Origin of the sequence: Agrobacterium sp. ST15.13.015 (assembly GCF_027871645.1) — a bacterium.
Taxonomy (GTDB): Bacteria; Pseudomonadota; Alphaproteobacteria; order Rhizobiales; family Rhizobiaceae; genus Agrobacterium; species Agrobacterium leguminum.
Genome location: NZ_JAQAHF010000009.1, coordinates 162,316 through 217,928, shown reverse-complemented (window position 1 = coordinate 217,928; position 55,613 = coordinate 162,316). Strand labels below are relative to the sequence as shown.

The window sequence follows — 55,613 nt, the reverse complement described above, 5'->3', positions numbered from 1 at the left end:
CGCAGCTCACGCAGCCGGAAAACCCCGACGTGACGCTGAAGGCGACCGCCACGCAATGGCTGTGGAGCTATGAATATACGGCCGCCGAAGGCGCCGAGCCGGTTTCCTTCGACAGCTACATGCTGAAGGACCAGGATCGCGCCGCCGCGGGCAAGGAAGACAGGGCCCGCTATCCGCGTCTTCTGGCGGTAGACAATGAAATGGTCGTTCCGGTCGGCAAGACCGTTCGCCTGCTCGTCACCGCCGCACCGACGGATGTGATCCATTCCTTCGCCATGCCGGCTTTCGGCGTCAAGATCGACGCCGTTCCCGGCCGCCTGAACGAAACCTGGTTCAAGGCGGAAAAAGTGGGCCTTTATTACGGTCAGTGTTCCGAGCTTTGCGGCAAGGACCATGCCTTCATGCCAATCGCCATTCGGGTGGTTTCCGAACAGCAGTACAACACCTGGCTCACCGCCGCCGCTTCTGACCTGAGCGGCGCGAACCGGGCGCTGATGGCCTCTGTCGATGGCGCTCCGCGCACCGTCGACGTTGCCGCCAACGAAACCAACTGACTCTGGAGTGAGGACAATGGCTGGACCTTCCGCACACGACGATCATCACTCGCATGGTCATTCCGCACATGACGATCATTCGCATGATGCACATCATTCCCATACGCCGGGCTTCTTCGCCCGCTGGTTCCTGTCGACCAACCACAAGGACATCGGCACGCTCTACCTGATCTTCGCGATCATCGCCGGCATCGTCGGCGGCGGGCTTTCCGTCGTCATGCGCATGGAGCTGCAGGAGCCGGGCATCCAGATTTTCCACGGTCTGGCGTCCATGGTTTACGGCTTCGAGGGTGACGCCGCCATCGATGGCGGCAAGCACATGTTCAACGTGTTCACCACCGCGCACGCGCTGATCATGATCTTCTTCATGGTCATGCCGGCGCTGATCGGCGGTTTCGCCAACTGGATGATCCCGATCATGATCGGCGCTCCGGACATGGCTTTCCCGCGCCTGAACAACATTTCCTTCTGGCTGATCGTTCCGGCTTTCATCCTTCTCATTCTCTCGCTCTTCGTCGAGGGCCCTGCGGGCGCCTACGGTGTCGGTGGCGGCTGGACCATGTATCCGCCTCTATCGACCAGCGGCATGCCGGGACCGGCGGTGGATCTGGCGATCTTCGCGCTGCACGTTTCGGGCGCGTCGTCGATCCTCGGTGCGATCAACTTCATCACCACCATCCTCAACATGCGCGCTCCGGGCATGACGCTGCACAAGATGCCGCTCTTCGCCTGGTCGGTCCTCGTCACCGCGTTCCTGCTGCTGCTTTCGCTGCCGGTTCTGGCGGGCGGCATCACCATGCTTCTGACCGACCGTAACTTCGGCACGGCATTCTTCTCGCCGGAAGGCGGCGGTGACCCGATCCTTTACCAGCACCTGTTCTGGTTCTTCGGCCATCCGGAAGTCTACATCCTGATCCTGCCGGGCTTCGGCATCATCAGCCACATCGTCTCCACCTTCTCCAAGAAGCCGGTCTTCGGTTACCTCGGCATGGCCTATGCCATGGTCGCCATCGGCGCCGTCGGCTTCATCGTCTGGGCCCACCACATGTACACGGTCGGCCTGTCGCTCGAAGCGCAGCGTTATTTCGTCTTCGCCACCATGGTCATAGCGGTGCCGACGGGTATCAAGATCTTCTCGTGGATTGCGACCATGTGGGGCGGTTCGCTGACCTTCTCGACACCGATGGTCTGGGCGATCGGCTTCATCTTCCTGTTCACGGTCGGCGGCGTCACCGGCGTCCAGCTCGCCAATGCCGGTCTCGACCGTTCGCTGCACGATACCTATTACGTGGTGGCGCACTTCCACTACGTTCTGTCGCTCGGCGCGGTCTTCGCGATCTTTGCCGGCTGGTATTACTGGTTCCCGAAGATCACCGGCTACATGTACAGCGAGTTCCTCGGCAAGCTGCATTTCTGGGTCATGTTCGTGGGCGTGAACCTCGTGTTCTTCCCGCAGCACTTCCTCGGTCTTGCCGGCATGCCGCGCCGCTATATCGATTATCCCGATGCCTATGCCGGCTGGAACATGGTATCGTCCTACGGTTCCTACATTTCGGCCGTCGGCGTGCTGATCTTCCTCTTCTGCGTCTGGGAAGCCTTCGCAAAGAAGCGGATCGCTGGCAACAACCCCTGGGGTGAAGGTGCGACGACGCTCGAATGGCAGCTGTCTTCGCCGCCGCCCTACCACCAGTGGGAACAGCTGCCGCGCATTCGTTGATGCGCGGGCCGGAAGGAGCGGGCAGGGCCTGCTAATTCCCGGCGCTGAAAATGAGGGACGGCGCGGTTCGGTCCGTGCCGTTTCCCGAACGGGCAGTTTGTCCTGCCGCGTGACATTTTGTCCAAGCGATGCCTGCCGTCCGACGTGATACATGCCCCGGACGTGATAAATGCCAAATCTGGCCTTTATGAAATGCAAGCGCAGACGAATGGCGGCAGGGTGCGGCGAAAAGCCGGAAAATGGCATCGGTTTTGCCCGGCGCCGCTCATGCCAGGACGTTCGGGACCCATGAATTGACGCATCGCGCATGCCGGAAATCACATTTGTTTTCGGGCCGGTGCAAGGGACGTCGCTTCACGCGGCGTTCGAAGGAAACAGGACAGGAAATGAGCATTATCGACAATCGCGACATGCTGGGCGTGAAGGGCTCCGAACTTTCGGAAGCCGGCGCGCGCGATTATTTCGAATTGCTGAAGCCGCGCGTCATGTCGCTCGTCGTCTTCACGGCCTTTGCGGGTCTCGTGCTGGCGCCGGGTGAAATCAACCCGGTGCTCGGCATCATCGCCATTCTCTGCATCGCCGTTGGCGCGGGCGCATCCGGTGCGCTCAACATGTGGTACGATGCCGATATCGACGCTGTGATGAGCCGCACCGCCCGGCGGCCGATCCCGTCCGGCCGCATCGCGCCGCGCGAGGCGCTGGCCTTCGGGCTGACGCTGTCGGCCTTTTCGGTGGTCATTCTCGGCCTTGCGGTCAACTGGTTCTCCGCCGGCCTGCTCGCCTTCACCATCTTCTTTTACGCCGTCATCTATACGATGTGGCTGAAACGCTCGACGCCGCAGAACATCGTCATCGGCGGCGCGGCCGGCGCTTTCCCGCCCATGCTCGGCTGGGCCTGCGTCACCGGCGGCGTTTCGCTGGACAGCATCATCCTGTTCCTCATCATCTTCCTGTGGACACCGGCGCATTTCTGGGCGCTGGCGCTGTTCAAGATGCGCGATTACGGCGCCGTCGGCATTCCCATGATGCCGAACGTGGTCGGCGAACGCTCCACCAAGAACCAGATGATCGTTTATGCGGTGCTGACCGCGGCCGCGGCCGTCGCGCCTTATTTCACCGGCCTTGCGAGCGCCGGTTACGGCATTTTCGCCGCCGTTCTGAGCGCTATCTTCGTCTACTGTTCGCTCGATGTCCGGCGCATGCCTGAGGGCGACGAGAAGATGCTGCCGGCCAAGAAGATGTTCGCCTATTCGGTGCTTTACCTTTTTGCGATTTTCTCCGGCCTTCTGGCCGATCATTTCGCGCCGGCCCTGAAGGCCGTCATGTCGGGAGTCCTGTGATGGAAACGGTGGAACTGAGCGCGGCGCAGAAAAAATCGAGACGTGGGCGCAACATCGCGCTCGGCGTCCTGCTCGCCGGCCTGGTGGTGCTGTTCTACATCATCACCATCATCAAGATCGGCTCGCACTGACGCGCTGATTGAGGGGAGAGGAGGAGGAGATGGCGAATATGGAAGCGCAGACGGCAGGGACCGGCAGGCAGCGGGTGAGCAATCGCTCCATCCTCGTGCTTTGTCTGGTGTTTTTCTGCGCCATGATCGGCATGGCCTATGCCGCCGTACCGCTTTATACGCTGTTCTGCCGTGTCACCGGCTATAACGGCACCACCCAGCGCGTCGAGCAATATTCCGACGTCATCCTCGACAAGACCATCAACGTCACCTTCGACGCCAATACGTCGAACGGCCTCAACTGGGATTTCCAGCCGGTCGACAAAAAGGTCACGCCGAAGATCGGCGAAACGGTGCAGGTGACGTTCAAGGCGACGAACCGCTCACCCGTGGCGACCACGGGCACGGCGGTCTTCAACGTCACGCCGATGGAAGCCGGCGCCTATTTCAACAAGGTGGAGTGCTTCTGCTTCACCGAAACGACGCTGCAGCCGGGTGAAACGCTGGAGATGCCGGTGGTGTTCTTCGTCGATCCTGACATCGCCACGGCGCGCGAAACCAAGAGCATTCACACTTTAACGCTGTCCTATACGTTTTATCCGGCCAAAACCGAAAAACCGGTTGCGTCCTTGCCGGTAAAGACTTCATCTGGCGAAAGCAAATTGTGAGAGGAGATCTGGCCTTTTATCGAAGGCCGGATCAGGGAAGAGACATTCGGGGATTGTCGCAATGGCAGATACGCATCAGAAGAACCACGACTACCACATTATCGATCCAAGCCCCTGGCCGCTTCTGGCCTCGATCGGCGCCTTCATCCTGACCTTTGGTGGCGTCTGTTACATGCGTTACCTGTCGGGCGGCTCCTTCAAGCTGTTCGGCGCGGAACTGGCCAATCCCTGGCTGTTCTATATCGGCCTCGTCATCGTGCTTTACACCATGTACGCATGGTGGTCCGACACGATCAAGGAAGCCCATGAGGGCAACCACACCCGCGTTGTCTCGCTTCACCTGCGTTATGGCATGATCATGTTCATCGCCTCGGAGGTGATGTTCTTCGTGGCGTGGTTCTGGGCCTATTTCGATGCCAGCCTCTTCCCGCACGAAGCCATTCAGGCGTCGCGCCTCGAATATACCGGCGGGCAATGGCCGCCCAAGGGCATCGAGGTGATCGATCCCTGGCACCTGCCGCTCTATAACACCGTCATCCTGCTTTTGTCGGGCACCTGCGTCACCTGGGCGCACCATGCCCTGCTGCACAATGACCGCAAGGGCCTGATCACCGGTCTGTTGCTCACCGTCGCGCTCGGCGTCCTGTTCTCCACCGTGCAGGTTTACGAATACATGCACGCGCCGTTCGACTTCAAGAATTCGATCTACGGCGCGACTTTCTTCATGGCCACCGGTTTTCACGGTTTCCACGTCTTCGTCGGCACGGTCTTCCTGCTGGTCTGCCTGTTCCGCGCCGTTGGCGGCGGTTTCACGCCCAAGCAGCATTTCGGTTTCGAGGCGGCTGCCTGGTACTGGCACTTCGTGGACGTCGTCTGGCTGTTCCTGTTCTTCGCCATCTATATCTGGGGTGGCTGGGGCGCGCCGCTGCACGGCTGATTGCGTCGGATAGAGGACTGGGTCCGCAGCAAGGCATCCTGTGGAGCGAGCAGGTGCCACGTGTTTCTTCTCCCCGCCGGGGAGAAGTCCGCGGCAGCGGGATGAGGGGGCTACGGTAGAGATATTCGGAGAGCTAGCCCCCTCATCCGACCCTTCGGGCCACCTTCTCCCCGGCGGGGAGAAGAAACAAGCAGCAAAGCCGAGCGACAGATGACTGCCTTGGTTTAGAAGCACGCTTCCAACAGGCTCGCTGTCGTCCTCGGGCTTTGGGCAACTTCGCGGGAGGTCGTCATGTCTGAACCATCAAACGGCAATTTCGCGCCGGTCGATCCCATCAAGGTGGGCTTGAAAGGCTGCTGCCCGCGTTGCGGCAACGGACGGCTGTTCGACGGCTTTCTGACCATAAAACCCGCCTGCAGCGCCTGCGGACTGGATTACGGTTTTGCCGATGCGGGCGATGGCCCGGCGGTTTTCGTCATGCTGATCGTCGGTTTTCTGGTCGTCGGGCTGGCGCTCTGGTTCGATCAGCGTTTTGCGCCGCCGGTCTGGGTGCATGTCATGCTGTGGTTGCCGTTTACGGTGATTGTCTCCCTCGTGCTGCTGCGCAAGCTGAAAGGGATCATGATTGCGCTGCAATACCGCAACAATGCAAGCGAAGGCAGGCTTGATCGTGAATGACGTTTCCCACATGAAGGCGGCGGAAAGGCGGGTCTGGTTCGCCGCGCCGCTGGTGCTGTTGGCGCTTGCCATTCTTCTCGGGCTCGGCACCTGGCAGGTGAAGCGTCTCTACTGGAAAGAAGCGCTGATTGCCGATATCGAGGAGCGGCGGAGCGCGAGCCCGGTGCCCCTCTCCGATATAGAGGCGATCGCGAAAAGCGGCGGCGATATCGAATACCGCACGGTCAGCCTTTCCGGCACCTTCGATCATGCCCGCGAGCGGCATTTCTTCGCCACCCATCAGGGGCAAACCGGTTATTATATCTATACGCCGCTGACACTTGCCGATGGCCGCATTCTCTTCGTCAATCGCGGCTTCGTGCCTTTCGAGATGAAGGAACCGGCCAAACGGCCTAACGGGCAGGTTGCCGGGGAGGTGACGATCACCGGGCTTTCGCGCGCGCCGCTGGTTGCAAAACCGTCCTCGCTGCTGCCCGATAACGATATCGCCAAGAACATCTTCTACTGGAAGGATCTGGCGGCCATGGCCTCCAGCGCCGATATCCCGCCCGACCGGCTGGTCCACCTCTTCGTGGATGCTGACACCGCGCCTAACCCGGGCGGTTGGCCGCAGGGTGGCGTGACGCTGATAGATTTGCCCAACAATCACCTGCAATATGCGATAACGTGGTATGGGTTGGCGGCGGCCCTTGTCATCGTCGCCGGTTTTGCCTATTTCCGGAACGGTAAGGCGCAGGGTGAATAAAGCGCAGCCCGTCCGGTAAGGCAGCTTGTCGGGCAAGGCCATGAAGCACGGCCCAAGGAGCAGGCCAAGGAGCTGGAATGAACATCGCCGTTTCCAAACCCCCTTTGACGATAAGGCTGTGCGGACCGCGCGGCTTTTGCGCGGGCGTGGACCGGGCGATCCAGATCGTCGTGCTGGCGCTGAAGGCCTATGGCGCACCCGTCTATGTCCGCCACGAAATCGTGCACAACCGTTATGTGGTGGAAGGGCTGGAAGCCAAGGGCGCGGTTTTCGTCGAGGAACTGCATGAAATTCCGGCCGAGCACCGCGAGCAGCCGGTGGTTTTCTCGGCCCACGGCGTGCCGAAATCCGTGCCGGAGGATGCGCAGGCGCGTAATCTGTTCTATCTCGATGCCACTTGCCCGCTGGTCTCCAAGGTCCACAAGCAGGCCATGCGCCACCAGCGCCTTGGCCGCCATGTGGTGCTGATCGGCCATGCCGGCCACCCCGAGGTCATCGGTACCATGGGCCAGCTTCCGGAAGGAACGGTCTCGCTCATCGAAACGGTGGAAGACGCCGGCCGTTACGAACCGGCGGACCGCGAAAATCTCGGCTTCGTCACCCAGACGACACTTTCGGTCGATGACACGGCCGGCGTCATCGCCAGGCTGCAGGAACGTTTCCCGGCCATTCAGGCGCCCGCCGCCGACAGCATCTGTTACGCAACCACCAACCGTCAGGATGCGGTGAAGCAGGCGGCCCCCGGTTGCGACCTCTTCATCGTCGTTGGCGCCCCCAATTCCTCCAATTCCAAGCGGCTTGTGGAAGTGGCGCTGCGGGCCGGTGCACAGCGCTCCGTGCTGGTGCAGCGGGCCTCGGAAATCGACTGGAATGAAATCGGCGATATTCGCACCGTCGGCCTTTCGGCCGGCGCATCCGCGCCGGAGGTCATCGTCGATGAGATCATCGAGGCCTTCAAGGCGCGTTTCGATACGACGCTCGATCTCGCCGTGACGGTCGAGGAAACGGAACATTTCCTCGTCAATCGCGAGCTACGCAGCATCGAGCTGACGACGGACGACATGGCTTTCGTGAACGGCAATGCCAATGATGCGCTGCCGCCGAAAACCGCCGCCGGCATCTGAAGCGGGATGGCGCTGAATGCGGGCGGTTTCCGTCCCACCTGCGTCATCTCCACCCGAGATTTCCACTCCATCCTTCATCAAGAGATTTGAAATTGGCAGTTTATACGGACATCACCGAAGATGATCTGAGGAATTTCCTCACGCAATATGACGTCGGCAGCCTCACCTCCTACAAGGGCATTGCCGAAGGCGTCGAAAACTCCAATTTCCTGCTGCATACCACCAAGGACCCGCTGATTCTCACGCTTTATGAAAAGCGCGTGGAGAAATCCGATCTGCCCTTCTTCCTCGGCCTCATGCAGCATCTGGCCGCCAAGGGCCTGTCCTGCCCCCTGCCGCTGCCGCGCAAGGATGGCGAGTTGCTGGGAGAGCTATCGGGCCGGCCGGCGGCGCTCATCTCCTTTCTCGAGGGCATGTGGCTGAGAAAGCCGGAAGCGAAACATTGCCGCGAAGTTGGCAAGGCGCTGGCCGCCATGCATCTGGCCGGCGAGGGGTTCGAGATCAAGCGGCCGAACGCGCTTTCCGTCGAAGGCTGGAAGGTACTTTGGGACAAGTCCGAAGCGCGAGCCGACGAGGTGGAGAAGGGCCTGAAAGACGAGATTCGCCCGGAAATCGATTATCTCGCCGCCCATTGGCCGAAAGATCTGCCGGCCGGCGTCATCCATGCGGATCTGTTCCAGGACAATGTGTTCTTCCTTGGCGATGAACTGTCCGGCCTGATCGATTTTTATTTCGCCTGCAACGACCTGCTGGCTTATGACGTGTCGATCTGCCTCAATGCCTGGTGCTTCGAAAAGGATGGCGCTTACAACGTCACCAAGGGCAAGGCGCTGCTGGAAGGTTACCAGTCGGTGCGCCCGCTGAGCGCAGCGGAGTTGGAGGCCCTGCCGCTTCTGGCGCGCGGTTCGGCGCTGCGTTTCTTCCTCACCCGCCTTTATGACTGGCTGACGACGCCGGAAGGCGCGCTGGTGGTCAAGAAGGACCCGCTGGAATATCTGCGCAAGCTGCGGTTCCACCGTTCCATCGCCACTGTTGCCGAATATGGGCTGGCGGGCGAATGAAACATGTCGATATTTTCACCGATGGCGCCTGCTCCGGCAATCCCGGTCCCGGCGGCTGGGGCGCCGTGCTGCGTTACGGTGAGGTGGAGAAGGAACTCTTGGGCGGCGAGGCCGAGACCACCAATAACCGCATGGAGTTGATGGCGGCGATCTCGGCGCTCAATGCGCTGAAAAGCCCCTGCGAGGTCGATCTTTATACTGACAGTGCCTATGTGAAGGATGGCATCACCAAGTGGATTTTCGGCTGGAAAAAGAAGGGCTGGAAAACCGCCGATAACAAGCCGGTCAAGAATGTTGAACTATGGCAGGCGCTGGAAGCGGCGCAACAACGCCATAAGGTTACCCTGCACTGGGTCAAGGGCCATGCCGGCCACCCGGAAAACGAACGCGCCGACGAATTGGCGCGAAAGGGCATGGAGCCCTTCAAACGGCGGTAATGGAAGCCTGCTCTATTTCAGGCCGGGCAAATCCGAGCCGGCGGCCCCATTATCGGGGGTTGTGAAAACCGAAACCCGACCTATCTTGTCGTCAAGGGCGCTCCGGTAGCGCTCAACGGAGGAGAGAAATCCGGATGATCCTGCATTGTGTATTTCTACGCTTCAAGGCTGCAACGGCCGCTTCTGAAAAACACGCAATATTCGAGGCGATTGCCGCCCTGAAGGATGTGATACCCGGCATCATCGATGTGAAATACGGCCAGAATGTCTCACCCGAGGGGCTGAATGGCGGTTTTGTCGACGGTTTCATCGTGACGCTGGAAAGCCCCGAGGCCCGCGACGACTATCTCGCCCATCCCAAGCACATGGAAGTGGGGGAACGTCTCGTGTCGCTCACCGATGGCGGTCTGGCCGGGCTTCTGGTGTTCGATATGAATGTTTGAGTGGAGGGCGGCGGGGCCGCCCTTTATTCTGCAATGTGAATGCCTATAGCAGAATCGTATCACGAAAGGCGCCGTCACCCCGGACTTGATCCGGGGTCCAGTGCGATCAAGTCTTTGATCGCGAAAGACTCTTCCTACGGCGCAGACGCGCCGTGGCTGGATGCCGGATCAAGTCCGGCATGACGGGAAGCAGGAGCCTTTACATGCAACGAGGGACCAGGCTCGCCCTCAAAGCTGCTCGATCATCGCCGCAGCGGCCGAAACCGTCGCCTGGCCGGGGTTCTCTTCCACGTTGAGCGACTTCACCACGCCGTCTTCCACCAGCATCGAATAACGCTTGGAGCGAACGCCGAGGCCGCCGGCGGAAAGATCGGCGTCGAGGCCGAGCGCCTTGGTGAAAGCCGCGTCCCAGTCGGCGAGGAAGTGGATTTTGCCCTGACCGCCGGAGGATTGCGCCCATGCGCCCATCACGTGCCAGTCATTGACGGCGACGACGGCGATGTCATCCACGCCCTTGGAAAGAATGGTGTCGCGGTTTTCGAGATAACCCGGCAGATGGTTCAGTGAGCAGGTGGGGGTGAAAGCGCCGGGGACGGCGAAGAGAACCACCTTCTTGCCGCCGAAAAGCGCGTCCGTGGTGGTTTCCACCGGGCCGTCAGCCGTCTTTTCTTTGAAAGTTGCGGAAGGCAGTTTTTCGCCGATCTTGATGGTCATGTCCGTGCTCCTATAGCCGTTCGGTTCGCGCGACTATAGAGTTTGGCAGGGAAAAGTGGAACCCGGTTTTCCCGGGCAGAAACGAAAACAAGGCGTCCGGATCCCGTCAGATTGAGAATGAAGCTGACAGGATCCTGAGCACGGCAAGGAAATCTGCCATGCGGTTTTCGAGCTAGTTTCCAGCGCTGAAACGGTGCTCAGGGTTTCGGGAAATTCAACATCGTTTCCATGGCCCGATCGCCGGATTTGACCAGGATGGGCCAGCTATTGCCCTGCACCTGATAGGTTTTCGGCAGGCCCTTGATGTTCATGTAGAAGGAGAGCTTGCGCTTGTCGCGCACCAGGTTCTGCGGCTCGTAATAGGCAAAGCCCGATGGACCGGCGATGAAGATTTCGGTCTCCTTCGGCGCGTTTTCCGGAAGCTGCAATTGCACGCCGAGCATGGTCTTGTCGGGCGTGATGTGGAAATCGATCACCTTGAAATCGTCGGAGGCCGCCTCGGGCAGCGTTTCGCGCGCCTCCTCCAGCAATCGCCGCTCCTCGTGGTCGTCATCACCGGCATTGCCGCGCTCGATTGAAAACTTCGCCTCGAAGGGAATGCAGATATTCTGACACACGCCGATGAAGGCGGTGAGATCGATTTTCCCGCCTGCCGCCGGGTCCGTGGCTTTCAGCTGAAACGGAAGGCTGACGGCGTGGTCGTAGCCGATATCGGTGATGTCGCCGTTTTCGATCAGCTTCGGAACCGGATAGGCCATGGTGGTGAGCGTTACGCCGCTTGCCGGATCGGGCGTGATCTGCGGCGGTATGCCGGCTTCGCCCGGTTCGCGCCAATAGGTTATCCAGCCGTCCTTCGGCTCGATCTGCAGCACGCCGCGCAGCACGCCGTCCGCATCCATGGCAAGGCTTGCCACCCGCATCTGGCCGCCCTCGCTTCTCGCCCAGTCGGTAATTTCGGCCCGGGCAGCTTGCGCGCCGCCGAGGAGGACGGCAACTGCGGCCGCAAGGCGAAGATGTGAAAATCGAAAGAATATCCTGACGCTCATGCTTCCCGTCTAACCCAACATGGCCCGGCGGACCAGTTACGAATTCGTGGGGTTCATCATTTTCGGTTGATTGATCGGGCGCTATGCCGCATCCTGTCCTTTGTCGAAGTGCGAACGCCGTTTTCGTTAAATGACGGAATGCGGTCTGCTGGAGGCGCCGGTGAGCTTTTCAACCCTGATGGACAAACGCGAACGTGGCTTTCTCGATGGTCAGTTCCTCATCGCGATGCCGGGGCTGGACGACGGCAATTTTGCCCGTTCGGTGATCTATATCTGCGCCCATTCGGATGCCGGCGCCATGGGGTTCATCATCAACCGGCCGCAGCAGATCACCTTTACGGATATTCTGCTGCACCTGAAACTGGTGGACAGCAACGACGCCATCATGCTGCCCAACCGCACCCGCGAATTCCCGATCCAGTGCGGCGGCCCGGTGGAATCCGGCCGGGGTTTCGTGCTGCATTCGGATGATTATTTAAGCGAATCCAGCATTCCGGTCAGCGATGACATTTCGTTGACGGCAACGCTCGATATCGTCCGCGCCATTTCCAACGGCCGCGGTCCGCAAAGGGCGACCATGATGCTCGGTTATGCCGGCTGGGGTCCGGGCCAGCTGGAAAACGAGATCGCCAATAATGGCTGGCTGAATTGCCCCGCTGCGGAAGAGCTGATCTTCGACCGTGGGCTGGACAATAAATACGAGCGGGCGCTGGCGCTCATGGGCGTCGATGCGCGCATGCTTTCCACGGATGCCGGGCACGCCTGAGCCCCTGAATGTTCCGCCGGTTTTGGCTGGAACCAAATCCCGACCCTTGACGTTACTCACCCGGAAAGCCGGACAGAAAGTACGGCTCAACAAGGGAGTAGTATTATGGGTAGCACATCTGACAAGATCGCCGGTAAAGCCAATGAAGTTGCTGGCAAGGTGAAGAAGAACGTCGGCGAAGCGACGGGCAATAATGAATTGCGCGCCAAGGGTGCTGCCCAGGAAGCCAAGGGCAAGGTACAGACCAGCGTTGGCAAGGCGAAAGACGCCGTCAAGGGCGCCGTCGACCGCATGTAATGCCGTCTGACTGCCTCGCGCCTCTTTCGATGCGGCGCTTCGGAGCGCATGTGTTGACCGCACATGCGCTCTTGTCGTCTGGGATGTTCCGAAGGCGGTCGCCTGTTACGCCTTTCATATGCGCTCCGGGCTTACCCCCCTCTGTCCTGCCGGACATCTCCCCCTCAAGGGGGGAGATCGACCTGAGGCGAGGTCTCGCCCATCTCAATACTTGAGAATGGAGTGGTGGAAGAGCGTCTTGCCGATCTCCCCCCTTGAGGGGGAGATGTCCGGCAGGACAGAGGGGGTAAGCCCGGAGCGCAGGAGCGTCAATGATTTTCAGCTGTCGTCTACGGTGCATGTTGGCATCGTATGTTTCCTCCACCCACCCGATCCATCGCAAGGGTTTCATCGATGAAGCTTTTTTCCTGCGCATCCTGCGGCCAGCCGGTCCATTTCGACAATCGTTTCTGCGTTTCCTGCGGTCATCGTCTGGCCTTCGTGCCGGAGCGGCTTTCAATGGAGGCACTTTCGCCCGCGGGTGAGCCGAACTGGCAGATTGTCGCGGACCCGCAAAAACAGGTGCGGTTTTGTGCCAATGAAGTGAACGACATCTGCAATTGGTCAGTGCCGGCGCAAAGCGACAGCGCCTTCTGCCCGGCCTGCAGCCACAATCGCCTGGTGCCTGATATCGCAACCGAACAGGGCATCGCACAATGGCGTCGCATCAGCCAGGCGCAGCGGCATCTGTTCTATTCGATCCTGCGGCTCGGCCTACCGCATCCCAATCGCGATGCCGATCCGGCCGGTGGGCTCGTTTTCGATTTTCTGGTGGACGAGGTGGCGCCCGACGGTTCCGTCATTCCCGCCATGACCGGTCACGATGAGGGCCTGATCGCCATTCGCGCCGCAGAGGCTGATGATGCAACGCGCGAGCAGGTGCGCGCCAATATGAACGAGCCCTACCGCACCATGCTTGGCCATTTCCGCCATGAGGTAGGGCACTTTATCTGGAATAAGCTGGTGCGGGACGCAAACCGGCTGGAAGCCTGCCGCGCCGTCTTCGGCGATGAGCGCGAGGATTACGGCGCTGCCCTGCAACGCAATTACGATGGCGGACCACGCCCCGACTGGCAGGAAAGCTTCATCAGCTCCTATGCCTCGGTCCACCCGTGGGAGGATTTCGCCGAATGTTTCGCTCACTACCTGCATATCGTCGATACGCTGGAGACGGCGCGCGCCTTCGGCGTCGCAATCGATCCTGATGGGCATGAGGAAATGGCGGCCGAGGTGACGTTTGATCCTTACAAAGCCCGCAGCGCCGCGCAGCTGGTCAAGGCGTGGATTCCGCTCAGTGTCGCCATCAATTCCATCCAGCGCAGCATGGGGGAGGCTGACCTCTATCCCTTCGTGCTGACACCGCCGGTGGTGGTGAAGATGGAATTCATTCATGACCTGCTGCATGGGAGGGTGACGGCGGATGAGTCGCCGATGGCCGTGCAGAATGCGGTAGTGCAGTAAATGTGCGGCAGGCGGAGTGTCCTGATCAGGAGAAGCGCGGTTTTCTTCTCCCGTCATACCGGCCTTGAGCCGGTATCCCGCCAGCCCAAGTCCTTGGGCTGAAAGGAGTCTTTCCGCCGGGCAGACGCCCGTTGGCTGGATTCCGGCTCAAGGCCGGAATGACGGAGGTAGCCTACCTCGCGTTCCAATACTCCGCTTACGAAGCCCGCTTCGTCGGCTGGAACCGTTCTCGCAGAAGCTTCAGCGCCGCATCGCCCGAAACCGGAGTGCCGAACAGGAAGCTCTGGCCGAAATGGCAGTTCATGCGCGCCAGTTCCGCTGCATCCTCGGGTGTTTCGATGCCTTCCGCCACGACCTGCATGTCGAGCGCCCGCGCCATGGCGATGACGGAGCGCAGGAGCACGTTGCGCTTGTCGCTGGTGTTGGCCACCAGCGCCTTGTCGAGCTTGATCGTGTCGAAGGGGAAACGGGTCAGATAGGCGAGTGACGAATAGCCGGTGCCGAAATCGTCCATGGCGAGGCTGAGGCCCGTTTCCTTGAGCTTTGAAAGCACCAGCCGCGCCTGCTCCGGGTTTTCCATGACGACGGATTCCGTCAGTTCCAGCTTCAGCTGCTGCGGATTGCAACGGGTGCGGGTCAGCATGCCGCGTACGTCGTTATACAATTCGTTGTTCAGCAGCTGCGCGCTGGAAATATTGACGGAAATGAAGATCGGCATCTTCTCGATGGCGTGCTGCCAGTCCATCAGATCGGTCGCCGCCCGTTCCAGCGCGAACATGCCGAGCGGCTCGATCAGGCCGGAGGCCTCCGCAATCGGAATGAACTCGCTCGGCGGAATATTGCCGCGCTTGGGGTGTTCCCAGCGCATCAGCGCTTCGAAACCGGCCAGCTCCCCATCGTCGAGCTTCACGATCGGCTGGTAGGCTAGCGACAGCTCCTTGCGCTCGATGGCGCGGCGAAGGTCGCTTTCCATCTGCAGCCGGTCGGTGCCCGACGTGCGGAAGGCAGGGCGGAAGGGCTCGACGCGGTTGCCGCCAGCGCGCTTGGCGCGATACATGGCGAGTTCCGCATCGCTCAAGAGTCCGGCCGCACTTTCCTGCTGGTCGATCCACGAAACGAGGCCGATGGAGGCGGTGAGGATGATTTCGCGATTGGCGAAATTGATCGGCACCATGATCGCCTTGTTCACCGCATCGGCGAAATCGGCCACACGCTGCGGATCGCGCTCCGAGGTCAGGATCAGGCCGAACTCATCGCCGCCAAGACGCGCCAGCGTATCCTGCGGTTTCAAAAGACGGCGCAGACGACGGGTCAGCGCAATGAGGATATTGTCACCGGCGGCAATGCCGAGCGTATCGTTGACCAGCTTGTAGCGGTCGATATCGATGGCCATCACGGTCGGGCGCACGCCGTCGCTGTCGGAAGACAGGTTGAGGATCGATTGCAGGCGGTCGAGGAAGACCTGCCGGTTCGGAAGCCCGGTCAGATTGTCGTTCATCGCATCCTGAAGCAGCCGCTCGACGGAGTTCTTCTGCTCGGTGATGTCGGTGATGGTGCCGACGCAGCGGATGATTTCGCCGTTGGAGCCGAGAACCGGGCGGGCGCGGATTTGCAGCCAGTGGAAATGACCGTCTTCGGCGCGAATGCGGAATTCGTGGTTGAGGCGGCCTTTGCGATGGTCAAGCAGCACGTCGAGCGTCGCCTTGAACCGGTCGCGGTCATCAGGGTGCAGGCGCGGCAACCAGTTGCGTGCCGCACCGTGCATGGCGCCGGGTTCCAGCCCCAGCCGGTTGGAAATATCGGGCGTGGTGACGATGCGGTCGCGTGTCACATCCCAGTCCCAGACCGTATCGCCGCTGCCCGTTAAGGCCAGCGACTGGCGTTCGAGATCGGAGAAGAGACCCTGCTGATAGGCGCTGCCGGCAAAGGCGTGCTGAATGACGGTAAAGCCGATCAGCAGCACGATCAGCACCAGCCCGCCGCCGAGCGCCGGCTGCACGATGTCGTTGTCCAGTTGCCCGGTCACCGTCAGCCAGCTGCCGAACAGCCAGACGAGGATCAGCGCCCAGGAAGGAACCAGCAGAATGGCCCGGTCATATTTGTTGAAACCGAGATAGACGATAAGCGCGATGCCGGCCGTTGCGGTGAGCGCGAAGGACACGCGCGCAATGCCGGAGGCGACCGAGGGATCGTAGATGGCGACGCCGAACAGCAGCGCCAGACCCACCACCCAGGCAAAGGTCGCATAACCCAGATGCGCATGCCATCGATTGAGATTGAGATAGGTGAACAGGAAGACCACGAAGCTGGAGGCGAGCGCCACTTCCGCGCCCGCCCTCCATATTCGCTGATCGCTTGAGGTGACGGTGATGAGCTTCTCGAGGAAGCCGAAATCGACGCAGATATAGGCGAGCACCGCCCATGCGAGCGCGGCCGAGGCCGGCAGAACGGAGGTTCCCTTGACCACGAAAAGGATGGTCAGAAGCACGGCGAGCAGGCCGGCAATGCCGAGCACGATGCCGCGATAGAGCGTAAACGCGTTGATCGTGTCCTTGTAGGCCTCCGGCTCCCACAGATAAAGCTGCGGTAGCTGCGGCGTGGAAAGCTCGGCGACGAAGGTGATGACGGAGCCGGGATTGAGGGTGATGCGGAACACGTCGGCATCCGGGCTCGGCTGCCGGTCGAGCGCAAAGCCCTCACTCGGCGTGATCGCCATGATGCGCTGCGAGCCGAGATCGGGCCAGAACAGCTTGGAATTCACGAGGCGGAAATGCGGCGCGACGATCACGCGCTCCAGCTGCTCTTCGGAGACGTTGGCGAGTGCGAAAACCGCCCAGTCGCCCTGATGGTCGGTGGAACTGGCGCGCACCTCGATACGGCGGCGAATGCCGTCGGGGCCGGGCGCGGTCGAGACCTGAAAGGCTTCGCCCTGGTTGGCATAGATATCGGTGGTGGCCGTCAGGTCGAGCGCCGTGTCGTCACGGGAAATCTTCACCGGCTCGAAGGCATAGGAATAGGAAGAGAAAAGCAGGAAAAGCAGGAAAAACGGCGCAGCCAGCGCGATTGCCGCCAGACGTTTCGCAAGGCAAGGCGCAGTGTGATTGTAGGTCATGTATCGTACTTCGTTCCGCCGGAGCTTTGCTTGTCGGCAAGAAGGGAAAACATCATATGATCCCGCCATTGGCCATTGATTTTCAGATATTCCCGCAGGAGGCCTTCCCGCTGGAACCCGGCATTTTCGAGAAGCCGGATGCTTTTGAAGTTTTCCGGAATACAGGCTGCCTCGATACGGTGCAACTGAAGTCCGTTAAAGATGTATGGTATTACCAATTTTAATGCGGCAGACATATGGCCTTGCGCGGCGTGCCGCTCGCCGATCCAGTATCCGATCATGCAGCTTTGCGCCGCACCCCGGCGGATGTACCCGATGGTGATGCCGCCGACCAGCAGCGTCTCTTTCTCGAACAGCAGGAAGGAAACGGCGGTGCCGGAGGAAAATTCCTGGCCATTGCGTACCACGCGCATGCGGAAGGCGCCTTCCGTCAGTTCGTCCGGCCGCCAGGTCGGCTCCCAGGGCTGGAGAAACTGCCGGCTTTCGGAGCGCAGCACATGCCATTGCTTGAAATCGCCGTAGCGCGGCAGTCTGAGAAGGTGATTGGCGCTGCGCAGTTCGGGCGTGTCGCTATGTCGGGAAAGAAAACGCAGCATTCACGATCCCTGTGCGGCAGACATCGCCATCCGCGAGCGGGATGGCGAAAAAGATGAGCGGTCTTTGCCTTTAAATCCCGCTCTCATATCGGTTTATCCGTTCGCCTTTTTCCTTGCGGGCTGCTGCGCGGAAAGCGCGGCAGTGATGTCGGAAAGAGGCGGCAGATGTTCGAGCGGGCCAATTGCGGACAATGTCGGAACTGTATCGAAAAACAGCCGTCCCGCAAGATCGGTCAGGCGCGCGCGGGTGATGTCGCCAAGCCGCTCCATCATCTCCTCATTGGGGATGGGCCGGCCATAAAGCATCATCTGCCGGGCCATCTGGCCGGCGCGGGCGGCCGGGCTTTCCTGGCCCATCAGCAATTGCGCGCGAATCTGCGCCCGGGCGCGGTCGATTTCTTCCTGGTGGATGGTCTGCGAGGACTTGCGAAGTTCCTCCAGAATGACCGGCACCAGTTCCGGCAGGTCGTTGCCGCCGGTGGCCGCATGCACGCCGAAGATGCCGGTATCGGAAAAGCCCCAGTGGAATGCATAGACCGAATAGCAGAGGCCGCGATATTCGCGCACTTCCTGGAACAGGCGGGAGGACATGCCGCCGCCCAGTATATTGGCGAGAATCTGCGAACAATAGAAATCGCGGGCGTGATAAGCCTTGCCCTCGAAGCCGAGGAGCACCTGCGCATCCATCAGGTCGCGGGTCTCGCGGATTTCGCCACCGGTATAGATAGCCTTTTCGAGCACCGGCGTGGCGATGGGCAGCTGCGGCAGCGAGGCGAAACGTTCTTCCACCTGCTTCACGAAGCTTTCGTGATCGACTGCGCCGGCCGCCACGACGAAAATGCGGTCCGTCGTGTAGTTGCGGGCGAGATAATGCCTGATCTGGCCGGTGGTGAAGGATTGAACGGTGTCCGGCGTGCCGAGGATCGGGCGGCCGATGGTCTGGTCGCGATAGGCGACACCGGAGAAATTGTCGAAGATCACGTCGTCGGGCGTATCGGTCGCCGCGCCGATTTCCTGCAGGATGACGTTTTTCTCCCGCTCCAGCTCATCTTCGTCGAACAGCGATTCCGTCAGGATGTCGGCAAGGATATCGACGGCGAGGGGAACGTGGTCTTTCAGGACGCGGGCGTAGTAGGAGGTCGTTTCGGTCGATGTCGCGGCGTTGACTTCGCCGCCGACATTTTCGATTTCTTCGGCGATCTGCCGGGCAGTGCGGCGCGCCGTGCCCTTGAAAGCCATATGTTCGAGAAGATGGGCGATGCCGTGTTCGGCAGTCGTCTCGTTGCGGGAACCGGATTTGATCCACACCCCAAGAGCGACGCTTTCGAGATGCGGCATTTTTTCCGTCACAACGGTCAACCCGGACGAAAGCCGGGTCACATTTACTCTCATACTCAACGTCTTTCCGCGTCTCTATTTGCCGGCGCGTGCGTGTTTGCCGATGAAGGTTTCCACGGCTTTGAGCTCCGCATCCAGAATGTCGAAACGCTCCTCCCGGTTCATAATGTCAGCTAACCATACTGGAAGCGCAGGCTCGATTGCGCAAGCGGATTTTACAGCGGCCGGGAATTTAGCCGGGTGAGCGGTCGACAGAACCACCATCGGGCTTGACGCCTTTTCATGCTTTTCCGCCACGAAAACGCCGGTCGCCGTATGTGGGTCGATCAGGTAGCCGGTTTTCTCAAGCGTGTCGCGGATCGTTGCCGCCACCTGCTTTTCGGTGGCGCGGCCGGCGCGGAAATCGCGTTTGATGAATTTCAGCGCGTGCGGCGGAATTTCAAAGGATCCGGATTGCTTGAGGCCGTCCATCGATGCCTTTACCGCAGCGGAATCACGGCCATAGGCTTCGAACAGCAGCCGCTCGAAGTTGGATGAAATCTGGATGTCCATGGAGGGCGAGGTGGTGGGCTTGACGCCGCGCATCTCGTAACGGCCGGTCTTCAGCGTGCGCGCCAGAATGTCGTTGTCATTGGTGGCGATGACGAGCTTGTCGATCGGCAGGCCCATCTTCTTGGCGACGTAACCGGCGAAGATATCGCCGAAATTGCCGGTTGGGACGGTGAAGGAAATCTTCCGGTCGGGGCCGCCGAGCGAAAGCGACGCGGTGAAATAATAGACCACCTGCGCCATGATGCGCGCCCAGTTGATGGAGTTGACGCCGGAAAGCTTCACGCCATCGCGGAACTTCACGTCGTTGAACATCTCCTTCACCAGCGTCTGGCAATCGTCGAAATTACCGTTGATTGCCAGCGCATGCACGTTGGAAGCGGTCGAGGTCGTCATCTGGCGCTGCTGCACCGGAGAGACCTTGCCGTTCGGGAAAAGGATGAAGATATCGGTGCGCTCGCGGCCTGCGAAGGCGTCGATGGCCGCGCCGCCTGTATCGCCCGAGGTTGCGCCGACAATGGTGGCGCGCTCGCCGCGTTCGGAAAGCGTATAGTCCATCAGGCGGGCGAGAAGCTGCATCGCCACATCCTTGAAGGCGAGCGTGGTGCCGTGGAAAAGCTCGAGAACGAAGGTGTTCGGGCCGGTCTGCGTCAGCGGCACGACGGCAGGATGGCGGAAGGTCGCATAGGCGTCGTCAATCATCGCCTTGAACTTGTCTGCCGGAATCTCGCCGCCGGTGAAACGGTAGAGAACCTCGAAGGCGACGTCCTGATAGGACTTGCCGCGCAGGTTGCGGATTTCCTTCTTCGACATGGAAGGCCATTTGCGCGGAACGTAAAGCCCGCCGTCACGGCCAAGGCCCGCCAGAAGCGCGTCGCAAAAACCAAGCGAAGGGGCCGCACCCCTGGTCGATACATATTCCACGAGATAGTCCCTTATCCGTTGCCGATGCGATCGGCGTCTTTGTCCGCAGCGTCTCACCGGAATGAGGCGATTGGCGAGCTAATGAAGGGCTTTTCTGAAAATTCAAGCAAAACCGAACATGCCAATCGATTTTTTCCGGCGTCGCTGCTATAGACCATCGCCAACCTGGGTGAAAGGTCAATAAACAGCGTCTCCGGTTCTGTTCCGGGACAAGGGAGAGGATTTAGAAGAGTGTCAGGGAATTTCTTGCGTTTGTCCGCCGCGATGTCGCTTCTCGTCGTTGTTGCAGGATGCAATTCCTCCAACCCGTCGGACTCGCTTGCCGTCAACCCGCCGGCGGCGCAGGCCGCACCGACGGCTGCCGTGGTTCAGGCCAATTGCCCGGCCGTGACGGTTCTCGATGCCAACGCCGTTCATCGCGTCTATGCCGGTGGCGCCAAGGACGATCCGCAGAAACTCGCCTATCAGGTCTCGCTGTCCGATACGACGCGTTCGTGCACCGCCAATGAATCGACGCTTACCGTGAACGTGCTGGCCCAGGGCCGCCTCGTTCCCGGCCCGATGGCCAAGCCCGGCCGCGTGACCGTGCCGATCCGCGTGACGGTGAAGGACGGCGACGGCGAGATCTACGGCGAAACCACCGCCTTCGCCATCGATGTTCCGGCAGGCGGGGCGGGCACGCAGTTCATCTTCAACAATGACCACGTCGCCATCCCCAACGGACCGGGCGGCGCACCGAAGTCTGTCAGCGTCTTCATCGGCTTCGCCGAGCAGGGCGCAAAGGCCAAGACCAAGCGCCGGTGATTTGACGGGCTAGATGTTAAAAAACCGGAGGCTGCTTTTGCGGGCTCCGGTCAGATCGCGGACAAAACATTCCTCACACGCGACGTCATCCTCGGGCTTGTCCGAGGATCCTAACACGTATCGTAAAATCAAACCGTTGCAGATGCTCGGGACAGGCCCGAGCATGACGAAGTGGCGTTTGTGACAAAGCCACAGATTAAAAAGCGCCTTCCCACTCCGCCATTGCCGCAATCACGGCCGGCAGGTCCTGCATGCGCGAAATCACGGTTTCCGCGCCCGCATCCGTCAGCCGGTCGGCGTGGCTTGGATAGGTGTGGGATGCGCCGGTGAAGCCGATGACGCGCATGCCGGCGGCTCTTGCGCCATGTATACCGTGCACGGAATCCTCGACCACGACCACGCGGTCGGGGGAAACGCCGAATTGCGCCGCGCCATGCAGGAAGATGTCGGGCTTCGGCTTCACGCGGTCGGCTCCAAGGTCCTTGGCGGAATAGATATGCGGCGCGAAATAGGGCTTCAGGCCCACCTTCGTCAGCATCATGTCGAGGCGGTGGCTCGATGAGTTCGAGCAGATGCAGCGCGGCGTGGTCAGGCGCGACAGGGCGAATTTCACGCCCTCGATGATCTTCACGTCGCGTTCCAGCCGCATGTCCAGCAGCTTTTCCGACTTGTCGAGCAGCGAGGCGGAGAGCGGAATGCTGGCTTCGCTTTCCACCTGCAGAAGAATGTTCTTCCAGGTCATGCCGGCGAAACGTTCGCCCATTTCCTCGACGGAGATCGGATATCCGGCTTCGGTCAAGAGGCGGGATTCCACCTGCGCCGCGATGATTTCGGAATCGACCAGAACGCCGTCACAGTCGAAAATAATGAGGTCGAAGCCGCTCATGGGCGCTCCCTGTATCGGATTTGGCTGGAAGAAAATGATGCCGGGCTTTTAGACCATGTCCGCGCCAAGCTCAACCGGCTCACCCGCAAAGGTCGGTCCCATCAGGCTCATAGCTCGGTCGGCCTGTGTAAGCGACTGTGCCGCCTCGAATATTTGGTTTGGCGTTCCTCTTTCGCGCAAAAACCGCTACACACGGTCGCGCCATATGCGTTATGGGATGTTATGCCCAAGACAGTGAAAAACACGCCCGAAGACACCATCGCCGCGCGCATCAGCCGCACGCTCGCCGACCGCATCGTTCGCGGCGAGTTGTCGCCGGGCGAAAGGTTGCGGCAGGACCACATCGCCGCCGAATTCGGCGCGTCGCATGTGCCGGTGCGCGAGGCATTCCGCCGGCTGGAAGCGCAGGGGCTTGCCGCCAGCATTCCGCGCCGGGGTGTCCGGGTGGCGGATTTCGGCCTTGACGATGTGCGCGAGGTGGCGGAAATGCGCGCCGCCCTTGAGGTTCTGGCGCTGCGCCACGCCATTCCCAACATGACGCCCGCCATTCTCGACCAGGCGGAGGCGGCAACGCTCGAGGGCGACAGCGCCGTCGATGTGCAGCATTGGGAGGAGGCCAACCGCCGCTTCCATCGTCTCATCACCGCGCCCTGCAACATGCCGCGCCTGATGGAGGCGATCGACGGTCTTCATGCGGCGAGCGCCCGCTTCCTGTTTTCCGCCTGGCGCGCCGGCTGGGAGAGCCGCACCGATACGGATCACCGCGCGATCATCGATGCGCTGCGCGGCGGCCGCGCCGAAGAGGCGGTGCGTATTCTTGACGGGCATGTGCAATGGATTGGCCGGAAGGCCATCCGCACCTCGTCCGGCTCGGTGCGCGACGCCTTCGCCATCGTCGGATAGGGCGGGCGCGTGACCGTCCGCCTGCGGCCCCACCATCTTCTGTGTATGCTCACCTATGTGGGCAAGGGATATACATCCGGCTTCGTCGAAAATTACGACCGTGTCGCCGCCCGCCTGAACGCCGGCGAGGAGGACATCGAGCTGGTGGATGGCCCGGACGATATTTGCGAGGGTCTGTTGTGTGAAAGCCATGCCCACTGTTTCAACGAAGGCGTGGTGCAGCGGGATGAGACAGCCCGCCTTTCGGTGTCGGCGCTTTTGGGCGAGGCACTGACTGCCGGCAAGCGGTTGCAGGCGACGCCCGACTTTCTTGCGAAGATGCGTCTGGCTTTCGCCGCAGGCGAGATCAGGCCTGCTTGTCGAGGCTGTCAGTGGATAAGACTGTGCGACCGTATCGCGGCATCAGGTTTCGCAGGCGTGAAAATCGGCGAACGTCCGGAGCCTCTGGCCGGCCGGAGGCCGAGGCCTACTCCGGCACATCCGTCTCGGTTCTCTCGGCGGCCTTGACCGTCGCCTTGATCTCCTTCGGCTCGCGGCCGGATTTCTTGTCGTAGCTCACCTTCACCGAATATTCGCCGGGATGCAGGGTTTCCTGATGCTGCGTGCCGTAACGGCCGGAAATCTCCTTCTGCGTGCCCTGAAGATCCCTGGTGGTTTCAACGATATCGATCCGTTCTGCACCGGGCGCCTTGATGGCGAGAACGCCCGCATCGAGATCGAGGGTGATTTCGGTTCGTTTTCCGGCAGTCACGGTAAATGGTTGTTCCACCGTCACCTTGCCCAGACGCGCGCGCATGACGAAGTCACCAGCGGGCATTTCCATGATCTTGCCGGTGCCGTAAATGCCGTTGATGGTCTCACGCGTGCCGTCCAGCGTTTCCTTGGCAGACATCGCTTCGAAGCGGATATCGTCCGTTTCCACCGCCCGGCCGCCTTCCGCATAAACGGCCTTGGCGATTATCACGCCGCTTGGAATGACCAGCTCGTGGCTGATCTTCTCGCCCGCCTTGATGGCAAGCGTCTCCTCAGCCCGCGCCGGGCCGATGCTGCCGGTGAGGACGACGTCTCCGGCCGGCACGAAGACGGTATTCTGACCGTAGACGCTGTCCTTGAAATCGTCCTTGGTGATTTCTGTCTTTGCCTGCGTTTCCACATCACCGCCGGCGCTGCGTTTCGGCACGACGGTCAATTCCGCAGCGTCGAAATTCACCTTCGGCCTCGCGATGCTTCCGTCCTTCACCTCGAACGACACTTCGCGGGTCACATTGCCCAGCGCCGCCACCCCGACATATTTGTCCGCCGGCAGTTTCGCCTCGAAGGTGGCGTCATAGGAGCCGCCGGCATTGTCGTCCGTACGCCCGCCGGAACGGTCCGCCTTGTAGAAATCCCACCGCACCCTGTCGCTATTGCCGAGCGACGGGCCGCCATCGAACAGGACCGCATCGGTGACGACGTTATATTGCGGGGCCGGTTGCTGCGCCTGCGATGGCGCTGGCAGCGCCGTTGCGAAAAGTGCGGCGCAGACGACATTCATGGAAAAAGAAGCCATTTTCATCACGGACCCCATTGCGGATTACCCCTGCCATCATGGCTCTTCCTGTCGCGACGATATGCGAGGACAGGAGAACCCGTTGTGCACAACGTTTTCGCCCGACTTCGGGTTCCCCCGCCGGCCGCCGCAAATCGCGCCTGCAGGCCGCGACAGCCATTTATTTCGCATTTTCCGTGACTTGTTCAGGCTTTGATAACCATCTTCGGTAACCATAAGCATCAGTAGAGAGTAAGCGTATGGAGCGAGTACCAATGGCAGCAGTTTTTCCGCTGGCCGATTTTCGGCGTGCCGGTTTTGATCGTGCGGGCGAGAGCGACGCCTGGAAAGACAGCATCATCAAAGGTGATTGTGTCGCTGCCTTGGATGCCCTCCCGAGCCAGTCGGTGGATGCGATTTTCGCCGATCCACCCTATAACCTTCAGCTTGGCGGCACCCTGCACCGTCCCGATCAGTCGCTGGTCGATGCCGTCGATGACGAGTGGGACCAGTTCGCCTCCTTCGAGGCCTATGACGCCTTCACCCGCGCCTGGCTACTCGCCTGCCGCCGTGTGCTGAAACCGAACGGCACCATCTGGGTCATCGGCTCCTACCACAATATCTTCCGCGTCGGCTCGATGCTCCAGAACCTCGATTTCTGGATCCTGAACGACATCGTCTGGCGCAAGACCAACCCCATGCCGAACTTCAAGGGCCGCCGGTTCCAGAACGCGCATGAGACGATGATCTGGGCCAGCCGCGATCCGAAAGCCAAGAACTACACCTTCAACTACGATGCGCTGAAGGCCTCCAACGACGATGTGCAGATGCGCTCCGACTGGCTGTTCCCGATCTGCAGCGGCAACGAGCGGCTGAAGGGTGACGACGGCAAGAAGGTGCATCCGACCCAGAAGCCGGAAGCGCTGCTGGCGCGCATCATCATGGCCTCCACCAAGCCGGGCGATATCGTGCTCGACCCGTTCTTCGGCTCCGGCACCACGGGTGCCGTTGCAAAACGTCTCGGCCGCCACTTCGTCGGCATCGAGCGCGAACAGGATTACATCGATGCGGCATCGGCCCGCATCGCCGCCGTCGAGCCGCTCGGCAAGGCGGAACTGACCGTGATGACCGGCAAGAAGGCCGAGCCGCGTGTTGCCTTCAACACACTGGTGGAAAGCGGCCTCGTCCGCCCGGGCCAGGTGCTGACGGATGCAAGACGCCGTTATAGCGCCATTATTCGTGCCGATGGTACGATTGCATCCGGCGGGACCGCCGGCTCCATTCACCGCCTCGGCGCGAAGGTGCAGGGTCTCGACGCATGCAACGGATGGACGTTCTGGCATTTCGAAGACGGCGACACGCTGAAGCCGATCGACGATCTGAGAGCGATCATCCGCAGTGAACTGGCAAAGGCCGAATAGTCAAAGCCCAAAAGGCTTGGACGCAACGATCCACCGCCCGCCCTTGTCAGCCTATGTCTCCGTCCGGTTAAGTACCTTCAGTCCCGGATGGAGAACGACCAACGCCCGGCACTTCGGTGTCGGGCGTTGGTGTTTTCGAGTATACTATTTTAGCAAGACAAGTTTCGCGCAAGAGATCGGCAATACTGTCTCAATCAGAGCAGTGGTTGTGAAAATCCGGTTCGGAAAAATCACAAAAACATTGCGTCCGATGCCGCTTGCGGCAGGACTGGCGCAGGCCGGAGACCGCCATTTCCGCCTGCGCCAATTTCTTTTCCCGATCCGGGAATTTATCGGACTTCCACCCCGAAGTCCCGCAGATCCTGCTTTAGCTTCTCAGCACCGGTAAAATGCACCGCCTGCCAGCCCGCCGCTTTCGCGCCTTCCACATTCACGAGCGTATCGTCGATGAAGAGGCTGTTGGCCGGATTGAGGTCGAATTCCTTCGCGTGCAGATCATAGATCGCCACGTCAGGCTTCAACAGCTTCACATCGCCGGAAACGGTGACGCCGCGCGGCAAAGTGAGGAAGGGGAACATTTTCTGCGCCTCGCGGAAGGTGTCGGAGGCGAAGTTGGTCAGCATTGTCACGTCGTAGCCGCTGTCGATCAGGGCGACCATGATGGCCACGCTGTCGTCATAGGAATGCGAGACCATCTCGTGCCAGAACTTGCGGAAGGAGCGGATGTGCTCTTCCCGCTCCGGAAACTGCTCCACCAGCAGCGCTTCGGCATCCTCCCAGCGGCGGCCGCGATCCTGCTCGAGGTTCCAGTCATGGGTGCAGACATTCTCGAAGAACCATTTGCGCTCGTCGGCATCGGGGATGAGGCGGCTATAGGGAATATGCGGATCGTAGTGGATCAGCACCTTGCCGATGTCGAATACGATATGCTCAATCTTGGTCATCGAAATTTCCTGCTTTCATCGAATGCGGATGGAATAGCCTGCGCGATGACTTTTTTCATCACCGTTGGCAGCGCCTGCGCGTCAAGATTTGTAACCGGCTCCCACCATCCGTCATCCGGGCCGGTTTTAAGGCCGTCCGACACCTGCGCGCGATAGACGGTGAGCCGCAGTTCGAAATGGGTGAAGACATGCACGATGACGCCCGCCGCCTGCCAGCCGGCGGCAAAGGGCGCATGGCTCGCCTCCGTGCCGCCGTCCATGCGTGCGGTCCATGCCGTTGTCGGCACCTCGGTCATGCCGCCGAGAAGCCCGCTTTCGATGCGCCGACGGAGCAGGATTTCACCGCTCGCATTCACCGCCACGAAGGCAGCCCCGAGCCGCACCGGCTTTGCCTTCTTCGCGGCCTTGACCGGAAAACGCTCCGGCTCGTCATGGGCAAGCGCAAGACAGTGGCCGTTGAACGGACAGAGCGCGCAGGCCGGCCGTTTCGGCGTGCAGATCGTTGCGCCGAGATCCATCATCGCCTGGGCGAAATCGCCGGGCCGGTCGGAAGGGGTAAGTTCGGCCACCTTCGCTTTCATGGCGGGCTTTGAGCCGGGCAGGGGAGCGTCTATCGAAAAGACGCGGGAGATGACGCGCTCCACATTGCCGTCCATCACTGCCGCCTGCCGGTTGAATGCGATGGCCGCCACGGCGGCGGCGGTATAATCGCCGATGCCGGGCAGTTGCTTCAGGCCCTCTTCACTGTCCGGAAAGGTGCCGCCATGCTCGCGCGCCACGGCTTCGGCGCATTTTTTAAGGTTGCGGGCGCGGGCGTAATAACCGAGCCCCGCCCAGGCCGCCATGACATCCTCGACCGGCGCCGCCGCCAGATCGCTGACGCTTGGCCATGCCGCGAGAAACTTCAGGAAATAGGGCTTGACCGCCTGCACCGTCGTCTGCTGCAGCATGACCTCGGAGAGCCAGACGTGGTAGGGATCGGCGCGTTTTCCCCGTGCCGCCATGGCGGGAGACGTGCGCCATGGCAGTTCGCGATGGTGCCGGTCGTACCATGCTAGCAGCGTCTGCGCATAAGACGACGGGGCGGTTTTTTGAAGCATGGTTTGCCGTTTCTGTTCGATTTGGCCTATAGTTGGGACATCCGTAGCGGGCGATCAAGAAAATGTGGATCGCCCTCTCCAAAATCGCGAGTGAAACATGCGTTATCCCCAGAGCGGCGCCGGCAAAAAGAAGGGCGTCGTCCAGATCGCCGAAGTCGCCAATGGCATCATGGACCCCGTGCTCTCGAAACGCGCCGGCATCAACACCGCGCTGCTCGGTTCCTGGGACGAGATCGCCGGTGACGACTTTGCCGATTGCACCCGCCCGGAAAAAATCACCTGGCCGCGCCGCGACGAGGGGCCGGATCGCGGCGGTTATCAGCCCGGCGTGCTGACGATCGCCTGCGAAGGCGCACGCGCGCTATTTCTCACCCACGCGCAGGGCGAACTCATTGCCCGCATCAACGGCTTCTTCGGCTTTCCGGCGGTGCGCCAGATCAGGATCGTGCAGAAACCGGTGTCCCAAACCGTCAACCGCCGGCGCAAACCGCAGCCCCTGCGCGGCGATGTGGCAAAACGTCTCGATGACATGATGGACGGCATCGAGAGCGAGGCGCTGCGCAAGGCGGTGGAGAGGCTGGGCACGGCGGTATTGCAGAAGAAGCCACCGCAACGAACTTTGAAATAGGAAGAAATTTCAGAGGCGGCTTCTGATTACGCGGTAAATAGAATTTCATTCTCGATTTCAATTTGTTGGCCGACGATTTCCGAATTACTCCATGGCTCAAAGGAGTATGCCGATGGAAATCAAGGAAACACCAGAAATGTGGGTTGTGCGTTTTGGTCAACGTCTGCGGATACCCGATGTCAGGCAGGCTGCTGCCGAATATTCGGCAATCATAGACAGACAGCTGGCCGAGCACCGCCTGGAAGCCGATGGGCCTTGGATTTTCATTTCCCACAACCTGCCAAGAGATAGCAAAACCCTGTTTGACTGGGAGATATGCCGCCCAATAAGAAAACCCGTGCAGTGGGATGAGACAATCGAGCTTCATCATCTCGAACCAATCATCGTTGCAAGCAGGGTGCATCAAGGATCACTGAGATCGTTATTCACCAAAGGATATGCCCCGCTGGTTGCGGAGATAGAAATGTCTCGCCACCATTTCTCGGGTGAGAGTCGTGAAATTTATCACGGCTGGAACGGGCACGGCTCGTCTTATCACAATATCGAAATCCAGTTTGGTCTATCGCATTGAGCTCATAAGGGGCGCTCGCTGCGACCATTGCCCGCACCCTCTGTATTCAGGGCTTGTTTCTCTTCGTTGTTTTTGCGTTTTCGCCTTCTCGAAGTCACGATTCTTTGACAAGGAAGTTCCATAGCCCGCTTGTCGCGCTGCCGGTGCTGGTGGTATCGGGTTAGCGAATTGCGCATCAGGCAGTTTCAAATCAACACGGGTGTTTCCATGCCGATTTCCGAATTGAATATTACCAGACGCAGCCTCCTCGGCGGCGTTGCTCTTGCTGCCGTTGCCACGGCCCTGCCGTTCGCCTTTACGCCCGGTATTGCCGAGGCGCAGGAACTGCCTGAATCCACCGGCGATGTGGATATGGCTGCGGTGATGAAGCCCGGCCCGTTGCCGGAAGCAGCGCTCGGCGATGCCAACGCACCCGTCAAGATCGTCGAATACATGTCGATGACCTGCCCGCACTGCGCCAACTTCCACAACAAGACCTTCGAAGAGATCAAGAAGAAGTACATCGATACCGGCAAGGTCTATTTCGTGCTGCGCGAATTCCCGTTCGATCCGCGCGCCGCTGCCGCCTTCATGCTGGCGCGCTGCGCACCGGAAGGTCAGTATTTCCCCTTCGTTTCCATGCTGTTCAAGCAGCAGCAGAGCTGGGCTGTCGCACAGGATGCGCGCGCCGCCCTGCTGCAAATGTCGAAAATGGCCGGTTTCTCACAGGAGTCTTTCGAGGCCTGCTTGACGAACCAGAAACTTCTGGATGATGTGAACGCAACGATGCAACGCGGTGCGACGGAATTCGGCATCAACTCCACGCCGACTTTCATCATCAACGGCAAGAAATACGCAGGAGACATGTCGGTTGAAACCATGTCGGCTGTCATCGACAAGCTGCTCTGATCGCCGGACCCTGAAAGAAACGGGCGGCGGATATTTCCGCACGCCCGTTTTTTATTGCCCATATTCTTGCCGGGGCGTGACGGCATGAAGTTCAACAAGCTCCGCCTCGTCGGTTTCAAGTCTTTCGTTGAGCCTTCCGAATTCATCATCGAGCCGGGGCTTACCGGCGTTGTCGGTCCGAACGGTTGTGGCAAGTCCAATCTGGTCGAAGCGCTGCGCTGGGTGATGGGCGAGAATTCTTACAAGAACATGCGCGCTTCCGGTATGGATGACGTCATCTTCTCCGGCTCAGGCAATCGCCCGGCCCGCAACACTGCCGAAGTCGGCCTTTACCTCGACAATTCCGACCGCACTGCGCCCGCAGCCTTCAACGATGCCGACGAAATTCAGGTCACACGCCGCATCGAGCGCGAAAACGGCTCCGTCTACCGCATCAACGGCAAGGAAGCCCGCGCCAAGGATGTGCAGCTTCTGTTCGCGGATGCCTCCACCGGCGCGCGCTCTCCCTCCATGGTTGGGCAGGGGCGCATCGGCGAACTCATCAACGCCAAGCCGCAGGCCCGCCGTCAGCTGCTGGAAGAGGCGGCCGGCATTTCCGGCCTGCATTCCCGCCGCCACGAAGCCGAGCTTCGCCTGCGCGCCGCCGAAACCAATCTGGAGCGGTTGGAAGATGTGACCGCCCAGCTGGAAAGCCAGATCGAAAGCCTGAAACGCCAGGCCCGCCAGGCCAACCGTTTCAAGATGCTGTCAGCCGACATCCGCGCCCGTGAAGCGACCCTTTTGCACATCCGCTGGGTCGAGGCGAAGGAAGCCGAAGGCGAGGCGGAAAGCGCGCTCAATCAGGCCACCAACATCGTCGCCGAAAAAGCGCAGGCCCAGATGGAGGCGGCCAAGCAGCAAGGCATTGCCAGCCTGAAGCTGCCGGAGCTGCGCGAGGACGAGGCGAAAGTCGCCGCCGCCCTGCAACGCCTGCAGATCGCCCGCACCCAGCTGGATGACGAGGCCAACCGCTTGCTGCGCCGCCGCGATGAGTTGGCCCGCCGCCTGTCGCAGCTTGGCGAGGATATTATCCGCGAGGAACGGCTGGTCTCCGATAATGCCCAGATACTCGCGCGGCTCGATGAGGAAGAGGCCGAACTCCTGGAAATCCTCTCCGATTCCGGCCGCCATGCGGAAGAGATGCGCGAAGCCTTTGAAGCCGCCGCTGTCAAACTGGCGGAAAGCGAAGCCATCTTCACCGCGATTACCGCCGAACGGGCCGAAGCCGCCGCCGCGCGCCAGCAACTGGAGCGGGCGATCCGTGATCTTTCGGACCGCAAGCTGAGGCTGGAACGGCAATCGCAGGAGGCATCCGCCGAGATCGATGCCATCGACGAAAAGCTCTCCGGTCTTCCCGATCCTTCCGAACGGCGAGAAGCGGTCGAGGCGGCGGAGATCGCGGTCGAGGATGCCCTGATCGTGGTGGAGGAAGCCGAAGCCGCCGTCGCGGAGGCGCGTTCCGCCGAAGCGCTGGCGCGCGCGCCGCTGGAAACGGCGCGGAACCGGCTGAACGCGCTGGACACGGAAGCGCGCACCATTACCAAAATCCTTGCCTCCAGTGCCGCCGCCAATGGCAGCTTTACGCCGGTGGCGGAAGAAATGACGGTGGAGCGCGGTTTCGAGGCGGCATTGGGTGCCGCCCTCGGCGACGATCTCGAAAGCCCGCTCGATCCCGCAGCACCCGCCTATTGGGCCGGAAATGGCGATGGCGCGGGTGATCCCGCCTTGCCTCAGGGCGCGAAGCCGCTTCTGGATTATGTGCAGGCGCCGGAAGCCCTACGCCGCGCTTTAGCGCAGATCGGCGTCGTCGCCGACACGGCGGAGGCCCTGCTCCTGCTGCCGCATTTAAAGGCTGGCCAGCGGCTGGTGACGCGCGAAGGCGCGCTGCTGCGCTGGGACGGTCACATTGCCAGTGCCGATGCGCCGGGTGCCGCAGCGCTTCGCCTGTCGCAGAAGAACCGCCTCGCTGAAATCGAGACAGAACTGGATGAGGCCCGCTCCATTCTGGACGAGGCCGAAGACCAGCTTGCCGCGAAAACCGAAGATATCCGCAGCAGCGAATTGCGGCTCTCGGAAGTGCGCGACAGAAGCCGTCTTGCGACCCGCCATCTTGCCGAGGCGCGCGAGGCGCTGACTGCGGCCGAACGGGCCTCTGGCGATCTGCTGCGTCGTCGCGATATCGTGTCCGAAGCACTGAACCAGATCGGCGCGCAGATCGATGAGATCGCCGTTCAGGAAGAAAACGCCCGCATCGAAATGGAAGACGCGCCCGATCTTTCCGTGCTGGATCTGCGGCTGCGCGAAAGCCAGCTTGAAGTCGCGACCGACCGCGGCCTTCTGGCGGAAGCCCGCGCCCGCCATGAAGGCGTGAGCCGCGAGGCGGAAAGCCGCCAGCGCAGAATTCAGGCGATAGGGCAGGAGCGCTCCACCTGGCAATCGCGCGCAGCAAGTGCGGCCGATCACATCGCCACGCTGCGCGAACGCGAGGAAGAGGCGCGCGAGGAGATCGTCGAGCTGGACATAGCGCCGGAGGAATTCGACGAGAAGCGCCGCAATCTTCTCAACGAATTGCAGAAGACCGAAGATGCCCGCCGTGAGGCCGCCGACCGGCTGGCCGAGGCGGAAAACCTGCAGCGCGCCGCCGACCGGGTGGCGGCAACGGCGCTGTCGGAACTGGCCGAAGCCCGCGAAAAACGCGGCCGCGCCGAAGAACGTCTGGTTTCCGCCCGCGAAAAGCGGCAGGAAACCGAACACCGCATCCGCGAAACGCTGAACACCGAGCCGCATATGGCGTTGCGCCTGACCGGCCTCGGTCCCGACCAGCCGAAGCCCGATATTCGCGATGTCGAGCGCGATCTCGACCGGCTGAAGATCGAACGCGAAAGGCTGGGCGCGGTCAATCTGCGCGCCGAGGAAGAGCAGGCCGAGCTTTCCGCCAAGCTCGACGCGCTGATCAAGGAGCGCGACGACATCATCGACGCCGTGCGCAAGCTGCGCGCCGGCATCCAGAACCTCAACCGCGAGGGCCGTGAGAGGCTGATCGCCGCGTTCGATGTGGTCAATTCGCAGTTCCAGCGGCTGTTCACCCATCTCTTCGGCGGCGGCACGGCGGAATTGCAGCTGATCGAATCCGACGATCCGCTGGAAGCGGGCCTGGAAATCCTCGCCCGCCCGCCGGGCAAGAAACCGCAGACCATGACGCTGCTTTCCGGCGGCGAACAGGCGCTGACGGCCATGGCGCTGATCTTCGCGGTCTTCCTTACCAATCCCGCGCCCATCTGCGTGCTGGACGAAGTGGACGCGCCGCTCGACGACCACAATGTCGAGCGTTACTGCAACCTGATGGATGAGATGGTGGCCTCCACCGAGACACGCTTCGTCATCATCACCCACAATCCCATCACCATGGCGCGCATGAACCGCCTCTTCGGCGTCACCATGGCCGAACAGGGCGTGTCGCAACTGGTGTCTGTCGATTTGCAGACCGCCGAACAGCTGCGCGAAGCCGTCTGAAACTGCCAGGCCGCATTTCGATCCTGACTTTTGCTCAACATGAATTTATCTCGTCGTCTCACCCATTCGGGTGAGCGCAAACCCGCGGCATTTTGCTATGTCTTGCCATGAGCCTCAGTGTGCTTTCCCAACCCCGCCATCCGGTTTCCTGTACCGGGTGGACTGCCTTGCGAGGCCGCTGCAACGGCCTCGCAAGGTCTTTTTTCCGGCTGACGAATACGACTGACTTGATGAGGAAGGGGGCGGCGAGGCTCTGTCGTGTTCGGACGAAGTTGTGTAAGCATTTTTTGTGGCGCCCGCTTCGCATCGAGCGTATGGACCACTCACCCCGGCATCAGCCGCAGCCGCGTGCCCCAGGGGTCTATCGCTTCCACTACGTTATTTTCCATCTCCACCAGCACATAACCGGCGGCCCGCAGCCGCGTTTTCTGCGCCTCCAGATCGGCGGGGTTGCGAATGGTGAGGGAAAACCAGTCGAGGCCGGTTTCCATGGCGTTGCGTTCCTTCGCGCCACGGCTGTTCCATGTATTCACCGCCAGATGATGATGATATCCGCCGGAAGAGAGAAACGAGGCATCGGAGCGCGCATCCTGCGTCGGTTGCAGGCCGATGGCCGTTTCATAAAAGGCACGGGCGCGGGCGATTTCGCCGACCCGCAGGTGAACATGCCCGATGCGCATTCCCGGCGGGGCAGCCTCGTAATCGCTTCTTTTGGTATCGGTCAGCTTCACCAGATCATCGACATCGAGCGGTTCGGTGCCCATTTTCACCACGCGGCCGCTCCACACCCATGTATCCTTCGGCCGGTCGCTGTAAACCTCGATGCCGTTGCCTTCGGGATCGTTGAGATAGATCGCCTCGCTGACATTGTGGTCGGCAAAACCGGAAAGCGGCACCTGCTTCAGCGCCGCATGCACCAGCCAGCGCGCCAGATCCTTGCGGGAGGGCATCAGGTAGGCGATGTGGAAAAGGCCGGCGGAGGTGGGGCTTTCGAAATCCGCGGCCGGCTTGTGCACCAGATCGAGCAGCGGCACGGTGCCGACGCCAAGCGTCACGCCTCTGGCCGTGCGCTCCACCTCGTTCATGCCCAGCACTGAACGGTAATACTCGATCATCGGGTCGAGATCGCGCACGCGCAAAGCGGCCTGGCCGATATGCATCGGCGTCGTCAGTGCGAAAGGAAGGGCGGAGGCGGCGCCTGCGACGGGCACTGCGCCTTCGGCTCTGAGCGCCCCGGCAAGCGCACTGGCGGCACAGGAAATTCCGGCAAATTTAAGCGTATGGCGGCGGGTAAATTGCATGAATAATCTCTTTGTCGGCGATTTGAATGGCTTAGGCAACACTCCAGTTCAGCGCATTACACGAATGCGTCAATCATGCCGTTATTCGGCCTTTGCGGCAATTCTTGCGCGCAATTTGCCGCAATTATGCTGCACTGCGATGTAAACTGCACGTTGCGGCGTTTCCAACGTGCCGCCAATGCTGTAGATGATAGAAAAATGACAACGCTTCTGGGTGGAGAGCGTGGAATGAAAAAGTGGGTTTATACCTTCGGCAACGGTGCTGCCGAAGGCAGGGCAGGTGACGTTGCGATATTGGGCGGCAAGGGCGCGAACCTTGCTGAAATGGCAAGTCTCGGCCTTCCCGTTCCCCCCGGCCTCACCATCATAACCGATGCCTGCGCGCTTTATCACAAGAATGGCCGCGATCTTCCCGAAGAGCTGAAGCTGCAGGTCATGGCTGGCCTGCACGGCATGGAAACCGTGACCGGCAAGACCTTCGGCGGCAGCCACTCGCCGCTGCTCATCTCCGTCCGTTCCGGCGCGCGCGCCTCCATGCCCGGCATGATGGATACCGTGCTGAACTTGGGTCTCAACGACCGCACCGTCGAGGCGCTGGGCCACGATGCGGGCGACGCCCGTTTTGCCTGGGACAGCTACCGCCGCTTTATCCAGATGTATGCCGATGTGGTCATGGGCCTCGATCACGAATTGTTCGAGGAAATTCTCGAGGACGAGAAAGGCCGCCTCGGCCACGAATACGATACCGACATGTCGGCCGTCGAATGGCAGCATGTCGTTTCGCTTTATAAAAAGCTGATCGAGGATGAGTTGGACGAAGCCTTCCCGCAGGACTGTCATGTTCAGCTCTGGGGCGCAATCGGCGCCGTCTTCGCCAGCTGGACCAACCACCGCGCCGTGACCTACCGCCATTTACACAATATTCCGGGCGACTGGGGCACGGCGGTCAACGTTCAGGCCATGGTCTTCGGCAATCTCGGCTCGTCCTCGGCAACCGGCGTCGCCTTCACCCGCAATCCTTCGACGGGCGAGGCGGAGCTTTACGGCGAATTCCTCGTCAACGCTCAAGGGGAAGATGTGGTGGCGGGCATCCGCACGCCGCAATCCATCACCGAGGCCGCGCGTCTGGCCTCCGGCTCCGACAAGCCCTCGATGGAAAAGCTGATGCCGGAGGCGTTCAGCGAATTTCTGGCGATCTGCAAGCGGCTGGAAAACCACTATCGCGACATGCAGGATCTGGAATTCACCATCGAGCGCGGCAAGCTCTGGATGCTGCAGACCCGCTCCGGCAAGCGCACCACCCGCGCGGCCATGAAGATCGCCGTCGATATGGTGGAGGAAGGGCTGATCTCGCAGGAGGAGGCCGTCTGCCGCATCGAGCCCTCGTCGCTCGACCAGCTGCTGCACCCCACCATCGATCCCGGCACATCGCGCCCCATCATCGGCTCCGGCCTGCCGGCTTCGCCGGGGGCGGCGACGGGCGAAATCGTCTTCACTGCGGAAGAGGCGGTTGCGGCGGAAGCCGAAGGCCGCCGTGTTATTCTGGTGCGCATCGAAACCAGCCCGGAAGATATTCATGGCATGCACGCCGCCGAAGGCATTCTGACGACGCGCGGCGGCATGACCAGCCACGCCGCCGTGGTGGCGCGCGGCATGGGCATTCCCTGCGTCACCGGCGCCGGCTCCATGCGCGTCGACATGCGCAACAAGGTGCTGATCGGCGTCGGCTGTATGCTCAAGCGCGGCGATGTCATCACCATCGACGGTTCTTCCGGCCGGGTGCTGAAGGGTGAGGTGCCGATGACGCAGCCGGAACTCTCGGGCGATTTCGGCAAGCTGATGGAGTGGGCAGACAGCCTGCGCCGCATGACCGTGCGCACCAATGCCGACACACCCGCCGACGCCCGCGCTGCCCGCGCCTTCGGCGCGGAAGGCATCGGTCTCTGCCGTACCGAACATATGTTCTTCGAGGGCGACCGCATTCATGTGATGCGTGAGATGATCCTCGCCGAAAGCGAAAAGGGCAGGCGGGCGGCGCTGGATGAGCTTCTGCCCATGCAGCGCTCGGATTTCACCGAGCTTTTCCAGATCATGCACGGCCTGCCGGTGACGATCCGCCTGCTCGACCCGCCGCTGCACGAATTCCTGCCGAAGACCGATGGCGAAATCGTCGAGGTGGCGGCCGCCATGGGCATGCCGCAGACGGTGTTCCGCCAGCGGCTGGATGCCCTGCACGAATTCAACCCCATGCTCGGCCATCGCGGCTGCCGTCTCGCCATTTCCTATCCGGAAATCGCCGAAATGCAGGCCCGCGCCATTTTCGAAGCGGCGGTTGCCGCAGCACGTATCACCGGCGCGCCGGTCGTGCCCGAGATCATGGTGCCGCTGGTCGGTCTGCGCTCGGAACTGGATTACGTTACCGAGGTCATCGATGGCGTTGCCGCTGCGGTGGCGCAGGAAACCGGGATGGAGATCGAATATCTGACCGGCACGATGATCGAGCTGCCGCGCGCGGCCTTGCGCGCCCACGTCATTGCGGAAGCGGCGGAATTTTTCTCCTTCGGCACCAACGACCTGACGCAGACCACCTTCGGCATTTCCCGCGACGATGCGGCGCGTTTCATCAATACCTATCAGCGCAAGGGCATCATCGAGCGCGACCCGTTCATCTCGCTCGATTTCGACGGCGTGGGGGAATTGATCCGCATCGCCGCCGAACGCGGCCGCCAGACGCGGCCGGAACTGAAGCTTGGCATCTGCGGCGAACATGGCGGCGACCCGGCCTCGATCCATTTCTGTGAGGATGCCGATCTCGACTACGTGTCCTGCTCGCCCTTCCGCGTGCCCATCGCCCGGCTTGCCGCCGCGCAGGCAACGCTGGCGGCAAAGAGGGATGAGGGCAGGGTGGCGAGCAATGTCGCCTTCATTCCCGTCAGGGGTTCTGTTGGACGATGATGCGCCGCTCCACCACCACGGGGCGGTAGAACATGTCGCGGTTCATCTGCGCCTGCCAGGCGCGGTTGTCGGCGCGGCGGTCCATTTCCAGATCGAGAAGGCAACCGGCCATCGGGTCCGTGCCGGGGCGGAAACCATAACCCCGGCAAGTCGCCTCATCCCGCGCCCGACGCTCTTCCGGCGTCAGCGTCTGGCAGGCGGTGAGCGCCAGCATGGCGGCAAGCGCACCGAAGACGATGGAAACACGCATTTTGTTTCTCCCTTAACATGACAGCCGTACGGCACTTTTATTGCCGCGATTGATACGCCTGTTTTGGTACGGGGAAAAGCCGCGTTGGGGCGGAAAGTTGCATCAATCCATCATGGAGAATGGCTTGGCAGGCGGCGGCGATAGCGGTGTCAGGCGGCGTGGGGTCGTAAAATCCGACATGCTCCCGCTGCTCAGGAATCACGCAGGAAAGACGGCGGGAACAAACCCTGTTGAATGAGCCAGTCGCCGAGCAGAACCGTGAGGATGGCGATGAGGACGATGCCGCCGATAAAGGCGAAGAGGCCGAGCGTGGCGCGGGGCCACCGGCGGGTTTGATAGAGGTAAATCGCAAGCCCGATGGGTGCGAGCAGAACGGTGGTGATTTTGGCGGCGGAGCTGCGCCGGAGGTCCCGCTTTGCGGCATCCTCTATCTGCCACCAGGCAAATAGCGTGATGATGCCGATCATCTGCACCAGATCGTTTGCGGTAAAGGACGCTGGAGGCCCGGCAGGCCAGACGGCCGCATCGATCAGAAGCCCGAGGGAGATGAAAGCGAGCAAGCCGACATAGATCCAGTTGCGTTTCGCCATGCACAGTTTCCGCTCTAAATTGCGCTATTGCCCGTGCCGTTATCGCTATCGATCAAATTGGCACCGTCAACCCCAAACTATCAGGGAAGAAAGAGAGTGGTCGGCATGGGGCGTCTCCCTGTTCCGGAAACGCCCCATGATTGTCGCCGTCAGGCCGGCGCTGCTTCCCGGTCGTCGAGTGCGTCGATATCCTTGGCGTTGTTATAGACGGCCTCATTGAGAATGCCCTCGCGCTTGGCGACGAGGGTGGGCACCAGCGCCTGGCCGGCGACGTTGACCGCCGTGCGGCCCATGTCGAGGATCGGGTCGATGGCGAGCAGCAGGCCCACACCTTCCAGCGGCAGGCCGAGCGTGGAAAGCGTCAGCGTCAGCATCACCACGGCACCCGTGAGGCCGGCGGTTGCGGCGGAACCGAGCACCGAGACGAAGACGATCAGCACATATTCCTGGATGCCGAGCGGCACCTGGAAGAACTGCGCGATGAAGATCGCCGAAATCGCCGGATAGATGGCGGCGCAGCCGTCCATCTTGGTCGTGGCGCCGAGCGGCACCGAGAAGGCGGCATATTCGCGCGGCACGCCGAGGCTCTTTTCCGTCACGGTTTCGGTGACGGGCAGCGTGCCGATGGAGGAACGCGACACGAAGGCGAGCTGGATGGCCGGCCATGCGCCCGCAAAGAAGCGCGACGGCTTCAGGCCATGGGCGATCAGCAGCGCCGGATAGACCACGAAAAGCACCAGTGCGAGACCGATATAAACGGCCGCCGCGTACCAGCCGAGCTGCGACAGCGTCGTCCAACCATATTGATCGACCGCGCGGCCGAGCAGGCCGATGGTGCCGATGGGGGTGAGGCGGATGACCCACCACAGGATTTTGCGCACGATGGCGAGCAGCGACTGGTTGAAGGCGAGGAACGGCTCCGCCGCCTTGCCCGCTTTCAGCGCCGCGACGCCGAAGGCGATCGACACCACGAGCAGCTGCAGCACGTTGAAGTTCAACGAGGTGCTGGCCGCGCCATTATTGAGCTTGGTAGACGCTTCGAGGCCGAAGACGTTGGCCGGGATCAGCCCCTTCAGGAAATCCAGCCAGGAGCCGGTGGAAGAGGGTGCTGCCGCTGCCGTATTGGCAATCGCCGTGTTGACACCGGGCTGAATGACAAGGCCGAGCACGATGCCGATGACGACGGCGATCAGTGCCGTGATGGCGAACCAGAGGAGTGTCTGCCAGACGAGCTTCGCCGCATTGGAGAGGTTCTTGAGATTGGCGATGGAGGCGACGATGGCCGTGAAGATCAGCGGCGGAACCAGCGCGCGCAAAAGCTGCACGAAAATGCTGCCGATGGTCTGCAGCGTCACCGAAAGCCAGTTGGGGCTGCCGGCGGCATCGGGACCGATATTGCGCGCAACGAGGCCGAGCAGCAGGCCGATGACCATTGCGATCAGAACCTGAAAGCCGAAATTGCGATAAAAAGGTTTAGGCCCGGAGGGGGCGGCGGACGTCGTTGCCTGTGACATGACATGTCTCTTTATTGTGCAAGAAAACGAGAATGTTGCACTTTTTACACGCATTCTCGAGGGAGGTCGCCGAGAATACGCCGATTTCCTCAGCAATTAAGGGATGAACGTGCGTATTTGTTGCGTTGTCGGGGAATAATTCTCTTAAGTAGCGACAATGCGGAAAAATATCCCGCTTCTTGTTGCCTTCGACGTCAGAGGCCTAAAACCTATAGATATTCTGTCACCCCGGACCTGATCCGGGGTCCAGCGCGATCAAGTCCTTGATCGCAAAAGACTCATTCCTCACGGCGCAGCATGGCTGGATGCCGGATCATCCTCGGGCTTGTTCCGGGGACCGGCATGACGGAGAAGTTCGCGCGCTTTAGCGTAGGGATCGCCTCCTCCTTTGTTTTCCTCGCCGCAAATCCGGTCTATGACATCATATGCAGGTGATTCCCTGCCAGAATTCGGGTGCAACGCTTTTTAGCCAATGCGATCTAACGGATATCCGCTTTCATGACTGTGCGTTTCGTCCGGCCTTTTTCGGTTGCAGCCTATCTTTCCCGCTATCTGGGTCTTGCGGCGCTTGTGCTGTTTCTCATCGCCGCCGGCATTCATCGTTTCGGGCCGCTGACGACGCCAGATCTTGTCGGTCTCCTCATCATCGCCGCTGGCATCGCTCTCGCGGCCGTACTTCTGGCGTTGATCGGGCTTGAGCGGCTGTGGACAAAGGGCGCACGCGGCGGCCTTTCGGCGCTGTCGGCGCTGCTTCTCTCGGCCCTGCCGCTCGGCGTGGTCGGTTACGGCGCTTTTCTTTATTGGCAGCAGCCGAAGATTTACGACATCTCCACCGATCTCACCGACGTGCCGGAATGGTTGGTGACGCCCGCCGCCAACCAGCAATGGCTGGTGCGGCCCGCGACTGTCACCAAGGAAGACCGCGACGCGCAGGCCGAAGCCTATGCCAGCCTCGCCGGCCGCCGTTATGAAGGCGCTATCGACCGCATCTATGCCGCCGCCAAAAAAATGGCCACCGCCCAGAATATCCGCATTGCCCACACGAAGGGGGTGATCGGGGCGGAAGATGCGCCCTCCGTCGGCGTTCCGGAGCAGGACAGGACGCAGCCTGCGGAAGAAGGGCCGGTCGAGGATCTGCCCTCCATCGTGCCGGTGCCCATGGCCCGCCCGACGGACGCGCCTTTGCCCACCTTCTTTAACGGTAGCGGCGTGGTGCTGATGCAGGGCGAAACCCGCACGCGCATCTGGGGCCTGCGTTTCGATATCCTCATCCGGCTCAAGGAAGAGGCCGAAACCACCATCGTCGATGTCCGCGTCGCCTCCCGCTACGGCCCGCACGATCTCGGCATGGGTGCTGCGATTGCCGAAGCCTATCTCGATGCGCTGGATGCGGAGATGCAGGGTTTGAACGATAATTGATGTGTAGCTGACGCTACGCATCGTCTTGATGGGGACGAGCGGGCGCCGCCTGTTTCTTCTCCCCGTCGGGGAGAAGAAACAAGTGGCATCCGCTCGATCCAATCAAGGATTGGAGTGAGAGGTGAGGTCACAACGCGCCCTGAAATCTCGCGTGCCAGAAATATCCGCTATGCCGGAAAATACTCACCCAGCAGTGAAGGCGCACCATCCGTCTGCACTTCACCCTTTTCGATCAGGTCTTCAATATGCGCCAGCACGGAAAGTGCGGCGGCGCCATGCAGGCGCTTGTCGGTGCTGGCGTAGATCACCTTCACCATGTCGGCGATCAGCCGGTCGCCCTCGCGGATACGCTTCAGAACCGCCTTTTCCCGCATACGGCGGTGGGCGCGCAAGCCCCGCATGAAGGCGGCGGGGTCGGTGACCGGGCCGCCATGGCCAGGCAGGAACAGCCGGTCGTCGCGGGTCAGCAGCCGTTCCAGCGAGGCCATGTAGTCGCTCATCGCCCCATCCGGCGGCGCAACGATGGTGGTGGCCCAGGCCATCACATGATCGGCGGAAAAGACGATACCGCTGCCATCAAGCGCGAAGGTGGCGTGATTGGCGGTGTGTCCCGGCGTATGCAGCGCAGTGATCTGCCAGCCGTCGCCTGAAAGGCTCTGCCCGTCGCCAAGCGCGATATCGGGCACAAAAGCCGTATCGGAACTTTCGGCAAAGGGGTTTGTCTCGCCGGCGTGGAGCGGGCGGGCGGCACGGTGTGGACCCTCGGCCACCGTTATCGCCCCGGTCGCCTCCTTCAGCCGGCGGGCAAGCGGCGAGTGATCGCGATGGGTATGGCTGACGAAGATATGGGTGACCTCGCGGCCCCTCAGCGCCGTCATCAGCGCCTGAAAATGCGCCTCATCCTCCGGACCGGGATCGATGACGGCGACGGAACGGTCGCCGACAATATAGGAGTTGGTGCCATGGAAGGTGAAGGCGGAGGGATTGTTGACGGTGATGCGCTGGATCAGCGGGGCGACAGGAACCGCCTCGCCATAGGCCGGCTTGAAATCGAGATCGAATGCCGGGTCCGCCATCGAGACCTCCTGAAAAATGCCATGCCAGCTTGAGCCGCAGCCTCAACCGCGCCATCGCCAAGCCCTAACATGCGAACTTCGCCACGGCATCCAAATAGCTTTAATTTTGTGAAAAAATAAGTCGCCGGGTCATTGCCGGGCCGGGCAGGCTTTGCTAATCAGGCGCGGTTCAGGCAGCGGCGTTTCGCCATCGCTGCCCTGTTGGGGCGTCGCCAAGCGGTAAGGCACCGGTTTTTGGTACCGGCATTCCCAGGTTCGAATCCTGGCGCCCCAGCCAAAATTCTCATTCTATTTTATCGCATATAGTTTTCACGCTTTTTACGAGAATATGTAAATAGTAACAATTTTAGATTGTACTTTGTAGATTCCGCAACACTTTTATGATTGTCTGAATTCAGACATTAGGAGTGTATAGCAGTGACCCAGACGTTAGAACCCAGACCATCCCCCAACGAACTTCCAAAGAAGCCCGATTTCGAATGGATTTTCTGGGTGCTTCCCATCGTCGTGTTTGCTGTAATTGCATATCTCGGTGAGTTGAAATGGGCGTGTATCATCGGAGGGGGAATTGCTGCGATGCTCTTTGTCTATTTCAAGTTTATTAAGCGGAAATAGCCTTATAAGAAGTTAGGTGATCTAAGCACCGAGTTTTGCGTATAGATTTCATAAAAACGCCGCGCATCCAGAGACACGCGGCGTCCAATCCTAAATCGCAGCCAGGCCTTAAAGCGCGATATCCGGCACCTTCTTCACCGGCGCACCCGCAGGCGCCGCACCGGCGCCCTTCAGCGCCTCAAGGTCGATCTGCGGCGGGGTGGGCAGCTGCAGGTGTTCGGCGGTATAGGCCCATTCCTGCTGCACCTTTTCCGGGTCGTCATTGAGCTTCGTGCCGTAGCTCGGCACGATCTGGCGGATCTTGGCCTGCCATTCCGGTGTTGCCACCTTGTCCTTGAAGACCTTTTCCAGAACGCTGAGCATGATCGGGGCGGCCGTGGAAGCGCCCGGCGAAGCGCCGAGCAGGCCGGCGATGCTGCCGTCCCTGGCGGCGACGACTTCGGTGCCGAGCCGCAGCACGCCGCCCTTTTCTTCGTCGCGCTTGATGATCTGTACGCGCTGGCCGGCCTGCCACAGGCGCCATTCGCCCTGCTTGGCATTCGGGAAATATTCCTTCAGCGCGGCAAAGCGGTCATCATCCGACATCATCAGCTGGCCGGCGAGATATTCCACCAGCGGATATTCATCGATGCCCACACGCACCATCGGCCAGGCATTGCTGGTCGTCACGGAGGAGACGAGATCGAAATAGGAGCCTTCCTTCAGGAACTTGGTGGAGAAGGTGGCGAAAGGTCCGAACAGAATGACACGCTTGCCGCCCAGCACGCGTGTATCGAGATGCGGCACCGACATGGGCGGCGAGCCGACCGAGGCCTTGCCATAGGCCTTGGCCAGATGCTGCACCGTCACGTCGGGGTTCTCGTTGATGAGGAACGAGCCGCCCACCGGGAAGCCGGCATAATCGTCCGCCTCCGGAATACCGGACATCTGCAGCAGATGCAGCGCGCCGCCGCCAGCGCCGATGAACACGAATTTCGCATCCACCACCTGTTCGGCATCGGTCTTGGTGTTGGCATAGGTCACGCGCCAGCTGCCATCGGCATTGCGCTGGATGTCGGAAACCTCGCTATTGACCTGCAGGTCGAAATTCTGGTCGCCCTGCAGATGCGATAAGAATTGCCGGGTGATTTCGCCGAATTCCATGTCGGTGCCGAGCGGCGACCATGTCGCGCCGATCTTCTGGGAAGGATCGCGACCTTCCATCATCAGCGGCACCCACTTCTTGATCTGCTCGGGATCGGTGGAATATTCCATGCCGGCGAAAAGCGGGCTGGCTTTGAGCGCCTGATAGCGCTTTTCCAGATAGGCGACGTTCTCGTCACCCCAGACGAAGCTCATATGCGGCGTGTGGTTGATGAAGGAGCGCGGGTTCTTCAAAACGCCGTTGCGCACCTGCCATGCCCAGAACTGCCGGGAAATCTGGAAGGATTCGTTGATGTTGACGGCCTGGGTGATCTTAATGTTGCCGTTGTCGTCTTCCGGCGTGTAGTTGAGTTCGGCGAGAGCGGAATGGCCGGTGCCGGCATTGTTCCAGCCGTTCGAGCTTTCTAGCGCCACGCCATCCAGCCGCTCCAGCATCTGCATCGACCAGGTGGGCTCGAGTTCGCGCAGCCAAACACCGAGCGTCGCGCTCATGATGCCGCCGCCGATCAAAAGCACGTCGACCTTCTTGGCGGCCGTATTGGCGAGAAGCGGGGAGGAGGGCAGCGCCGCTGCGGCAATGCCGGCAAGCGCGCCGCCCAGAACCTGTCGGCGGTTCATGGGAAATGCGTTGGAAAGGGAGGTTTCCTGGGAAAGATCAGTGAGCTGGGATTTGTCTTGATCGATGGGAGTCACGGCCATACCTGATTCTTGTTTTGTGTTAAAAACATTCCTCCCGTTCGCCCCGTTACAGCAAAGCGCAAACCGGCACAACCCGGACTCTTTCACTCCAGTTCAAGCAGTTTTGCAGGGATTTTGCAGGGACATATGGTCGCAACGGCCAATTTTGCGGTTTTGCCGATCGTCATTTTTATGACGGCGAAGATTAGCCGACGCTTTCAAACGGTTGAAAGGGTTCTGTGAGCGGGATATCGCGGAAAGGCGGATATGACGCTGTTTCCGGCGCGTCACGGGTCGCAGGGTGCGGCTATAGGCAAAATTTTTTTCAGAAAAATGACAATAATCCCGAAAAAGTGAAAAGGCCCGCCGGTTCGGACGGGCCTTGCTGCATCTGGTCTGTGGCCGAAGATCAGTCTGCGGCGAGGAATTCCGCGCAGTAGCTCGGGCCGTTGACGCCGGGGCGGTCGGAAACCGTGCGCACGGCGGTAATCTTGTAATCGCTGGAAACGACAAGCTGCACCGTGCAGGAGAGCGAGGCGGTGCGGGCGGGCGAGATCTGGCGACCCTTCTTGCCATCCTTGCCTTCTTCGAACCTGGCCGGAATGGTGGCCTTCCTGTAGCCGCCGCGCCAGTTATAGACGGTGGAGCTGCCGGTTTCCGTATCGCTGAGCGGCGGGCCGAATTTTGCGAAGAAAATACCTGCAGACTGGCCGACCCAGCGGGTCTCAACGGGGCTCTTCTGGGTGAAAGAGGGAGTGGAGCCGCCCGTGGAAGTGGTGCAGGCCGAGAGCGCAATGGCAAACGCTGCAAGCGTTACGCTGCGAGATAGCATGGTGAAATGTCCTTTGTGCCGAGTCCGGCTTCCCGCCGGTCATTCCGTTCCCCTAGCAGATTTGGAGACGGCGGGCAGGGGAGGTGTGCGGCTCGATGAAAATTTCCTGCCACAATTGCTTTTTTGTAACGTTTTGGGGCCTTCCAGCCGGTGCCACAGGCTCCTGGCAGGGTTGTTTCAACAGATGGGAAAAACTTGTCACAAAAAATGCAATAAGCCGCTTGTCGAATGCCGGAGGCTGGTCTATAGAAGCGCCGCTGGTCACGGAGTGTAGCGCAGTCTGGTAGCGCACCACGTTCGGGACGTGGGGGTCGGAGGTTCGAATCCTCTCACTCCGACCAGCGGAAAGCCTAATATTTTCAATGGCTTGCGACTGATCCCGATACTTCCTGAAAATCCATAAATCAAACTCTCGGACCGAAACCGGACCGATTAAAACGCGGACTGATTAGAACGCGTTCGCCGCCTGCGCCTGAAAATCAGGGCTGACGTGCGAATAAGTGCGTTCAAATTCCTCGACAGTGAGGCCCAGAGAGGCGGCAGCCTGCTCCGGATCGACGCCCAGCTGAGCCAACCATGTGGCGCGGGTGTGGCGGAGAACGTGCGGCGTCACGGCATCGCTGAGGCCGGCCGTGCTGCGGACATTTCGGAATGCCTTGTGCGGTTTCGTGATCTTGACGCCATTATAATTGACGGCGAAGCGCAGGCACACTTCCTTGCCCTCCTCGTTGACCGTCGTGTCGGTCGCCTTCCAGTATTGAAGGAAGCGCAACAGCCTCGGTGGCACCTTCACGGGTGTCCGGCGTTTGTTATGGGCGACGCGCTCACCTGTTGCTCGACGATAGATGACACCACGATCGATATCGATGTGCCCACCTGTGGTGTTCGGCATCCATTGCAGGTTCAGGATCGCCGAAAGGCGTGTGCCGGTGTAAAGGCCGATAAGTAGCAGCCGCGTGATATGAGGGTTGGCGACGCCTGTACGGCCCCATCTGGTCGGCCTCTTGCTCTCAATGTCAAAGGCTGTCGGCTTCCAGCCAAGTGACGCCCACAGGAGTGCCGCCATGTCGGAACGTGACAGCCATGTCTGGCGCGGCTCGCCCTTCTCCGGAAGAGAAACCTTCGGCACGACATCGAGGGTGTATTCTGCGTGATAATAGTTGATGGCCGCACGCAGGACTTCCAGATCCCGGCGCGCGCCGCCCTCATTGCCGCGATCATCCGCATATTCCCGGCAGGTGCGTCCGCGAACTTCCGCCGGCGTCATGGCGCCGAAGAAATCATTGAGCCTTGCGAGCATGGCGACGGTCTCTTTCGGCCTTGCCGTCCTGGGCGCCTTCTCCTCGCTGTAGACGATAATGATATCGCCAAGCGTTACCTCAGACGAGTTACCTCCGCGTCGCGGCTGGTATTGGCTGGCGATGTATTCGGCAAGCTTTCTTTGAGCAACTGCAGTTTCAGTCTCGCCGCATTCTGTGCTGATGCGCCGGCCTCCGTCCTTGATGACCCATGTTTGGGTGTCTGGTCTGAACCAGAGCCTTGCTGGCTGTTTTTTACGAGGCATTTTTCCTTCATCCTTTCGATGGCGTTACGAGTGACGAAGGCTTTCCCGGCAATCATCAATACCTCCAGATTGCCTTTGCGCGCCTCGGTTCGAAGCGCGGACTTCGTCAGCCTGCCACCGAAGAACAATTTGCACGCTTCCGCAAGCGTTACCGGCTCGTCATCATCAATCATGGTGCCGCTCATTGGCCTGTTCTGGCAAGACCTCATCGCACCGCAGGCGGCGCGCTTCTTCCCGGCGAAGCGCGTTGACTTTCCGGGTTACCATTTCGAGGTGATCTGGATTTGGATTGACGCAAAGACGGTTTCGGCACTTGTGGTCCAACTCCATCTTGCCGGGGATGTACCCGTGCTCGTTCGTCCACATCGTGATGTGGACAGCCACAGTCTGGCCGCCTAACCACATGCGGGGATAACCGCGTCCGCGTCCGGTGCTGCCGGAGGTCGGGCCAGTCCAAACCCAGCATCCTGTTGCGGCGTCTATATGGATGCGACTCATAATTTTTTCGCGGATCGACTGACGGCGGGACATTTACTGGCCGCCCTCCTGCTTTTCGAGAGCTGCGGCACGAATAACCCTGTCCAGTTCGGCTGCGATAAGCGCTCCGGCTTTTTCAAGGTCTCGTTGCCGGTCAACAGGCTTCCACCATCCCCAGCCCCACGGCCAGAACCTCACGATCGCTAAATGGGTCCGCCGCCATCTTCTCCTCCCGGGTCTATCTTCGTACGGCGTCTCATCGGATCGTTGCGCTGCCTGTAGGGCATAGCAGGCCGCTGCCCGGGCAAGTTCGCCGCGAGAGTGATCGTCGTCGTGTTCTGGCGACCAGCCTTCTTTTTCAATCTGGCGGCGGCGCTCAGCAGCGATCGCTTTCACACCATCACTTTCCGGCACTGCATCTCGTGGATGCGGACGGATGAAAACTTCGTTGATGTGTCTGGCAATCAGGTTGTATTGCTCATCGGTGATATCGGTAGCGGCATCACTGTTGACGCCGAATACGATTTCCCAAAGTTCAGGCCCGTCAAGCCTCACATGCTGGACGAGGCCCTTGCCGTGGCATATCTCGCAAACCAATGAAGGGAACCCGACAGGGCAACTTTCGTCCTGTTCGACTTTCGTGCATTCACAAGGCTCTGCTCTGCAATTTGAATCTGCGGAGGAAATGGCGGCGCGCTTGCCATCCTCGTATCCGCGTCGATAAGTAGCTTCTCGCCGGCGCTGCCGTCCGTTGGCGCGCGTCATTGACCTTTCCTCCCTAACTGATGGTAAGTTTCGAGAAATGCCTCAGCGGCGAAGTGCGGATTTTCCCATGGGAATATTTCCGCCTCAAAAGGGCGGCGCCCTTCAACCGTTCCCCATGTGTGACCGTTGACCGGCATAAGATCGCGCTGTTCGGTGGCAAGCATGCACAGATCCAGATGCTTGATGTATGTGTGGGATGGCGTCTTGACCTTGAAGCGCGAAAGTCCAGCGGCCTCGCACCGTTTTTCGACTGCCTTGAAGTCCGGGCACTTGGATTTCAGGGGCGAACTCATGTCGCCGCAGGTCGCCTCGCCTACTTCATGCATCAGCGCTGCCATCTTGCTTCCTGGCTCGGCGTAACCGGCCATGATGATGCAGTGCTGGGCAACGGAATAATAAACCCGCTTGCCTGTGCGACGGCTGACACACTGGCCAGAGAAGCGCGACTGGAATGCGAGGCCGTAAGCAACATCCTCAATCGTCAACTGCGATCCTTCTGGATTATCGAAGTCAAAATAGGCGCCGGAGCCGAGAAGGATGGTCGGTCCGATGATGTGGTGGATCGGTGCTGTTAACTCAGTCATCAGGAGACCCTCATAGGCATGACGATGTAATCTTCGTCGGCGTCGCCATCCGGCGTGAAATGTCCCGGCGCGCCGGGGTCCGTGCCGTGAAGACAAAAGGATGTGGTGGAAATGCTGGACAGGGTTTCGTTGACGAATGTCGGATTGAAACCCCGCAGATGACTGTCGCCGTCGAATTCGATATCGACCGGCTCCGATGCATTCTGCCCGTCCCGCGCCATAAGCTCGATCTGCATGGAGCCTGGAGCGATATCGAGACGGACGGAAGCCTTGCTGATGTCGCCGGCAATGACGCTCACGCGAGTGATGGCCTTGCTGACTGCGGCGCGGTCGGCACGAAGGAAAACATCGCTGCGCACCGGAATGAGGCGCCTGTAATCCGGGAATGTGCCATCGACGAGTTTCGAAACAAGCGAGAGATCGTCGCATTCGATCGCAAGTTTCCGGTCGTTGACAAAGAAGGAACATGGCGATTTGCTCTGCCCGAACAGTTTCCGGATCGCCTGGACGGTCTTTACCGGGATGATGGGTGGCTCAAACGTATTCACCTCGCTTGGCGAAATCCGCTTGACGGCCATCTTCTTGCCGTCCGTTGCGCAAAGGGAGAGCTTCCCGTCTTCGAGGCCTTCGATAAAGGTGCCGGAAAGATACGGGCGGTCCTTCATCGTCGTGTTCATGGCATAGGCCACCTTGCCGAGCGCATCGGTCAGGATGTTCGCCTGTATCGTAAAGGCCAGCTGCGGACGGTCCGTGCCGATGGACGGAAAATCGGATACGGGCAGAGTGTGCAGGTTGAACCGCGACCGGCCGCCGCTGATCGTCACCTGTCCGGGAAACTTTCCGGGGGCGAGCGTGATTTCGGCAGACTCCGGCATGTTCTTGACGATGCGATAAAACTCGTCCGCTGCAATCGTCAAGCCTTCGCCGGCGGATGCTTCGAGCAGCTCGCAGCGCGTTTCGATCTCAAGATCAAGATTGGTGCCGCGCAGCAGCAGGCGGTCACCGTCCGGCTGCAACAGGACGTTTTCAAGGATCGGAATGTTATCCTTGGCGGGGATGGCCTCAATGACGGCGGCAAGCGCCGTCAGAAGCTCGGACCGATGGGCGCGGAAATGGATAGGGTCTTTGCTCATGTCGACCTCAGTTCCGTTTTCCGGTGAGGAGGTCGGCAATCGCCCGTTCGTGGGACGGGGGGGCAAGATCGAAGTGACGGGACAGGATCTCCATCGCCTCGCTGACATCGCCCTCCGCAAGGCGGCGGTATGCCTGGCTGACATGATATAGATCGCTGTCGTCGAGCTTGTTCAACTGGTCGTAGGCGTCAACAATATCGTCTTCGTCCAGATCGCCGATTTCGACCTGGACCTTCGTGTTGAAAGTGAGGTCGGACAGGCTGTCGGCTTCAAGGCCGCATTCCTTCAGCCACGCCAGAATGCGATCATCATTCTTGTCGTCGGTAAAATCGATGGTGACTTCCTGATTTACATACATTTGCGGCTCTCCAGAATTTTCGCATACATGCTGGGGCAGGGCAGCGTGATGCTGCTGCCGAAGCGGCGGATGACGACGGTGGTGAAATCGAAACGGGCCTCGTTCCATGTCTTGCCGTAAAGAGGGGCCGTAATTCCAAGCTCCTTGCAGCGCGTGGTCACGCGGCCAACGCTGGCGCCGTAGTATTCGGCAATCTGGGTGCGTCCCATGCCGCGCTGGACGCAACGCACCAGCATGACGGATGACGGCAGCTTTGCGGGGCCGCGCTTATCGGTGTGCCGCATGATGGACACTCCTTTCGTGGATGTTCAGGGATTTAAGAAGATTGCGGCTATCGGACCATTTGGCGTGACCGACCCATGCGGCAAGGAACTTCTCCAGCCGTTTGTGATCACCGCCGGTGCGATACGCACGGATCTTGCGCTTTGCCCGCGTGACGCTGTCACGGCGCAAAAGTTTATGGGTTGGCCAGATGCGATAACCGACAAAGTTGGCGCCACGGCTGACGGGCTGGATGCTCCATTTGGAAAACCGCAGGCCCAGCCGCTCGCGCGACAGTTCCTCTATCGAGGCCCGCACCTTGCACAGATGCTCGGATGACTGCCCCAGCACCACGATATCGTCCATGTAGCGATACCAGTATCGCTCGCCGAGATCCTGTTGCAGGTGCCGGTCAACGACACCGCCGTAGATGTTGGCGAAGATCTGCGACAGCAGGTTACCGATGGGCAGGCCAATGCCGGTACGCGGCAGCATCGTCTCGATCAGGCGCAGCGTGGCGCGGCAGGAAATCTTCGCCTCGATCAGCCGCCACAGCGCGCCATGCTCGATGCTGGCGAAGTACCGGGAGAAATCCGTCTTGAGGATATAGAGCGGTTCGCTGTCGAGGGTGAGGCGGCGCATATCAGCCTGCACCGCCTTTGCCGCCGCATGCGTCCCCTTACCCGGACGGCAGGCGAAAGTGCGTGGCAACAGCGTCGCCTGAAAGATCGGCTCGATGATGGCACACAGCGCGTGCTGCGCCACGCGATCCTCAAAGGGCAGCGCCGATATCATCCGCTCCTTCGGATCGAAGATCTTGAACTCGTGCGGCTGGCCGGGACAATAGGTGCCGTCGCGCATGGCCTGCGCCAACTCCTCCAGATTGAGGATCGAAAATTCGTTGAATTCCAGAAAGCCGGTCGTCAGGCGCTTGCCGTATGTGGTGCGTCGGTAGGCAAGACGCATGTTTGCGTCCGCTGTGATCTGACCGATAAGGTTCCGGTATTTCTTTCCCATGGTAATCACTCCGGATTGCCGGTCGCGGGTTTCGACGGCATTGCCGCTACTCCCCGCTGTACCGGACCCTGTCATGTGTTCGCCGAAGCCGGACGGACGGGCCGACCACCTTGACGGCAGGGCGCAAATTGCCGTGCCGACCGTGGAAGATGACCGGCGGGGCCGTGACCGTCGCCGAGCCGTGGATAGGTCGTCGCTCGCGCCGCGCGCCCCGATGTTCTCGTTCGAGTTCTCGGGCCAGTAGTCCAAGTTCGCGTACCGGGAGTCGGCGTTCTCGCCGTTGATCCAGGAGCCGCCAAAGATGGACGGACGCAACAGCATCATGACCCCGACCGCCCGTTGCCTTTTGCCGATTTGATCCACTGACCGAGCATCGATCCCGTTTCAGCGATGTGGCGCAGCGCCACCTTGTGCTGATGGTGGGAAAGGAATTTCAGCTTCGGATCGGAGGCAAAGCGCAACCAGAAGCGCAGAGTTGCCAGATTGGCGTCTGCTGCGTAGAGCTTTGAGGCCTGTTTCGACTTCGCTGCCTGATAGAGAAAGCCGACCTGGTCAAACAACAGCCCGATCAGCCTGTCGCGCAACACACTGTGGCTGCGCGGGCAACGCTGGAATATCGGGTACAGGTAGGCCACGGCTTTCTCGAATTTCTCGACGATCGCCAGATCCTGCGGATTTACAAATTCATCTCGTGTCATGGCTGGCGATCATCCGTTTCAGGGGACCCGCGCTTTCGCGCGTGTCAGGCATGGTTCAGGTGGTCGCTCGCGCCGCGCGCCCCGATGTGCCCGCGCGAGTACACGGGCCAGCAGCCCAAGCTCGCGTACCGGGAGCCGGCGAACTCGCCGCAGAGCCAGGCGCCGCCAAAGAGGGACGGACGCGGGGTGTCCGGATCGCCGTCCGTCCCCCACTGCCACATCGTGCCGGTGATATCGAACAGGCCCCACTTGCTGATGAAGCTGGCGGCGTTGTCGTCGAGCGATCCTGTTACGGTCGGCTCATCATCGCGGGATGCTCGCTCCTTCACGCCATAGGCGGCAGCGAAGAATTCTTCCGCGCCGAGCAGGCGCTTGCCGTGGCCGGTGTAGATTTCCACCGCCGTTGCATAGTCGAGCTTTTTGTATCGGCTCTGCCGGTCGAGCTTCATCGGCAGGTCGCGGCCATCGGCGATGACGGCCTTCGCGCGGCTGGTGCCGTCGCCAGCATGATCGACACCGAGAAGATAAATATCGACCCAGAACAGTTTGCCGCCCAACGTCTCGACCAATGCCATGCCACGCGGATCCGCGCAGGCGGGGCGGAAGCCGACATCCCAGATGGAATAGGGGTTGATTGCCGGCGTGTTGTCGCCACCCTCGCGCGCCTTCGCATTGCCGCCCGGTGCGAAATGAAACCCGCCAAAATACCGCTCGGCGGTCGGCTCGCCTTCTAAAAGCTCGGCAATCGGCAAACCGTATTCATTGATGCTGACGCCATAGTCGCGGCCCGGTACCGGCTCATCGATTAGGACGGGAATATCTGCATCAAAGGCGTGGGTGCGCTCACTCGTCGTAACCGTGGTGCCAGACTTCACGAATACGCCGGTGCTATTGTATTTTACCAGTACCGGGGCTGACCGGTCGCGGCGCTGAATGGAGATGCCGCCAAGGGTTTTTTCGGCTGTTGCCGTCATGGTAATAATCCTGATTGAGAGGGAAGAAATCAGACCCGCGCTTCCGCGCGCGTCAGGCAGGCGTCAGGTGGTCGCTCGCGCCGCGCGCCCCGATGCTCTCGTTCGAGTTCCCGGGCCAGTAGTCCAAGTGCGCGTACCGGGAGTCGGCGAGCTCGCCGCCGATCCAGGAGCCGCCAAAGACGGACGGACGCGGATCGTCGATGTCGCCGTCCGTTCCCCATACCCAGAGACTGCCGGTCGCCTGCATGAGGCCGTAAAGGCTGGTGCGCGCGGCATCGAGACCGGTTGTGCGCGGGCGATTGGCGGCGCTGGAGCGTTCGGTTACGCCGTGGGCGGCAGTGCGGAATTCGTCATAGGTCAGCAGGCGCTTGCCGTGGCCTTCGAGAATGGATTTCGCGGTCTTGTAGTCGAGAAGATCCAGCGTGCTGCCGGTCGCTGGCGCCACGCCAAAGCGGCTGGTGCCGTGAATCGCGTGATCGACGCCGAGAAGATAGATATCGACCCAGACGATGTTTCCGGCGATGACACGCACCATGCCGCGCGGATCCGGGCAGGCGGGGCGATACTCGATATCCCAGAGAGAGTGCGGATTGATGGCGGGCACGCTGTCACCGCCCTTGCGCTCGACGGCATTGCCGCCGGGGGCGAAGTGGAAACCGGCGAAGAAATCGCCGTTCAACGGATTGTCGTTGGCGACGGTGGCGAACAGATCGCCCATGGCATTGATGCCGACAGCGTAATCACGACCGGGCACCAGCTCGTCGAGCGCAATCGCCGTTTCGCGGTCATACGAATAGGTGCGGTCGCCGATTTCGACCAGCGAACCGGCCTTGATGGAAATCGAGGTCGGACCGGTGGCGAGCAGGATGGGCGCGCCGGGGCTGGGATTGTGAATGCTGATCGTCTGCTGTTCGGCAGTGGTCGTCATGGTCTGGTCCTTTTTTGGTTTGGGCTGGAAGTGGTCAGACGCGCGCGTCGGCGGCGTAGATACGTTCGATCTCGGAGAGACGGGTGGCGCAGAGTGCAACGCCGCCAAGGCAGCCGAGCAGAAGCACGGCGGTGACGCAGGCCAGAAAGAAGCGGCCATAAGGAACGGCGCTGTCCTTGCGGAAGGTGCCGAGGTCATGGCGGGTCTGAGGGATCATGGGGGAAATGTGGATCAAAGCTGCCTCCATCCGTTTCGGATGCCGCCTCGCTGGGAGAGGCGGACACCGAAGCCGGACGTGGCGTCAGGCGGCTTCAAGAAGCGCGTCGTCGTTCGCCTTCATGCGCGCCTGTTCGTGCAGGCGGTCGATATCGGAATTCGGGAAATAGAGGTTCAGCTGCTCGCGGGTGCAGCCCTCGCCGAAGCGGCGCATCGCGGCGGCCATGGCTTCGATCTTCTCATTGTCGTTCATCGCACTGACGTTCATGTCGGTCTCCATCCGTTGAGGTTGGACCGGGCGGCGCGAGGGTGAGGGGGTGCGTCGCCGCCCGGTCTTTCTCCGAGCCGTCAGGTCAAAGCGGCTTGGATGGAGAGGACAATAAT

General features: G+C 60.7%; 56 protein-coding genes and 2 tRNA genes (1 of these 58 running past the window's edge). 27 read left to right on the top strand and 31 right to left on the bottom strand.

Annotation, left to right across the window (positions count from 1 at the left end; all coding sequences use genetic code 11):
* The 12 genes from coxB to PIB16_RS16105 form a co-directional block, all read left to right on the top strand.
* A protein-coding gene (gene coxB / locus PIB16_RS16160; RefSeq protein WP_442866784.1) for a cytochrome c oxidase subunit II crosses the window boundary here: on the top strand, positions 1-554 show its 3' portion. It extends 310 nt beyond the left edge of the window; the window shows 554 of its 864 coding nt (coding positions 311-864); the start codon falls outside the window, past its left edge; the stop codon is at positions 552-554.
* Positions 555-570: 16 nt separating this feature from the next.
* Entirely contained in the window at positions 571-2,271 is a 1,701-nt protein-coding gene (gene ctaD / locus PIB16_RS16155) for a cytochrome c oxidase subunit I (protein ID WP_003521103.1), read from the top strand.
* Positions 2,272-2,657: 386 nt separating this feature from the next.
* The gene (gene cyoE, locus PIB16_RS16150) at positions 2,658-3,611 is read left to right on the top strand and encodes a heme o synthase (RefSeq protein ID WP_003521104.1); all 954 of its coding nucleotides are present in this window, start codon (positions 2,658-2,660) and stop codon (positions 3,609-3,611) included.
* A complete protein-coding gene (locus tag PIB16_RS16145; protein WP_003521105.1) occupies positions 3,611-3,742 on the top strand; it encodes a hypothetical protein in 132 nt (43 codons plus the stop codon). Before cyoE ends, PIB16_RS16145 begins: the two co-directional genes overlap by 1 nt.
* Positions 3,743-3,771: 29 nt before the next feature.
* Positions 3,772-4,389, top strand: a complete 618-nt coding sequence (locus tag PIB16_RS16140; protein ID WP_003521106.1) for a cytochrome c oxidase assembly protein — start codon at positions 3,772-3,774, stop codon at positions 4,387-4,389.
* A 61-nt stretch (positions 4,390-4,450) separates the two neighbouring features.
* A complete protein-coding gene (locus PIB16_RS16135; protein ID WP_003521107.1) occupies positions 4,451-5,326 on the top strand; it encodes a cytochrome c oxidase subunit 3 in 876 nt (291 codons plus the stop codon).
* 291 nt (positions 5,327-5,617) lie between these two features.
* Positions 5,618-6,004, top strand: coding sequence for a DUF983 domain-containing protein (locus PIB16_RS16130; RefSeq protein ID WP_003521108.1), 387 nt, complete (start codon positions 5,618-5,620; stop codon positions 6,002-6,004).
* A gap of 10 nt (positions 6,005-6,014) precedes the next feature.
* Positions 6,015-6,749, top strand: coding sequence for an SURF1 family protein (locus PIB16_RS16125; RefSeq protein ID WP_065654834.1), 735 nt, complete (start codon positions 6,015-6,017; stop codon positions 6,747-6,749).
* A 77-nt stretch (positions 6,750-6,826) separates the two neighbouring features.
* A complete protein-coding gene (gene ispH, locus PIB16_RS16120; RefSeq protein ID WP_003521111.1) occupies positions 6,827-7,873 on the top strand; it encodes a 4-hydroxy-3-methylbut-2-enyl diphosphate reductase in 1,047 nt (348 codons plus the stop codon).
* 92 nt (positions 7,874-7,965) lie between these two features.
* Positions 7,966-8,934 carry a homoserine kinase gene (locus PIB16_RS16115; protein ID WP_125144717.1) on the top strand — a complete coding sequence of 323 codons (969 nt, stop codon included), beginning with the start codon at positions 7,966-7,968 and terminating at the stop codon, positions 8,932-8,934.
* Entirely contained in the window at positions 8,931-9,371 is a 441-nt protein-coding gene (rnhA, locus tag PIB16_RS16110; protein ID WP_065654308.1) for a ribonuclease HI, read from the top strand. Before PIB16_RS16115 ends, rnhA begins: the two co-directional genes overlap by 4 nt.
* Positions 9,372-9,505: 134 nt before the next feature.
* Positions 9,506-9,814: a Dabb family protein gene (locus PIB16_RS16105; protein ID WP_065654307.1), complete on the top strand. Its 309-nt coding sequence runs from the start codon at positions 9,506-9,508 to the stop codon at positions 9,812-9,814.
* A gap of 228 nt (positions 9,815-10,042) precedes the next feature.
* Here PIB16_RS16105 and PIB16_RS16100 read toward each other — a convergent pair whose 3' ends face one another.
* Entirely contained in the window at positions 10,043-10,528 is a 486-nt protein-coding gene (locus PIB16_RS16100) for a peroxiredoxin (RefSeq protein ID WP_003521115.1), read from the bottom strand.
* A 197-nt stretch (positions 10,529-10,725) separates the two neighbouring features.
* Positions 10,726-11,574: a protein-disulfide reductase DsbD domain-containing protein gene (locus PIB16_RS16095; protein WP_271045910.1), complete on the bottom strand. Its 849-nt coding sequence runs from the start codon at positions 11,572-11,574 to the stop codon at positions 10,726-10,728.
* A gap of 160 nt (positions 11,575-11,734) precedes the next feature.
* Here PIB16_RS16095 and PIB16_RS16090 point away from each other — a divergent pair, with 160 nt between their 5' ends.
* From PIB16_RS16090 to PIB16_RS16080, 3 genes are all read left to right on the top strand, one after another.
* The gene (locus tag PIB16_RS16090; protein ID WP_003521117.1) at positions 11,735-12,340 is read left to right on the top strand and encodes a YqgE/AlgH family protein; all 606 of its coding nucleotides are present in this window, start codon (positions 11,735-11,737) and stop codon (positions 12,338-12,340) included.
* A 105-nt stretch (positions 12,341-12,445) separates the two neighbouring features.
* Entirely contained in the window at positions 12,446-12,637 is a 192-nt protein-coding gene (locus tag PIB16_RS16085) for a CsbD family protein (RefSeq protein ID WP_003521119.1), read from the top strand.
* A gap of 393 nt (positions 12,638-13,030) precedes the next feature.
* Positions 13,031-14,137: a zinc-binding metallopeptidase family protein gene (locus tag PIB16_RS16080; RefSeq protein WP_174044025.1), complete on the top strand. Its 1,107-nt coding sequence runs from the start codon at positions 13,031-13,033 to the stop codon at positions 14,135-14,137.
* Between the two features lie 196 nt (positions 14,138-14,333).
* On the opposite strand, the gene PIB16_RS16075 is transcribed toward PIB16_RS16080, so the two are convergent.
* The 4 genes from PIB16_RS16075 to thrC form a co-directional block, all read right to left on the bottom strand.
* The gene (locus tag PIB16_RS16075) at positions 14,334-17,249 is read right to left on the bottom strand and encodes a sensor domain-containing phosphodiesterase (RefSeq protein WP_125144714.1); all 2,916 of its coding nucleotides are present in this window, start codon (positions 17,247-17,249) and stop codon (positions 14,334-14,336) included.
* Positions 17,246-17,845: a GNAT family N-acetyltransferase gene (locus PIB16_RS16070; protein WP_003509108.1), complete on the bottom strand. Its 600-nt coding sequence runs from the start codon at positions 17,843-17,845 to the stop codon at positions 17,246-17,248. Before PIB16_RS16070 ends, PIB16_RS16075 begins: the two co-directional genes overlap by 4 nt.
* A 93-nt stretch (positions 17,846-17,938) precedes the next feature.
* Positions 17,939-19,237, bottom strand: coding sequence for a M16 family metallopeptidase (locus tag PIB16_RS16065; RefSeq protein ID WP_271045922.1), 1,299 nt, complete (start codon positions 19,235-19,237; stop codon positions 17,939-17,941).
* Between the two features lie 21 nt (positions 19,238-19,258).
* Positions 19,259-20,656, bottom strand: a complete 1,398-nt coding sequence (gene thrC, locus PIB16_RS16060) for a threonine synthase (RefSeq protein WP_078051149.1) — start codon at positions 20,654-20,656, stop codon at positions 19,259-19,261.
* Positions 20,657-20,920: 264 nt separating this feature from the next.
* Between thrC and PIB16_RS16055 the strand changes: the two genes are divergently transcribed.
* The gene (locus PIB16_RS16055) at positions 20,921-21,460 is read left to right on the top strand and encodes a PilZ domain-containing protein (protein WP_162936788.1); all 540 of its coding nucleotides are present in this window, start codon (positions 20,921-20,923) and stop codon (positions 21,458-21,460) included.
* Between the two features lie 196 nt (positions 21,461-21,656).
* Here the strand turns inward: PIB16_RS16055 and PIB16_RS16050 are convergent, their stop codons facing one another.
* Positions 21,657-22,346 (bottom strand): HAD family hydrolase, encoded by a 690-nt coding sequence (locus PIB16_RS16050; protein WP_003520496.1) that lies wholly within the window; start codon positions 22,344-22,346, stop codon positions 21,657-21,659.
* A 222-nt stretch (positions 22,347-22,568) separates the two neighbouring features.
* Here PIB16_RS16050 and PIB16_RS16045 point away from each other — a divergent pair, with 222 nt between their 5' ends.
* Together PIB16_RS16045 and PIB16_RS16040 are read left to right on the top strand one after the other, a co-directional pair.
* Positions 22,569-23,249: a GntR family transcriptional regulator gene (locus tag PIB16_RS16045; RefSeq protein ID WP_142843951.1), complete on the top strand. Its 681-nt coding sequence runs from the start codon at positions 22,569-22,571 to the stop codon at positions 23,247-23,249.
* 45 nt (positions 23,250-23,294) lie between these two features.
* Positions 23,295-23,756 carry a DUF1284 domain-containing protein gene (locus PIB16_RS16040; protein WP_078051146.1) on the top strand — a complete coding sequence of 154 codons (462 nt, stop codon included), beginning with the start codon at positions 23,295-23,297 and terminating at the stop codon, positions 23,754-23,756.
* Here PIB16_RS16040 and PIB16_RS16035 read toward each other — a convergent pair.
* Positions 23,716-24,816, bottom strand: coding sequence for a hypothetical protein (locus tag PIB16_RS16035; protein WP_271045909.1), 1,101 nt, complete (start codon positions 24,814-24,816; stop codon positions 23,716-23,718). The two genes, PIB16_RS16040 and PIB16_RS16035, sit on opposite strands and share 41 nt — an antisense overlap.
* Positions 24,817-25,052: 236 nt before the next feature.
* On the opposite strand from PIB16_RS16035, the gene PIB16_RS16030 reads away from it, so the two are divergent.
* Positions 25,053-26,198, top strand: coding sequence for a site-specific DNA-methyltransferase (locus PIB16_RS16030; protein ID WP_003520492.1), 1,146 nt, complete (start codon positions 25,053-25,055; stop codon positions 26,196-26,198).
* 329 nt (positions 26,199-26,527) lie between these two features.
* Here the strand turns inward: PIB16_RS16030 and PIB16_RS16025 are convergent, their stop codons facing one another.
* Both PIB16_RS16025 and mutY read right to left on the bottom strand, forming a co-directional pair.
* A complete protein-coding gene (locus PIB16_RS16025; RefSeq protein WP_078051142.1) occupies positions 26,528-27,142 on the bottom strand; it encodes an HAD family hydrolase in 615 nt (204 codons plus the stop codon).
* The gene (gene mutY, locus PIB16_RS16020; RefSeq protein WP_174038882.1) at positions 27,139-28,242 is read right to left on the bottom strand and encodes an A/G-specific adenine glycosylase; all 1,104 of its coding nucleotides are present in this window, start codon (positions 28,240-28,242) and stop codon (positions 27,139-27,141) included. The genes PIB16_RS16025 and mutY overlap by 4 nt, the downstream gene beginning before the upstream one ends.
* Positions 28,243-28,339: 97 nt before the next feature.
* Here mutY and PIB16_RS16015 point away from each other — a divergent pair, with 97 nt between their 5' ends.
* From PIB16_RS16015 to PIB16_RS16000, 4 genes are all read left to right on the top strand, one after another.
* Positions 28,340-28,870, top strand: coding sequence for a DUF721 domain-containing protein (locus PIB16_RS16015; RefSeq protein WP_271045908.1), 531 nt, complete (start codon positions 28,340-28,342; stop codon positions 28,868-28,870).
* 112 nt (positions 28,871-28,982) lie between these two features.
* Positions 28,983-29,441 (top strand): hypothetical protein, encoded by a 459-nt coding sequence (locus PIB16_RS16010; protein WP_271045907.1) that lies wholly within the window; start codon positions 28,983-28,985, stop codon positions 29,439-29,441.
* Between the two features lie 207 nt (positions 29,442-29,648).
* Positions 29,649-30,329 carry a DsbA family protein gene (locus PIB16_RS16005; protein ID WP_065654295.1) on the top strand — a complete coding sequence of 227 codons (681 nt, stop codon included), beginning with the start codon at positions 29,649-29,651 and terminating at the stop codon, positions 30,327-30,329.
* An 84-nt stretch (positions 30,330-30,413) separates the two neighbouring features.
* Positions 30,414-33,881 (top strand): chromosome segregation SMC family protein, encoded by a 3,468-nt coding sequence (locus PIB16_RS16000; RefSeq protein ID WP_271045906.1) that lies wholly within the window; start codon positions 30,414-30,416, stop codon positions 33,879-33,881.
* 323 nt (positions 33,882-34,204) lie between these two features.
* On the opposite strand, the gene PIB16_RS15995 is transcribed toward PIB16_RS16000, so the two are convergent.
* Positions 34,205-35,182 (bottom strand): VOC family protein, encoded by a 978-nt coding sequence (locus tag PIB16_RS15995; RefSeq protein ID WP_065654294.1) that lies wholly within the window; start codon positions 35,180-35,182, stop codon positions 34,205-34,207.
* Positions 35,183-35,410: 228 nt separating this feature from the next.
* Between PIB16_RS15995 and ppdK the strand changes: the two genes are divergently transcribed.
* Positions 35,411-38,137 carry a pyruvate, phosphate dikinase gene (ppdK, locus tag PIB16_RS15990; RefSeq protein ID WP_003520484.1) on the top strand — a complete coding sequence of 909 codons (2,727 nt, stop codon included), beginning with the start codon at positions 35,411-35,413 and terminating at the stop codon, positions 38,135-38,137.
* On the opposite strand, the gene PIB16_RS15985 is transcribed toward ppdK, so the two are convergent.
* From PIB16_RS15985 to PIB16_RS15975, 3 genes are all read right to left on the bottom strand, one after another.
* Complete coding sequence (locus PIB16_RS15985) at positions 38,115-38,387, bottom strand: hypothetical protein (protein WP_035260597.1); 273 nt, start codon at positions 38,385-38,387, stop codon at positions 38,115-38,117. The two genes, ppdK and PIB16_RS15985, sit on opposite strands and share 23 nt — an antisense overlap.
* Positions 38,388-38,578: 191 nt before the next feature.
* Entirely contained in the window at positions 38,579-38,977 is a 399-nt protein-coding gene (locus tag PIB16_RS15980; RefSeq protein WP_271045905.1) for a hypothetical protein, read from the bottom strand.
* Positions 38,978-39,126: 149 nt separating this feature from the next.
* Positions 39,127-40,491, bottom strand: a complete 1,365-nt coding sequence (locus PIB16_RS15975; RefSeq protein ID WP_080856049.1) for a dicarboxylate/amino acid:cation symporter — start codon at positions 40,489-40,491, stop codon at positions 39,127-39,129.
* A 498-nt stretch (positions 40,492-40,989) separates the two neighbouring features.
* Here PIB16_RS15975 and PIB16_RS15970 point away from each other — a divergent pair, with 498 nt between their 5' ends.
* Positions 40,990-41,910 (top strand): DUF1499 domain-containing protein, encoded by a 921-nt coding sequence (locus tag PIB16_RS15970; protein ID WP_271045904.1) that lies wholly within the window; start codon positions 40,990-40,992, stop codon positions 41,908-41,910.
* A 167-nt stretch (positions 41,911-42,077) separates the two neighbouring features.
* On the opposite strand, the gene PIB16_RS15965 is transcribed toward PIB16_RS15970, so the two are convergent.
* The gene (locus PIB16_RS15965) at positions 42,078-42,986 is read right to left on the bottom strand and encodes an MBL fold metallo-hydrolase (RefSeq protein WP_271045903.1); all 909 of its coding nucleotides are present in this window, start codon (positions 42,984-42,986) and stop codon (positions 42,078-42,080) included.
* A gap of 202 nt (positions 42,987-43,188) precedes the next feature.
* On the opposite strand from PIB16_RS15965, the gene PIB16_RS15960 reads away from it, so the two are divergent.
* Positions 43,189-43,263 (top strand) — tRNA-Gln (locus tag PIB16_RS15960).
* Between the two features lie 446 nt (positions 43,264-43,709).
* Here PIB16_RS15960 and mqo read toward each other — a convergent pair.
* On the bottom strand, positions 43,710-45,443 hold the full coding sequence (gene mqo, locus PIB16_RS15955) for a malate dehydrogenase (quinone) (RefSeq protein WP_271045902.1): 1,734 nt from the start codon (positions 45,441-45,443) through the stop codon (positions 43,710-43,712).
* Positions 45,444-45,831: 388 nt separating this feature from the next.
* On the bottom strand, positions 45,832-46,254 hold the full coding sequence (locus PIB16_RS15950; protein WP_080856053.1) for a hypothetical protein: 423 nt from the start codon (positions 46,252-46,254) through the stop codon (positions 45,832-45,834).
* 264 nt (positions 46,255-46,518) lie between these two features.
* Here PIB16_RS15950 and PIB16_RS15945 point away from each other — a divergent pair.
* Positions 46,519-46,595, top strand: a tRNA-Pro gene (locus PIB16_RS15945).
* Between the two features lie 107 nt (positions 46,596-46,702).
* On the opposite strand, the gene PIB16_RS15940 is transcribed toward PIB16_RS15945, so the two are convergent.
* From PIB16_RS15940 to PIB16_RS15875, 14 genes are all read right to left on the bottom strand, one after another.
* Positions 46,703-47,554 (bottom strand): tyrosine-type recombinase/integrase, encoded by an 852-nt coding sequence (locus PIB16_RS15940; RefSeq protein WP_271045901.1) that lies wholly within the window; start codon positions 47,552-47,554, stop codon positions 46,703-46,705.
* A gap of 74 nt (positions 47,555-47,628) precedes the next feature.
* On the bottom strand, positions 47,629-48,003 hold the full coding sequence (locus PIB16_RS15935; protein ID WP_271045900.1) for a hypothetical protein: 375 nt from the start codon (positions 48,001-48,003) through the stop codon (positions 47,629-47,631).
* Positions 47,984-48,349: an HNH endonuclease signature motif containing protein gene (locus PIB16_RS15930; protein WP_271045899.1), complete on the bottom strand. Its 366-nt coding sequence runs from the start codon at positions 48,347-48,349 to the stop codon at positions 47,984-47,986. Before PIB16_RS15930 ends, PIB16_RS15935 begins: the two co-directional genes overlap by 20 nt.
* Entirely contained in the window at positions 48,350-49,060 is a 711-nt protein-coding gene (locus PIB16_RS15925; protein WP_271045898.1) for a hypothetical protein, read from the bottom strand.
* Positions 49,057-49,644: a hypothetical protein gene (locus PIB16_RS15920; protein WP_271045897.1), complete on the bottom strand. Its 588-nt coding sequence runs from the start codon at positions 49,642-49,644 to the stop codon at positions 49,057-49,059. The genes PIB16_RS15925 and PIB16_RS15920 overlap by 4 nt, the downstream gene beginning before the upstream one ends.
* Positions 49,644-50,777, bottom strand: coding sequence for a DNA polymerase III subunit beta (dnaN, locus tag PIB16_RS15915; protein ID WP_271045896.1), 1,134 nt, complete (start codon positions 50,775-50,777; stop codon positions 49,644-49,646). The genes PIB16_RS15920 and dnaN overlap by 1 nt, the downstream gene beginning before the upstream one ends.
* A 7-nt stretch (positions 50,778-50,784) precedes the next feature.
* Positions 50,785-51,135, bottom strand: coding sequence for a hypothetical protein (locus PIB16_RS15910; protein WP_271045895.1), 351 nt, complete (start codon positions 51,133-51,135; stop codon positions 50,785-50,787).
* Positions 51,126-51,419: a hypothetical protein gene (locus PIB16_RS15905; RefSeq protein WP_271045894.1), complete on the bottom strand. Its 294-nt coding sequence runs from the start codon at positions 51,417-51,419 to the stop codon at positions 51,126-51,128. The genes PIB16_RS15910 and PIB16_RS15905 overlap by 10 nt, the downstream gene beginning before the upstream one ends.
* Complete coding sequence (locus PIB16_RS15900) at positions 51,403-52,737, bottom strand: reverse transcriptase domain-containing protein (RefSeq protein ID WP_271045893.1); 1,335 nt, start codon at positions 52,735-52,737, stop codon at positions 51,403-51,405. Before PIB16_RS15900 ends, PIB16_RS15905 begins: the two co-directional genes overlap by 17 nt.
* Positions 52,734-53,111 (bottom strand): diversity-generating retroelement protein Avd, encoded by a 378-nt coding sequence (gene avd / locus PIB16_RS15895; RefSeq protein ID WP_271045892.1) that lies wholly within the window; start codon positions 53,109-53,111, stop codon positions 52,734-52,736. Before avd ends, PIB16_RS15900 begins: the two co-directional genes overlap by 4 nt.
* 44 nt (positions 53,112-53,155) lie before the next feature.
* Positions 53,156-54,085, bottom strand: coding sequence for a hypothetical protein (locus PIB16_RS15890; RefSeq protein WP_271045891.1), 930 nt, complete (start codon positions 54,083-54,085; stop codon positions 53,156-53,158).
* Positions 54,086-54,137: 52 nt separating this feature from the next.
* The gene (locus PIB16_RS15885) at positions 54,138-55,013 is read right to left on the bottom strand and encodes a phage major tropism determinant (RefSeq protein ID WP_271045890.1); all 876 of its coding nucleotides are present in this window, start codon (positions 55,011-55,013) and stop codon (positions 54,138-54,140) included.
* Positions 55,014-55,047: 34 nt separating this feature from the next.
* Positions 55,048-55,248: a hypothetical protein gene (locus PIB16_RS15880; RefSeq protein WP_271045889.1), complete on the bottom strand. Its 201-nt coding sequence runs from the start codon at positions 55,246-55,248 to the stop codon at positions 55,048-55,050.
* A 66-nt stretch (positions 55,249-55,314) separates the two neighbouring features.
* Complete coding sequence (locus PIB16_RS15875; protein WP_271045888.1) at positions 55,315-55,497, bottom strand: hypothetical protein; 183 nt, start codon at positions 55,495-55,497, stop codon at positions 55,315-55,317.
* Positions 55,498-55,613 lie beyond the last annotated feature (116 nt).

What these genes read in the sequence shown, in the direction of transcription:
- ctaD (WP_003521103.1), top strand. Translation starts at nt 571, where the DNA reads ATGGCTGGACCTTCCGCACACGACGATCATCACTCGCATGGTCATTCC.
- cyoE (WP_003521104.1), top strand. Translation starts at nt 2,658, where the DNA reads ATGAGCATTATCGACAATCGCGACATGCTGGGCGTGAAGGGCTCCGAA.
- PIB16_RS16145 (WP_003521105.1), top strand. Translation starts at nt 3,611, where the DNA reads ATGGAAACGGTGGAACTGAGCGCGGCGCAGAAAAAATCGAGACGTGGG.
- PIB16_RS16140 (WP_003521106.1), top strand. Translation starts at nt 3,772, where the DNA reads ATGGCGAATATGGAAGCGCAGACGGCAGGGACCGGCAGGCAGCGGGTG.
- PIB16_RS16135 (WP_003521107.1), top strand. Translation starts at nt 4,451, where the DNA reads ATGGCAGATACGCATCAGAAGAACCACGACTACCACATTATCGATCCA.
- PIB16_RS16130 (WP_003521108.1), top strand. Translation starts at nt 5,618, where the DNA reads ATGTCTGAACCATCAAACGGCAATTTCGCGCCGGTCGATCCCATCAAG.
- PIB16_RS16125 (WP_065654834.1), top strand. Translation starts at nt 6,015, where the DNA reads ATGAAGGCGGCGGAAAGGCGGGTCTGGTTCGCCGCGCCGCTGGTGCTG.
- ispH (WP_003521111.1), top strand. Translation starts at nt 6,827, where the DNA reads ATGAACATCGCCGTTTCCAAACCCCCTTTGACGATAAGGCTGTGCGGA.
- rnhA (WP_065654308.1), top strand. Translation starts at nt 8,931, where the DNA reads ATGAAACATGTCGATATTTTCACCGATGGCGCCTGCTCCGGCAATCCC.
- PIB16_RS16105 (WP_065654307.1), top strand. Translation starts at nt 9,506, where the DNA reads ATGATCCTGCATTGTGTATTTCTACGCTTCAAGGCTGCAACGGCCGCT.
- PIB16_RS16100 (WP_003521115.1), bottom strand. Translation starts at nt 10,528, where the DNA reads ATGACCATCAAGATCGGCGAAAAACTGCCTTCCGCAACTTTCAAAGAA.
- PIB16_RS16095 (WP_271045910.1), bottom strand. Translation starts at nt 11,574, where the DNA reads ATGAGCGTCAGGATATTCTTTCGATTTTCACATCTTCGCCTTGCGGCC.
- PIB16_RS16085 (WP_003521119.1), top strand. Translation starts at nt 12,446, where the DNA reads ATGGGTAGCACATCTGACAAGATCGCCGGTAAAGCCAATGAAGTTGCT.
- PIB16_RS16080 (WP_174044025.1), top strand. Translation starts at nt 13,031, where the DNA reads ATGAAGCTTTTTTCCTGCGCATCCTGCGGCCAGCCGGTCCATTTCGAC.
- PIB16_RS16075 (WP_125144714.1), bottom strand. Translation starts at nt 17,249, where the DNA reads ATGACCTACAATCACACTGCGCCTTGCCTTGCGAAACGTCTGGCGGCA.
- PIB16_RS16070 (WP_003509108.1), bottom strand. Translation starts at nt 17,845, where the DNA reads ATGCTGCGTTTTCTTTCCCGACATAGCGACACGCCCGAACTGCGCAGC.
- PIB16_RS16065 (WP_271045922.1), bottom strand. Translation starts at nt 19,237, where the DNA reads ATGAGAGTAAATGTGACCCGGCTTTCGTCCGGGTTGACCGTTGTGACG.
- PIB16_RS16055 (WP_162936788.1), top strand. Translation starts at nt 20,921, where the DNA reads ATGTCGCTTCTCGTCGTTGTTGCAGGATGCAATTCCTCCAACCCGTCG.
- PIB16_RS16050 (WP_003520496.1), bottom strand. Translation starts at nt 22,346, where the DNA reads ATGAGCGGCTTCGACCTCATTATTTTCGACTGTGACGGCGTTCTGGTC.
- PIB16_RS16045 (WP_142843951.1), top strand. Translation starts at nt 22,569, where the DNA reads ATGCCCAAGACAGTGAAAAACACGCCCGAAGACACCATCGCCGCGCGC.
- PIB16_RS16040 (WP_078051146.1), top strand. Translation starts at nt 23,295, where the DNA reads ATGCTCACCTATGTGGGCAAGGGATATACATCCGGCTTCGTCGAAAAT.
- PIB16_RS16035 (WP_271045909.1), bottom strand. Translation starts at nt 24,816, where the DNA reads ATGGGGTCCGTGATGAAAATGGCTTCTTTTTCCATGAATGTCGTCTGC.
- PIB16_RS16030 (WP_003520492.1), top strand. Translation starts at nt 25,053, where the DNA reads ATGGCAGCAGTTTTTCCGCTGGCCGATTTTCGGCGTGCCGGTTTTGAT.
- PIB16_RS16025 (WP_078051142.1), bottom strand. Translation starts at nt 27,142, where the DNA reads ATGACCAAGATTGAGCATATCGTATTCGACATCGGCAAGGTGCTGATC.
- mutY (WP_174038882.1), bottom strand. Translation starts at nt 28,242, where the DNA reads ATGCTTCAAAAAACCGCCCCGTCGTCTTATGCGCAGACGCTGCTAGCA.
- PIB16_RS16015 (WP_271045908.1), top strand. Translation starts at nt 28,340, where the DNA reads ATGCGTTATCCCCAGAGCGGCGCCGGCAAAAAGAAGGGCGTCGTCCAG.
- PIB16_RS16010 (WP_271045907.1), top strand. Translation starts at nt 28,983, where the DNA reads ATGGAAATCAAGGAAACACCAGAAATGTGGGTTGTGCGTTTTGGTCAA.
- PIB16_RS16005 (WP_065654295.1), top strand. Translation starts at nt 29,649, where the DNA reads ATGCCGATTTCCGAATTGAATATTACCAGACGCAGCCTCCTCGGCGGC.
- PIB16_RS16000 (WP_271045906.1), top strand. Translation starts at nt 30,414, where the DNA reads ATGAAGTTCAACAAGCTCCGCCTCGTCGGTTTCAAGTCTTTCGTTGAG.
- PIB16_RS15995 (WP_065654294.1), bottom strand. Translation starts at nt 35,182, where the DNA reads ATGCAATTTACCCGCCGCCATACGCTTAAATTTGCCGGAATTTCCTGT.
- ppdK (WP_003520484.1), top strand. Translation starts at nt 35,411, where the DNA reads ATGAAAAAGTGGGTTTATACCTTCGGCAACGGTGCTGCCGAAGGCAGG.
- PIB16_RS15985 (WP_035260597.1), bottom strand. Translation starts at nt 38,387, where the DNA reads ATGCGTGTTTCCATCGTCTTCGGTGCGCTTGCCGCCATGCTGGCGCTC.
- PIB16_RS15980 (WP_271045905.1), bottom strand. Translation starts at nt 38,977, where the DNA reads ATGGCGAAACGCAACTGGATCTATGTCGGCTTGCTCGCTTTCATCTCC.
- PIB16_RS15975 (WP_080856049.1), bottom strand. Translation starts at nt 40,491, where the DNA reads ATGTCACAGGCAACGACGTCCGCCGCCCCCTCCGGGCCTAAACCTTTT.
- PIB16_RS15970 (WP_271045904.1), top strand. Translation starts at nt 40,990, where the DNA reads ATGACTGTGCGTTTCGTCCGGCCTTTTTCGGTTGCAGCCTATCTTTCC.
- PIB16_RS15965 (WP_271045903.1), bottom strand. Translation starts at nt 42,986, where the DNA reads ATGGCGGACCCGGCATTCGATCTCGATTTCAAGCCGGCCTATGGCGAG.
- mqo (WP_271045902.1), bottom strand. Translation starts at nt 45,443, where the DNA reads ATGGCCGTGACTCCCATCGATCAAGACAAATCCCAGCTCACTGATCTT.
- PIB16_RS15950 (WP_080856053.1), bottom strand. Translation starts at nt 46,254, where the DNA reads ATGCTATCTCGCAGCGTAACGCTTGCAGCGTTTGCCATTGCGCTCTCG.
- PIB16_RS15940 (WP_271045901.1), bottom strand. Translation starts at nt 47,554, where the DNA reads ATGCTCGCAAGGCTCAATGATTTCTTCGGCGCCATGACGCCGGCGGAA.
- PIB16_RS15935 (WP_271045900.1), bottom strand. Translation starts at nt 48,003, where the DNA reads ATGAGCGGCACCATGATTGATGATGACGAGCCGGTAACGCTTGCGGAA.
- PIB16_RS15930 (WP_271045899.1), bottom strand. Translation starts at nt 48,349, where the DNA reads ATGTCCCGCCGTCAGTCGATCCGCGAAAAAATTATGAGTCGCATCCAT.
- PIB16_RS15925 (WP_271045898.1), bottom strand. Translation starts at nt 49,060, where the DNA reads ATGACGCGCGCCAACGGACGGCAGCGCCGGCGAGAAGCTACTTATCGA.
- PIB16_RS15920 (WP_271045897.1), bottom strand. Translation starts at nt 49,644, where the DNA reads ATGACTGAGTTAACAGCACCGATCCACCACATCATCGGACCGACCATC.
- dnaN (WP_271045896.1), bottom strand. Translation starts at nt 50,777, where the DNA reads ATGAGCAAAGACCCTATCCATTTCCGCGCCCATCGGTCCGAGCTTCTG.
- PIB16_RS15910 (WP_271045895.1), bottom strand. Translation starts at nt 51,135, where the DNA reads ATGTATGTAAATCAGGAAGTCACCATCGATTTTACCGACGACAAGAAT.
- PIB16_RS15905 (WP_271045894.1), bottom strand. Translation starts at nt 51,419, where the DNA reads ATGCGGCACACCGATAAGCGCGGCCCCGCAAAGCTGCCGTCATCCGTC.
- PIB16_RS15900 (WP_271045893.1), bottom strand. Translation starts at nt 52,737, where the DNA reads ATGATGCTGTTGCGTCCGTCCATCTTTGGCGGCTCCTGGATCAACGGC.
- avd (WP_271045892.1), bottom strand. Translation starts at nt 53,111, where the DNA reads ATGACACGAGATGAATTTGTAAATCCGCAGGATCTGGCGATCGTCGAG.
- PIB16_RS15890 (WP_271045891.1), bottom strand. Translation starts at nt 54,085, where the DNA reads ATGACGGCAACAGCCGAAAAAACCCTTGGCGGCATCTCCATTCAGCGC.
- PIB16_RS15885 (WP_271045890.1), bottom strand. Translation starts at nt 55,013, where the DNA reads ATGACGACCACTGCCGAACAGCAGACGATCAGCATTCACAATCCCAGC.
- PIB16_RS15875 (WP_271045888.1), bottom strand. Translation starts at nt 55,497, where the DNA reads ATGAACGTCAGTGCGATGAACGACAATGAGAAGATCGAAGCCATGGCC.